The organism is Gallaecimonas xiamenensis 3-C-1 (assembly GCF_000299915.1).
Lineage (GTDB): Bacteria > Pseudomonadota > Gammaproteobacteria > Enterobacterales > Gallaecimonadaceae > Gallaecimonas > Gallaecimonas xiamenensis.
The window spans coordinates 1-54511 of the sequence record NZ_AMRI01000028.1 but is presented as its reverse complement, the minus strand read 5'-3'; the positions used below and the strand labels follow the sequence as shown (position 1 = coordinate 54511).

The 54511-nt window shown below is 58.2% G+C and carries 44 protein-coding genes, 3 tRNA genes and 1 other RNA gene; 17 read left to right on the top strand and 31 right to left on the bottom strand.

The window, feature by feature from the left end; genetic code table 11:
• Positions 1 to 204 precede the first annotated feature (204 nt).
• The 3 genes from B3C1_RS16480 to B3C1_RS16470 are packed head-to-tail and all read left to right on the top strand — an operon-like array spanning position 205 to position 3122.
• The gene (locus B3C1_RS16480) at positions 205 to 882 is read left to right on the top strand and encodes a response regulator (RefSeq protein ID WP_008486213.1); all 678 of its coding nucleotides are present in this window, start codon (positions 205 to 207) and stop codon (positions 880 to 882) included.
• 31 nt (positions 883 to 913) lie between these two features.
• Positions 914 to 2287 carry an ATP-binding protein gene (locus B3C1_RS16475; RefSeq protein ID WP_156804600.1) on the top strand — a complete coding sequence of 458 codons (1374 nt, stop codon included), beginning with the start codon at positions 914 to 916 and terminating at the stop codon, positions 2285 to 2287.
• Positions 2288 to 2303: 16 nt separating this feature from the next.
• Positions 2304 to 3122 carry a DUF817 domain-containing protein gene (locus B3C1_RS16470; protein WP_035482542.1) on the top strand — a complete coding sequence of 273 codons (819 nt, stop codon included), beginning with the start codon at positions 2304 to 2306 and terminating at the stop codon, positions 3120 to 3122.
• On the opposite strand, the gene B3C1_RS16465 is transcribed toward B3C1_RS16470, so the two are convergent.
• Entirely contained in the window at positions 3088 to 4200 is a 1113-nt protein-coding gene (locus B3C1_RS16465) for a 1-acyl-sn-glycerol-3-phosphate acyltransferase (RefSeq protein WP_008486209.1), read from the bottom strand. The genes B3C1_RS16470 and B3C1_RS16465 overlap by 35 nt on opposite strands.
• Before the next feature lie 167 nt (positions 4201 to 4367).
• On the opposite strand from B3C1_RS16465, the gene B3C1_RS16460 reads away from it, so the two are divergent.
• On the top strand, positions 4368 to 4976 hold the full coding sequence (locus tag B3C1_RS16460; protein ID WP_008486208.1) for a hypothetical protein: 609 nt from the start codon (positions 4368 to 4370) through the stop codon (positions 4974 to 4976).
• Positions 4977 to 5000: 24 nt separating this feature from the next.
• On the opposite strand, the gene B3C1_RS16455 is transcribed toward B3C1_RS16460, so the two are convergent.
• From B3C1_RS16455 to B3C1_RS16395, 13 genes are all read right to left on the bottom strand, one after another.
• Positions 5001 to 6305: an inosine/guanosine kinase gene (locus B3C1_RS16455; protein WP_008486207.1), complete on the bottom strand. Its 1305-nt coding sequence runs from the start codon at positions 6303 to 6305 to the stop codon at positions 5001 to 5003.
• A 169-nt stretch (positions 6306 to 6474) separates the two neighbouring features.
• Positions 6475 to 7989: an OmpP1/FadL family transporter gene (locus B3C1_RS16450; protein ID WP_008486206.1), complete on the bottom strand. Its 1515-nt coding sequence runs from the start codon at positions 7987 to 7989 to the stop codon at positions 6475 to 6477.
• Positions 7990 to 8184: 195 nt separating this feature from the next.
• On the bottom strand, positions 8185 to 9267 hold the full coding sequence (hemH, locus tag B3C1_RS16445) for a ferrochelatase (protein ID WP_008486205.1): 1083 nt from the start codon (positions 9265 to 9267) through the stop codon (positions 8185 to 8187).
• Between the two features lie 99 nt (positions 9268 to 9366).
• Positions 9367 to 10011 carry an adenylate kinase gene (gene adk, locus B3C1_RS16440; protein WP_008486203.1) on the bottom strand — a complete coding sequence of 215 codons (645 nt, stop codon included), beginning with the start codon at positions 10009 to 10011 and terminating at the stop codon, positions 9367 to 9369.
• Between the two features lie 115 nt (positions 10012 to 10126).
• Positions 10127 to 11977, bottom strand: a complete 1851-nt coding sequence (gene htpG / locus B3C1_RS16435) for a molecular chaperone HtpG (RefSeq protein ID WP_008486202.1) — start codon at positions 11975 to 11977, stop codon at positions 10127 to 10129.
• 110 nt (positions 11978 to 12087) lie between these two features.
• Complete coding sequence (recR, locus tag B3C1_RS16430) at positions 12088 to 12690, bottom strand: recombination mediator RecR (RefSeq protein ID WP_008486201.1); 603 nt, start codon at positions 12688 to 12690, stop codon at positions 12088 to 12090.
• 3 nt (positions 12691 to 12693) lie between these two features.
• The gene (locus B3C1_RS16425) at positions 12694 to 13023 is read right to left on the bottom strand and encodes a YbaB/EbfC family nucleoid-associated protein (RefSeq protein WP_008486200.1); all 330 of its coding nucleotides are present in this window, start codon (positions 13021 to 13023) and stop codon (positions 12694 to 12696) included.
• A gap of 9 nt (positions 13024 to 13032) precedes the next feature.
• Positions 13033 to 15150: a DNA polymerase III subunit gamma/tau gene (dnaX, locus tag B3C1_RS16420; protein WP_008486199.1), complete on the bottom strand. Its 2118-nt coding sequence runs from the start codon at positions 15148 to 15150 to the stop codon at positions 13033 to 13035.
• A 97-nt stretch (positions 15151 to 15247) separates the two neighbouring features.
• On the bottom strand, positions 15248 to 15799 hold the full coding sequence (apt, locus tag B3C1_RS16415; protein ID WP_008486198.1) for an adenine phosphoribosyltransferase: 552 nt from the start codon (positions 15797 to 15799) through the stop codon (positions 15248 to 15250).
• Between the two features lie 73 nt (positions 15800 to 15872).
• Positions 15873 to 16250, bottom strand: a complete 378-nt coding sequence (locus B3C1_RS16410) for a YbaN family protein (protein WP_008486197.1) — start codon at positions 16248 to 16250, stop codon at positions 15873 to 15875.
• A 203-nt stretch (positions 16251 to 16453) separates the two neighbouring features.
• A complete protein-coding gene (locus B3C1_RS16405) occupies positions 16454 to 17197 on the bottom strand; it encodes an HvfC family RiPP maturation protein (protein ID WP_008486196.1) in 744 nt (247 codons plus the stop codon).
• Positions 17197 to 18027 carry an HvfB family MNIO-type RiPP peptide maturase gene (locus B3C1_RS16400; RefSeq protein WP_008486195.1) on the bottom strand — a complete coding sequence of 277 codons (831 nt, stop codon included), beginning with the start codon at positions 18025 to 18027 and terminating at the stop codon, positions 17197 to 17199. Before B3C1_RS16400 ends, B3C1_RS16405 begins: the two co-directional genes overlap by 1 nt.
• Before the next feature lie 49 nt (positions 18028 to 18076).
• Positions 18077 to 18487: a hypothetical protein gene (locus B3C1_RS16395; protein WP_008486194.1), complete on the bottom strand. Its 411-nt coding sequence runs from the start codon at positions 18485 to 18487 to the stop codon at positions 18077 to 18079.
• Between the two features lie 158 nt (positions 18488 to 18645).
• Here B3C1_RS16395 and B3C1_RS16390 point away from each other — a divergent pair, with 158 nt between their 5' ends.
• From B3C1_RS16390 to B3C1_RS16380, 3 genes are all read left to right on the top strand, one after another.
• Positions 18646 to 19566, top strand: a complete 921-nt coding sequence (locus B3C1_RS16390; RefSeq protein ID WP_008486193.1) for a tRNA-dihydrouridine synthase — start codon at positions 18646 to 18648, stop codon at positions 19564 to 19566.
• A 71-nt stretch (positions 19567 to 19637) separates the two neighbouring features.
• Positions 19638 to 19970, top strand: coding sequence for a TraR/DksA family transcriptional regulator (locus tag B3C1_RS20480; protein WP_008486191.1), 333 nt, complete (start codon positions 19638 to 19640; stop codon positions 19968 to 19970).
• A 200-nt stretch (positions 19971 to 20170) separates the two neighbouring features.
• On the top strand, positions 20171 to 21313 hold the full coding sequence (locus B3C1_RS16380) for a prephenate dehydratase domain-containing protein (protein ID WP_008486190.1): 1143 nt from the start codon (positions 20171 to 20173) through the stop codon (positions 21311 to 21313).
• A 75-nt stretch (positions 21314 to 21388) separates the two neighbouring features.
• On the opposite strand, the gene B3C1_RS16375 is transcribed toward B3C1_RS16380, so the two are convergent.
• From B3C1_RS16375 to B3C1_RS16325, 11 genes are all read right to left on the bottom strand, one after another.
• The gene (locus B3C1_RS16375) at positions 21389 to 23974 is read right to left on the bottom strand and encodes a TonB-dependent receptor (RefSeq protein WP_008486188.1); all 2586 of its coding nucleotides are present in this window, start codon (positions 23972 to 23974) and stop codon (positions 21389 to 21391) included.
• Between the two features lie 358 nt (positions 23975 to 24332).
• A complete protein-coding gene (locus B3C1_RS16370) occupies positions 24333 to 26984 on the bottom strand; it encodes a TonB-dependent receptor plug domain-containing protein (RefSeq protein ID WP_008486187.1) in 2652 nt (883 codons plus the stop codon).
• Between the two features lie 480 nt (positions 26985 to 27464).
• Positions 27465 to 30146 carry a TonB-dependent receptor plug domain-containing protein gene (locus B3C1_RS16365; protein WP_035482536.1) on the bottom strand — a complete coding sequence of 894 codons (2682 nt, stop codon included), beginning with the start codon at positions 30144 to 30146 and terminating at the stop codon, positions 27465 to 27467.
• A 417-nt stretch (positions 30147 to 30563) separates the two neighbouring features.
• Positions 30564 to 31823, bottom strand: a complete 1260-nt coding sequence (locus B3C1_RS16360; protein ID WP_192813397.1) for a tetratricopeptide repeat protein — start codon at positions 31821 to 31823, stop codon at positions 30564 to 30566.
• A 5-nt stretch (positions 31824 to 31828) separates the two neighbouring features.
• Complete coding sequence (locus B3C1_RS16355; protein WP_035482534.1) at positions 31829 to 32464, bottom strand: energy transducer TonB; 636 nt, start codon at positions 32462 to 32464, stop codon at positions 31829 to 31831.
• Position 32465: 1 nt separating this feature from the next.
• Complete coding sequence (locus B3C1_RS16350) at positions 32466 to 32870, bottom strand: ExbD/TolR family protein (protein ID WP_008486182.1); 405 nt, start codon at positions 32868 to 32870, stop codon at positions 32466 to 32468.
• Positions 32871 to 32882: 12 nt separating this feature from the next.
• Complete coding sequence (locus B3C1_RS16345) at positions 32883 to 33410, bottom strand: MotA/TolQ/ExbB proton channel family protein (RefSeq protein WP_008486181.1); 528 nt, start codon at positions 33408 to 33410, stop codon at positions 32883 to 32885.
• Positions 33410 to 34768, bottom strand: a complete 1359-nt coding sequence (locus tag B3C1_RS16340) for a MotA/TolQ/ExbB proton channel family protein (RefSeq protein ID WP_008486180.1) — start codon at positions 34766 to 34768, stop codon at positions 33410 to 33412. The genes B3C1_RS16345 and B3C1_RS16340 overlap by 1 nt, the downstream gene beginning before the upstream one ends.
• Positions 34765 to 35547 (bottom strand): DUF3450 domain-containing protein, encoded by a 783-nt coding sequence (locus B3C1_RS16335; RefSeq protein ID WP_035482531.1) that lies wholly within the window; start codon positions 35545 to 35547, stop codon positions 34765 to 34767. The genes B3C1_RS16340 and B3C1_RS16335 overlap by 4 nt, the downstream gene beginning before the upstream one ends.
• A 473-nt stretch (positions 35548 to 36020) precedes the next feature.
• Positions 36021 to 38891, bottom strand: coding sequence for a TonB-dependent receptor plug domain-containing protein (locus B3C1_RS16330; RefSeq protein WP_237751010.1), 2871 nt, complete (start codon positions 38889 to 38891; stop codon positions 36021 to 36023).
• 173 nt (positions 38892 to 39064) lie between these two features.
• Positions 39065 to 41893, bottom strand: a complete 2829-nt coding sequence (locus tag B3C1_RS16325; protein ID WP_008486177.1) for a TonB-dependent receptor domain-containing protein — start codon at positions 41891 to 41893, stop codon at positions 39065 to 39067.
• Positions 41894 to 42180: 287 nt separating this feature from the next.
• Between B3C1_RS16325 and dinG the strand changes: the two genes are divergently transcribed.
• From dinG to B3C1_RS16300, 5 genes are read left to right on the top strand one after another with little or no spacing between them, the layout of a single operon-like run.
• Complete coding sequence (dinG, locus tag B3C1_RS16320) at positions 42181 to 44181, top strand: ATP-dependent DNA helicase DinG (protein ID WP_051012943.1); 2001 nt, start codon at positions 42181 to 42183, stop codon at positions 44179 to 44181.
• Positions 44182 to 44207: 26 nt separating this feature from the next.
• On the top strand, positions 44208 to 44978 hold the full coding sequence (locus B3C1_RS16315) for a TSUP family transporter (RefSeq protein WP_008486175.1): 771 nt from the start codon (positions 44208 to 44210) through the stop codon (positions 44976 to 44978).
• Positions 44975 to 45550 (top strand): primosomal replication protein PriC, encoded by a 576-nt coding sequence (priC, locus tag B3C1_RS16310; RefSeq protein ID WP_156804598.1) that lies wholly within the window; start codon positions 44975 to 44977, stop codon positions 45548 to 45550. Before B3C1_RS16315 ends, priC begins: the two co-directional genes overlap by 4 nt.
• Complete coding sequence (locus B3C1_RS16305; protein WP_008486172.1) at positions 45550 to 46077, top strand: DUF2057 family protein; 528 nt, start codon at positions 45550 to 45552, stop codon at positions 46075 to 46077. The genes priC and B3C1_RS16305 overlap by 1 nt, the downstream gene beginning before the upstream one ends.
• Complete coding sequence (locus B3C1_RS16300; protein WP_008486170.1) at positions 46077 to 46976, top strand: histone deacetylase family protein; 900 nt, start codon at positions 46077 to 46079, stop codon at positions 46974 to 46976. The genes B3C1_RS16305 and B3C1_RS16300 overlap by 1 nt, the downstream gene beginning before the upstream one ends.
• Before the next feature lie 28 nt (positions 46977 to 47004).
• Here the strand turns inward: B3C1_RS16300 and B3C1_RS16295 are convergent, their stop codons facing one another.
• Both B3C1_RS16295 and ffs read right to left on the bottom strand, forming a co-directional pair.
• Positions 47005 to 48093, bottom strand: coding sequence for a tryptophan 2,3-dioxygenase family protein (locus B3C1_RS16295; protein WP_008486169.1), 1089 nt, complete (start codon positions 48091 to 48093; stop codon positions 47005 to 47007).
• 74 nt (positions 48094 to 48167) lie between these two features.
• Positions 48168 to 48264, bottom strand: an RNA gene (gene ffs, locus B3C1_RS19930) — signal recognition particle sRNA small type.
• A 136-nt stretch (positions 48265 to 48400) separates the two neighbouring features.
• On the opposite strand from ffs, the gene B3C1_RS16290 reads away from it, so the two are divergent.
• The 5 genes from B3C1_RS16290 (at position 48401) to B3C1_RS16270 (ending at position 52696) form a co-directional block, all read left to right on the top strand.
• Positions 48401 to 48826, top strand: a complete 426-nt coding sequence (locus B3C1_RS16290; RefSeq protein WP_083858377.1) for a lytic transglycosylase domain-containing protein — start codon at positions 48401 to 48403, stop codon at positions 48824 to 48826.
• 36 nt (positions 48827 to 48862) lie between these two features.
• Positions 48863 to 49516, top strand: a complete 654-nt coding sequence (locus B3C1_RS16285) for an RluA family pseudouridine synthase (protein ID WP_008486167.1) — start codon at positions 48863 to 48865, stop codon at positions 49514 to 49516.
• 56 nt (positions 49517 to 49572) lie between these two features.
• Positions 49573 to 50694, top strand: coding sequence for a pyridoxal-phosphate-dependent aminotransferase family protein (locus B3C1_RS16280; protein WP_008486166.1), 1122 nt, complete (start codon positions 49573 to 49575; stop codon positions 50692 to 50694).
• Between the two features lie 125 nt (positions 50695 to 50819).
• The gene (locus B3C1_RS16275; protein WP_008486165.1) at positions 50820 to 52223 is read left to right on the top strand and encodes an Ada metal-binding domain-containing protein; all 1404 of its coding nucleotides are present in this window, start codon (positions 50820 to 50822) and stop codon (positions 52221 to 52223) included.
• Positions 52220 to 52696, top strand: a complete 477-nt coding sequence (locus B3C1_RS16270; protein WP_008486164.1) for a methylated-DNA--[protein]-cysteine S-methyltransferase — start codon at positions 52220 to 52222, stop codon at positions 52694 to 52696. The genes B3C1_RS16275 and B3C1_RS16270 overlap by 4 nt, the downstream gene beginning before the upstream one ends.
• 160 nt (positions 52697 to 52856) lie before the next feature.
• Here the strand turns inward: B3C1_RS16270 and B3C1_RS16265 are convergent.
• The 4 genes from B3C1_RS16265 to B3C1_RS16250 form a co-directional block, all read right to left on the bottom strand.
• Positions 52857 to 52944: transfer RNA gene (locus B3C1_RS16265), tRNA-Ser, on the bottom strand.
• Positions 52945 to 53103: 159 nt separating this feature from the next.
• On the bottom strand, positions 53104 to 54165 hold the full coding sequence (nadA, locus tag B3C1_RS16260; protein WP_008486162.1) for a quinolinate synthase NadA: 1062 nt from the start codon (positions 54163 to 54165) through the stop codon (positions 53104 to 53106).
• 90 nt (positions 54166 to 54255) lie between these two features.
• Positions 54256 to 54331, bottom strand: a tRNA-Lys gene (locus B3C1_RS16255).
• Between the two features lie 76 nt (positions 54332 to 54407).
• A tRNA-Lys gene (locus tag B3C1_RS16250) sits at positions 54408 to 54483 on the bottom strand.
• Positions 54484 to 54511: the final 28 nt, after the last annotated feature.

Here is a 54511-nt window from a genome sequence, read left to right as displayed (position 1 = left end):
GGGCAAAAGCCCGCCACTGGCGGCTGTCGCTCATAGAGCTGTGAAGGTAAATCAGGCCCATCTTGGACTCCTTAATGGCCATTTTTTGTGGTTGTCTGCGACTGCCAATGCTGAATGACGGCTGTCGCCGTTCAGGTTTGCAGATTGTCTTCGTTCAGCTTGGCGCCTAACCTGTGCTCAACATGACATGAGGGAGACACACCCATGAAAGTTTTGGTTGTTGAGGATGATAACCTGCTGCGCCACCACCTGAAGGTGCAACTGTCCGAGCGCGGTTTTGGCGTCCACGCTGCCCCCAACGCCGAGGAAGCCCGCTTCTTCGCCGAAGAATACGAACTGGATGTGGCCATTATTGACCTGGGCCTGCCCGGCATGGACGGCATCACCCTTATCCGTACTTTCCGTGAGGAAGGCAAAACCTTCCCCATCATCATCCTGACTGCCCGTGGCAACTGGCAGGACAAAGTGGAAGGCCTGGACGCCGGTGCCGACGACTACCTGGTCAAACCCTTCCAGATGGAAGAGCTGATCGCCCGTCTCCAAGCCCTGTCCCGGCGCGCCGCCGGTTTTGCCAGCCCCACCATAGAGGCCGAGCCCTTCAAGCTGGACTTGGCCAAGAAGCAGGCATTTAGGGAAGAAGATCCTTTGACCCTCACCGCCTACGAGTACAAACTGCTGGAATTCCTGATGCGCCATCACCAGGAAGTGGTCAGCAAGCAACGCCTGGTCGAGCAGCTGTACGACGACCATATCGAGCGCGACTCCAACGTAGTGGAAGTGCTGATTGGCCGGCTGCGCAAGAAGCTGGATCCGGACAATGCCCTGTCCCCCATCGAGACCATCCGTGGTCAAGGTTACATGTTCCGCCTGCCCTGCCAGTAAGGCAGCCAGGTCATAAGGGGTTAAGCCTCACGTGCGTCCGCTGTCCCTCAAAGGCCGGGTCATGCTGGCCACCACTGTCTCTGTGGTGGCCTTCCTGGCCTTCGTCAGCTTTGCCATCATCAAGTCCTACCAGAGCGCCACCGAAGGCACCATAGAGCGCAATCTGGCCCAGGACGTGAATGAGCTGATCAACCTCCTGGAAGACACCCAGGGCACCGGCTGGTTGCCCAACGAGTTGGTCAATCCCAACTACAACCAGGCCCTGTCCAACAACATTGGCCTGATCTTCGACCAGGAAGGCAAGCTGATCTGGCGCTCCCTGTCCAGCTACCGCTACGAGTTCGACTTCCACCCCATCTTTTACAACCTCAACCGCAAGTTCTATCACCAGCAGATAGAAGGGGACGGTTTCTTCATCTACGAGTTCTCGGTACAGCTGGCCCTGGGCGACACCATCAAGGACTACACCCTGATGACCATGTACCAGGACAAGGACTACCAGCGGGACGCCTCCCAGTTCACCACCATAGTGTTGCTGTGGATGACCGGCGGCCTGTTCCTGATGCTGCTGGTGATCACCTGGACCTTGCGCTGGGGTTTTAAGCCGCTGCGCTTTTTGGCCGGCGAGCTTTCCGAAATGAAAAGCGGTGACCGGGGTCAGCTGTCTCACCACTATCCTACGGAAATTGCGCGCATCACCCGGCCCTTGAACGCACTGTTGCACCGGGAGCGCGAATCCCGCGAGCGCCTCAAGAACACCATGGGCGATCTGGCCCACAGCCTTAAGACTCCTCTGGCCGCCATCCAGGCCTCGGCCCAGAGCCTGGAGAGCCTGCCGGACGTACCCAAAGATCCCCTGGCCGACATCATCGAACAGGCCCAGCGCATGAACACCACCATCACCTACCAGCTCAAAAGAGCGGTAGTGGGTCGCCAGGGCCTGGCCCAGAGCCGGATCGATCCCAAACCCCTGGCCGACAAGCTGTGCCGGGCCCTATCCAAGGTTTACGCCAGCAAGGACGTGGACTGCGAGATGGAGGTGGAGGAAGACTGCTACTTCGACGGGGACGAAGGGGACTTGTTGGAAGTGCTGGGCAACCTCTTGGAAAACGCCTTTCGCCTCTGCGTTTGCCAGGTCAAGCTCAAGGTCGCCCTGCTGGGAGACAAGCAGCGCCCGCACCTGCTATTGCAAGTGGACGACGACGGCCCAGGGGTACCAGAGGACAAGCGCGAGAGCATATTGCAGCGGGGGGTTCGGGCCGATTCCCGTAACCCAGGCCAAGGCATAGGCCTTGCGGTAGTGGCCGATATTGTCGCCTCTTATCATGGACACCTGACAGTAAGCCAGGCCGAGGAACTGGGCGGTGCCCGCTTCCTTATCAGCCTGCCGCTGGGCAACTACTGAGTATTCTGGGCGGACAATGAAACAAGGATTGTTGGAATTTTGGGCCTTTGGCATCAAGCAGGCCCGGGCCTGCCTGTTCGGCGGCTTCCTGCTGGGCATCATGGTGCTGACCCAGTACTGGTACCCCTTCAGTGCCCTGCACCGCTACGACTTCCTACTGCTGGCCGCCCTGGCCTTCCAGGCGGTGCTGCTGCTGTTCAAGCTGGAAAGCCCAAGGGAGGCCATGGTGATACTGGTCTTTCACCTGGTGGCGACCCTGATGGAGCTGTTCAAGACCATGGACGGCATCAACGCCTGGGCCTATCCGGGGGAAGCGGTATTCAAGCTCGGCAATGTGCCGCTTTTTGCCGGCTTTATGTATTCGGCGGTGGGCAGCTATATCGCCAGGGTCTGGCGGCTCTTTGACTTTCGCTTCAGCCACTACCCCAGGCGGCGCTGGACAGTGCTGCTGGCCCTGCTTGCCTACCTCAACTTTTTCGCCCATCACTACCTGGTGGACCTGCGCTGGGGGATATTGGCGGCAGTAGGGGTGCTGTTCTGGCGGGTGGACGTCTACTTCAAGGTGCAAGACAAACACCGGCGCATGCCGCTGCTGGTGGGATGGCTGCTGGTGGCGCTCTTTATCTGGTTTGCCGAGAACATCGCCACCTTCACCAAGGTCTGGCTCTACCCCAACCAGCTCGGCGGCTGGCAAATGGTGTCCCTTGGCAAGTTGGGGGCCTGGTACCTGCTGATGATGCTCAGCTTCGTGCTGGTGTCCCTCATCCACAGGCCCCAGGGCCCCGACTTGCTGCGCCGCCCTATGCTGAGCTGGCTGGTACCGAGCGGGCGTTGAGCACAGGCCGGGCATAAGCGGCCTTAAGCAGCGCCGCCTCGTCGGGGGCCAGCCCCGCCGTCCGCTCTGCCAGCCAGCCGCAATCTCCTTCCCCGGCCGCCGCCAGGTGGGTGGGGAAGAGTTTGAAGTTCTGATGAATTTGCCGGTCTATCTCGCCGGCCAGGGCATCGGGGTCATCCATGCCGGCGCCGCTGATGGGTGTGCCAAAGGCCACGTGAACCCGGCCCTTATGGCCGGTAAAGCCAAGGGCCATGGCGTTGAGATCTTCCATGGGACCTTTTTCATACTGGCCGGTGCTGGCCAGGGTGGCCAGCTCCCGGGCTTTGAGCCGGTCACAGGGGTCTAGCTCGTAGCTGATGGCCACCGGCACTATGTTGAACCTGTCCACCATCTGGGCAAAGCTGCGCTCTTTGCGGTGAGCCAGGTAAAACATCTTAAGCAAGGCCGGTTCGGTCTCATCGTTACCGTCTTTGGCCCGGCCTTCCCGTTGGGCTATCCAAACACTGTGGCCCCCGGCCAGGCTGTGGTCGATGTAGGCCGACAGCTCCCCCATGGCCGCTGCCAGCTCCCTTATCCCCTTGGCGGAACGCTTGACGATAAAGCTCTTGTTGAGCCGCATCAGATCGGTGACGTAGGGCTTTTTCAGCAAGTTGTCGCCGATACCGATGCGGGCTGTGGGCATGGCCGCCTGATGGCAGGCCCAGTTGACCAGGGCCGGGTCCAGGGCGATATCCCTGTGGTTGGAGACAAAAAGATAGGGCTTGGCCGGGTCAAGGGCGTCGAGGCCAGACCAACTGACCCCATCGGTGGTGCGGGACAGAACCTCGGTGAGGATGGCGCCGATTTGCAGCTGAAAGCCAGCCACGTCCTTGACGTTGCCGAGGCGCCGGCGGATCTGTTGGCGCACTAGGGCCCGAGTTACAGGCCCCAGGTAGCGACTTAAGCGGGGAAATTCATGGCGACTGACCAGTTGGATAAAGTCGTCACAGTGGCAAAGCCTAGATAAAACAGCGGGGACTTCCTGGTCCTCGTAAGGGCGGATCCCGGCAAAGGGATCGGCGCTGGTGGGCTGGTCCATGGGGCCAAGCTCTCTCTTTTTTGATAGATGGCCCTATAGTAACGCGACCAGCCCGGCATGCCAGCGCAGACCAGCCAAACTCTGTGCCGGTGATGCCGTCATGGACATCGCGCCACGAATTGATAACCTACTAAAATATCTCGGCATTTACACAAGAAGAGAAAACCATGGAAAGGCAGAGCATAAGAAACCGGTTATGGGGCGCCGCCACAGTGCTGGCCCTGTCCCTATTCGCCTACTGGCAGGAGCCGGGCATGCTGGCCTACAAGGACAATGCCATCGTCAATATACCGGCCCTGTTCGGCTACCTGGTGCTGGTGTCCATGGTGGTGGAAAGGGCTACCGAGATCTTCCTGTCAGCCTGGCGCAGCCAGGAGGCCGACCAACTGGACCGGCAAATCAACGCCCAAAAGCGCCGCCTGGACACCCTAAAGGAAGACGCAGCGGCCCAGCAGCAGGCACTGGCGGAGCTGGACCAAGTGGAGCGGGCCCGCACCCTCTATCGCGCCGGCTCCCGGCAGATCGCCCAGTGGATAGGGCTGGTGATAGGCACCCTGGTGTCTTTGGTGGGGGTAAGGATACTGGCCAACCTGGTGGACGCGGCTCCCCTGCCCTACTGGCAACACCAGCTGTTTGTGGCGGTGGACGTGCTGCTGACCGGCGCCGTGCTGGCCGGCGGTTCTGACGCCGTCAACAAGATCATGAAGGTCTACACCAGCGCCATGGACAACACCGCCGAGAAGATGCGCAGCAGGGACACCGCTCCCAAGCCATAAAAAAAGCGCCCAAGGGCGCTTTTTTTATTGGTCCCAGTAGACCTCTTCCAGGCTGTCTTCCCGCTCCGGCAGGCCCCGGGACAGGCGCGGAGAATGCTGCACCAACACCTCGTAGCTGACCCGGTTGGCATACTTGCTGACCTGGGACAAAGAGGAGTAGGCCAGGAAACGGGCGGCATGTTTGGAGCTGCCGGGCACGTTGAGGCGGTGATAGTCGTTGGCCGCCATGTCGTGCAGCAGCGCCGCCAGGGCACCGTCACCGGCACCGTTGGTGTTCTTGATACGGTCCGGGCCGCCCATATAAGGGGAAATATGGGTATAGACCTTGATGGGCTCGGCGCAGTCATTGCGGCGCATGGGCCTGGAAAACTCAAAGCGGTTGAATTCGGGCAAGGCGCCGGGCAGCAATTGGCGGCTGGTTTCACGCTTTTGCTCTTCGTCGGCAAAGCTGGCCAGGTAGAGGCCAACCGGGCCGGCGGTGCACAGCACCATGTCGGTCCATTCCAGTACCTGCTCACAGGCCAACAAAGGGTCGCCATGGCCGGTCAGGGCCAGGGCTTCATCTTCGTTCATGGCCACCACGGTGACATAGTCGCGGATAAACTGCTGCCACCATTCCTTACGGTCTTCGACGATGAACTTGGTGCCCATGGTCAATACCACCGGCACCCCGGCTTCCTTGGCCCAGGCCACCGCCTGCATGGTGGTGTCTTTCATGGGCTCGTGCTCTTCGCAGCGCACCAGGTAAGCGGAGATCACCAGGGCCGAGCCGGTCTGAATGAGGGTCTTGTCCAGGTGGCTGACATCCAGCAGATCCATCACCCCTTTGTTGATGGCGAAGCTGCGCTCACCGTCCGGGGCAATAAGGGTGATGCACTGGCCGATGGAACCCGGCGCCGGCTGCAGGTAGTTAAGGTCGACCTTAGACGAGGTGTTGCACAGGTAACGGTAGGAGGAGCTGCCGACCCTGATGGTCTCGTTCATCACCCCAAACAGCACGGAGCGGTCGTCGGACAGCACTGAATAGTTGTGCAGGGTGTTGCCTATGGTGCCGCCGGCGAACTCCGAGACGATCAGGTTGTGGGCTGTCAGCTCGGCGTAGATGGCCGCCGCTTTCTCCGGCTCTATCAGCATGGAGTGGCCCTTGGACAGGGCATATTTTTCCAGGAAGCTCTCGGGCACATGGGCTTCGATATCCACCAGCACCTGGTCAATACCGCAGATATGGCTGGCAATGGGCTTGTTGAGAGGAGAGATCTCGCTGAGCAGGGGATCGCGGGATTCAACCGGGAAAAAGTGCTTACTCTTACGCTGGCCGGGGAATTTCATGTGCTTCACTCAAGGACCCATTTGAGGGCGGCGATAGTAGCAGAAGCCGACGACCAACTCACGGCTTACATTTTCAGGAAAACGTTTTACATCAAAAAGAAACCGCCATGCTAGGCACCTACAACAAGGGGCCCCTAAGGGCCCCTTACACAACGGCAGGCAAAGCGCCTTAGAAGCGGTGCACCAGTTGGGCCGACAGCACATGGGCGTCCAACTCGTAATCGGCCTGGTAGCCAGAGCTGTACAGGGCTTGGTCCTGGGCGTTGAACTCGCGCTCATCGACTTTTACGTCATCCATCTTCATGTAGCCGTAGGCCAGATCCAGATGCCAGGCCGGGCTCAATTCCCAACCCAGGCCCAGGGTGAACCACTGGCGGTCTGAGGTGGGGATACGGGCGGTGCGGAACTCGTCGCGAACCGGTGACTGGTCCAGGGCGTAGCCGGCGCGCAGCACCAGATCCGGGTTCAGCTGGTAATTGACCCCAAGGGCGAAGGCCCAGGCGTTCTGCCACTTCTCCGGGATATAGCCGATAAGGCCGGTTTCATTGAGGTTGTTCGGCAGGCTGGTGGATGCCGAGATGCTGGGGGTACTGGCAGTGCTTTCGATACGGATGGACTGGAACTTGCTCCACTCGGTCCAGTTGGCACTGGCCAGGTAGGTCCACTTACCCAACTGATAGGCGCCGCTGAAGGCCACCGACTGAGGGGTTGTCAGGCTCAGGCGGCTGCTTTCGGTCATCTGGCTGTTGACCGCCAGCTGGCCGGTCTGAGTGTTGACCGTAGGCAGCTTGCTGCCGTCAACCACACCGGGGATGGTAGGGGCAACCCAGAGGATGCCGGCATCCACCAGGGCCTGGGGTGCCAGCTCGCCGGTCACCGGGGTGTTGGTGATGGTGGAGTCCCCTTCCAGGCTGTAATGGACCTGGCTGTGCCAGTTCATACCCAATTGCAGGGCGTCACTAGGACGATAGTGCAGGCCAAGGGACAGGCCCAGGCCCCAGTCGTCCCCTTTAACCCGGTAACGGGACTCGCAGAAGGCGTCCTGGTAGACACTGTCGTAAGCGCCGCCGGACAGCTGGGCGTATTGACCGTTCAGGGCGGCGGCCGGCATTTCACAGAGACCGGAGTGGTCCTTGAACTTGGACAACTCCCCTTGGGCAAAATTGACACTCAGTCCCAGTCCCAGAGACCAGGCGTCGTTCACCTTATAGGCCAGGGCCGGTTGCAGGCTGACCACCTGGAAGGAGGTCTTGTCGGCAAAGTAACGGCCGACAAAATCGTCATCGTAGTCGGAGGTGACGCCATAAGGCACCACCAGGGCCAGGCCGGCGTGCCATTGCTCGTTGATGGGCTGGTAATAGTAGAGGTGCGGCACCACAGACAGGGAAGAAAAGTCGTCACTGGCAGGGCCAGCCACAGCCTGGCCATTGGCGTTTTGGCCCCGAGCGTTGGACCAGTCGGCCTGAGCGAAAATGGCGTTGGCGCCGACAATCCATTGGGCCTGGTCCAGCTCGGTCATGGCGGCGGGGTTGGAATAGACCACGGTGGCGTCTTCGGCCAGGGCGGTGCGGCCGGCATAGGCATTGCCCATGGAAGAAGTGGATTGTTCGAAGATCTTGAAACCAGCGGCCTGGCTGCTGGCACTCAACACCGCCAGGGCCAACAAGGAATAACGCAGTGACATGGGGCTATCCGTCTAGAAAAAGTGCATGAATTCTACAAGTTGTTGTTTTGATTGTAAAAAACAGCAATTTTCAGCGTACAGCCGTCCAGCGGACCCTGGTAGCCCTGCACGGTTTTTAGAGTAAAAGCTCTTTAAATCGCCCCTTTATGACAAAAGCCCGGCAACAAGCCGGGCTTACAAGGCGTCGCTCAAGGTTCAGCTTTGGGCCCCAAGGGCCTGGGCAAGCTGTGCAGTTTCTGCGCGATCGGTGTCTTTTTCCAGCCAGCCTTGCAGCTCCCGGCGCAGCAACTGGTAGAGGGCGTCGATATGACCGGGGCTGGCATTGAGGGCGGCGATGTACTCATAGCGCTCGCCGCCAGCCTCCAGGAAGTATCCCCGGTTCTCCACCCCTATCTCTTCGATGGTCTCCAGGCAGTCGGCGGAAAAACCCGGGCAAGCCAGCTGCACCGATTTAACCCCGTCCCTGGCCAGCTGCTTGAGGGTGGCGTCGGTGTAGGGTTTGAGCCACTCGGCCTTGCCGAAACGGGACTGGAAGGTGGTGAGTACCTCATCTTCCCCCAGGCCCAAACGCTCGCGCAGCAGCCTGGAGGTCTTGTGGCACTCGCAAAAGTAGGGGTCCCCCAGCAGCAGGTTGCGCTTGGGAATGCCGTGATAGGACAGCACCAGCTTGTCGGCCCGGCCGTGGGCCTGCCAATGCTGCTCGATGCTCTGGGCCAGGGCCTCGATGTAGGGGCCAAAGTCATGGTAGTGGCTGACAAAACGCAGGTCCGGCAGCCAGCGGCGCCGGCGCAAATCGTCACTGACCTTGTCCAGGGTCGAGGCGCTGGTGCTGGCGCAGTACTGGGGGTAAAGGGGCAGCACCAGCAGCCGGTCCACCCCCTTATCCATCAGCCCCTGTATACCCTCGCTGATGCCGGGGTTGCCGTAACGCATGGCAAAGGCCACTTCCACCTGGTCGCCATGCTCTGCTGCAAAGCGCGCCGCCAGAGCCTTGGCCTGGTCCTGGGTGTGAAACAGCAGCGGCGAGCCCCGTTCGGTCCAGACGCTTTGGTAGGCATGGGCCGATTTTTTGGGGCGGGTGTTAAGAATGATGCCGTTGAGGATAAGCCACCAGATGGGCTTGGGGATCTCCACCACCCTGGGGTCTGACAGGAACTCTTTTAAGTAACGGCGCAGGGCTTTGGGCGTGGGGGCGTCGGGGGTGCCCAGGTTGGTTACCAATACCCCGACTTTGGGGCTTTGACCGTGCTTGAAATGGGGGCTGCCTTTAAAGGCCATGTCGTATCCTCTGCATCGTCTTGGCCGTCGTTATACGGCCATAAGTCGAAGAATGTCATCAGGATACGAAAAAAAGGCCCCTTACCGGGGCCTTTTTTATCAATTGAGCTGTTCGGAAAGCAGCTGGCTGACTTCTTCGACCGGCTTGGTGCCGTCGATTTTCAGGTAACGCACAGCACCCTGTTTGGCTTCGGCCTGGTAGTAACCGATCAGCGGCTCGGTCTGCTCGTGGTAAACGCCCAGGCGCTTGCGCACGGTTTCTTCCTTGTCGTCATCACGGATACTCAAGGCTTCACCGGTCTCGTCGTCCTGGCCTTCCACCTTGGGCGGGTTGTACACCACGTGGTAGACGCGGCCGGAGGCGGCATGAACACGGCGGCCGGACATGCGCTCGACGATCACTTCATCGGCCACGTCAAACTCGATCACTACGTCGATGGCCACACCGGCATCCTTCATGGCGTCAGCCTGAGGAATGGTACGGGGGAAGCCGTCCAGCAGGAAGCCGTTCTTGCAGTCAGCTTGAGCGATACGCTCCTTGACCAGACCGATGATGATCTCATCGGATACCAGCTGGCCAGCGTCCATGACTTTCTTGGCTTCCAGACCCAGGGGGGTACCGGCCGCGATGGCGCCACGGAGCATGTCACCGGTGGAGATCTGCGGGATACCGAACTTTTTCATCAGGAACTGGGCCTGAGTGCCCTTCCCTGCGCCCGGGGCGCCTAGCAGGATAATGCGCATGTATCGCTCTCTTTTTTAATTGATAAAGCTGACGCAGCAAGTTGCGTAAAGGCCATAGGGTACACAGCCGGCGCCATTAAGAAAAGGTTAAGGGCAGCCGAGGCTGCCCTTGATCTCAAAGTCCTTGCAGCATCAACTTGTTAAGGCGTTTTACAAAACCGGACGGATCCTCAAGGCTGCCGCGCTCGGCCAGCAGGGCCTGTTCAAACAGCAGCGCCACCGCGTCTTCGAAGTTCTCGCCCTCGCGGCCGTCCAGGGATTTGACCACAGGATGCTCGGGGTTGAGCTCGAAGATGTATTTCACTTCAGGCGCCGCCTGGCCGACGGAGGCCAGCAGTTTGGCCATCTGGCTGGACATGCCGTGCTCGTCGGTCACCACACAGGCCGGAGAGTCGGTGAGGCGATGGGTAAAGCGCACTTCGCTGACCTTGTCACCGAGGCTGTCTTTGACCTTGGCCAAGACCCCTTCGATAGCCTTCTCGGCTTCCTTTTCCTCGTCGGTGGCTTCGATGTCCAGCTCGCCACGAGTGGCAGAGGCAAAGGGCTTGCCCTTGTACTCGGTAAGGTGGCTCATCATCCAATCGTCGATACGCTCGGACAGCAACAACACCTCGAAGCCTTTCTTGCGCAGCACTTCCAGGTGCGGGCTGAAACGGGCGGCGTTGAAGCTGTCGGCCACCACATAGTAAATCTTGTCCTGGCCTTCGGGCATGCGCTCGAGGTACTCATCCAGGCTCACCAAGTGCTCGGTGTCGTCATGGTGGGTGGAGTTGAAGCGCAGCAGGCCGGCAATGGCTTCGCGGTTGGCAAAGTCTTCGGCCGGGCCTTCTTTGAGCACGGCGCCAAAGTTTTTCCAGAATCCGGCGTAGTCTTCGGGCTTGTCCTTGGCCAGCTTTTCCAGCATCGACAGGATGCGCTTGGAAATGGCGCCTTTCATGGACTGGGTCAGCTTGGAGTCTTGCAAGATCTCCCGGCTGACGTTGAGCGGCAGGTCGGCCGAGTCCACCAAGCCCTTAACAAAGCGCAGGTACTGGGGCAGGAACACCTCGGCGTCGTCCATGATAAACACACGTTTGACGTAGAGCTTGAGGCCGTGCTGGCGCTCGCGCTGGTACAGATCCCAGGGCGCGTTTTTGGGGATGTACAGCAAGGAGGTGTACTCGTGCTTGCCTTCCACCTTGTTGTGGCTCCAGGTCAGCGGCTCGCCAAAATCATGGGAGAGGTGCTGATAGAAGCTGACGTACTCTTCGTCGCTCACCTCACTCTTAGACTTGGTCCACAGGGCCGTGCCCTGGTTGACCGGGGCAAAGCCGCCGTCTTCACCCTCTTCCTTGCCCTCTTTATAGAGCTCCACCGGCACGCCGATGTGGTCAGAATAGGTGTGAATAACCTGCTCGAGCTTGTAGCTTTCCAAGAAGTCCTTGTCGTCGTCTTTGAGGAACAGCACGATGTCGGTGCCACGGCTGGTCTTGTCGCTGGGGCCGGTCTCGAAGGTGCCCTCGCCTTTGGAGCGCCACATCACCCCTTCTTTGGCACCGGCGGCACGGCTGTGCACCTCGACGGTGTCGGCGACGATAAAGGCCGAGTAGAAACCCACGCCGAACTGGCCGATAAGCTGGCTGTCTTTGGCGGCGTCGCCGGACAGGCTCTGGAAGAAGGCCTTGGTGCCGGACTTGGCGATGGTGCCCAGGTGCTCAACGATCTCGCTTTCGGTCATGCCGATGCCGTTGTCGCTGATGGTCAGGGTGCCTTTGTCTTTGTCGGCTTTGATGCGCACCTTGAGATCGCCGTCGCCCTCATAGAGGTCGGCGTTTTCCAGCGCCTTGAAACGCAGCTTGTCGGCGGCGTCGGCGGCGTTGGAAATGAGTTCGCGCAGGAAGATGTCCCTGTTGGAATACAGAGAGTGGATCATCAGTTGCAGCAGTTGCTGGACTTCGGTTTGAAAACCATGGGTTTGGGTGGTCATGGTTCCACATTCCTCTTGTGTGACTCGCTGGGAAGGTAGATGGGGGCAGGGGCAATATTTTCAAGACGCCGAGAATAAAAAACCCCACTGTCGTGGGGTTTTTTCAGCAATCAAACCAGGGGTTGGCGGCCGCTGAAGGAATGGGACAGGGTAGTGCCGTCCACAAATTCCAGCTCGCCCCCCACAGGCACGCCGTGGGCGATACGGCTGACCTTGATATGGTGGCGGCGGGCCATCTGCGCCACGTAATGGGCGGTGGCGTCCCCTTCCACTGTGGGGTTGGTGGCCAGGATCAGCTCGCCCCAGGGCTCGCGCCCCAGCAGCACATCGAGCTTGTCCAGATCCAGCTCCGCCGGGCCTATACCGTCCAGGGGCGACAGGTGCCCCATCAGCACAAAGTAGCGGCCGGCAAAAAGGCCGGTCTGCTCTATGGCCATCACATCCCCTGGGGTTTCCACCACGCACAGCTGGCCGGCTTCCAGGCGCCTGGGGTTGGCGCAGATGCCGCACTTTTCCTCTTCGGTAAAGGTGCGGCAATCTTGGCAATGCTGAATGCCTTCCATGGCGGCCTTGAGCTGGCCGGCCAGTTTCAGGCCCCCTTCCCGGTCACGCTCCAGGAGGTGGAAGGCCATGCGGGTGGCGGATTTCCCCCCCACCCCGGGCAGGCAGCGCAGGGCCTGGATCAGCTCGCGCAGCAGCGGGCTAAATTCCATGGCTTAGAAGGGGAACTGTAGGCCGCCAGGCAGCTTCATGCCGCCGGTCACGGAGCCCATCTTGGCCTTGGATTCCTCTTCGACACGGCGTACGGCGTCGTTGATGGCCGCAGCGATGAGATCTTCGAGCATGTCCTTGTCGTCTTCCATCAGGCTGTCGTCGATTTCAACGCGGCGCACATTGTGGTTACCGAGCATGGTGACCTTGACCAGGCCGGCACCGGCTTCGCCGGTGACTTCCATGTTGGCGATTTCTTCCTGGGCCTTTTGCATCCGCTCCTGCATCTGCTGGGCCTGCTTCATGATGTTGCCCATTCCGCCTTTACCAAACATCGTCTTTCCTCACATGATCGGGCGGACGCTGTCCGCCACCAGTTCTGCATCAAACAGGGTCAGGAAGGCCTTCACCCTGGGATCGTCGGTCAGCGCCTGCTCGGCATAGGCCAGGCAGCGCTGGTGAATTCGGTTGGCGATGGCCAGGGGGTTTTCCCGCCCGGCCGGCGCCTGTTGTATCTGCACCTTTAGTGTCCCTGAGAAGATACCACTGTGGCCAAGGGCCTGCTGCAATTCCCCAAGGTTACGTTCCAAATGGCGCTGGGCCGGGTCCAGCAGCAGTACCCAACCGTCCCCTTGCTGTTCCAGCACCGAGTTCAGGGCCAATTGCCGCACAAAGCCGCCAATATCCAGCGCCTCGCAGCATTCGAACCAGCGGCGATCGTCGGTGCGGGCATCATCCAGGGCCAGCAGCACCCCGGGATAGGGGTCGCTGCGGGGAGCCGGTGCCGGGGCTGGCACTTCCGGCTCTGCCGTTACCGGCGCCGGCTCGGCGGCCTGCTGCTCGGCCCAGGCCTGTTCCATACCCAGGTCGGCAGGCGGCAGGTCATCGTCCAGCCAAGGGGGCTCGTCGTCCCAGCCGGGAGCGGCGGGAGCCTTGACAGGGTTGGGGTCGGCAACCGCGACCTGGGCTTGGGCTTGGGCTTGGGGGGCAGGCTGAAGGGGGGCCCGCCGCTGGGCCTCAGGCTTTTTTGGCGCCTTGTCCTCCTGGTCCTGCTGCTTGGCCTTAAGGGCCTGGCGCGCAGCCAGCAAGGTACTGGTGGGGCTGGCCTGGGGCTTAGGCGCTGCGGGCTGGGCCGCCTCTAGCGTTAAAGGCTCGGGCGCCGCTGGCGGCGCCTCGGTCTGGGGGTTAAAGCCCTGGGCTTCGGCCATGGCCATCAAGTGGGCCTGCTGGGCGTCAAGGTCGGCTTGGCTGGCCACCGGCGGCACCATGGCTGCTGGGGGCGCCTTGGGGGGTGTTGCCACCGGGGCCGGTGCCACGGCGTCCTGGCTTTTGACCTGCGCAGGCCTGACCGGCACGGCGCGGCTTGGGGGCGCCTGGGTGGCCAGGGCCGGAGCCTTGTCGATATCGAAGGCCAGCATCCGCAGCAGGGTCATCTCCAGGGCCATGCGCGGGTCCGGACAGAACGGCAAGTCGCGGCGGCCATGCAGCACCATCTGGTAGAAAAGCTGTAACTGCTGGGGGCTAAGCTGGGTGGCCAGGTGCTCGGCGGCCAGATCCTGGCTGCCCGGCAACTGCTGGGCTATGGCCCCCTGATGCAGCAGCGCCAGCAAGTCGCCCAGCAGCCCCAGATAATCGGGGGACATCATGGCAACCTGCTCGATAGCCGCCAGCAGGGCGGCGCCGTCTCCGGCTACCACGGCTGCCAGCAGGTGCTGGGCATGCTGGGTGTCGAGGGTGCCGAGCATGGATTGGACATTGTCCAACAGCACCTGGCCGTCACCGTGGGCAATGGCCTGATCGCTAAGGCTCAGGGCGTCGCGCATGGAGCCGTTGGCGGCCTTGGCCAATAGCCGCAGGGCCGGTTCTTCAAAACCCAGCTGTTCCTGGCCCAGCACATAGGCCAGGTGATTGCTGATCAGCTCCGGGCTCAGGCTTTTGAGGTTGAACTGCAGGCAGCGGGACAAGATGGTCACCGGCAGCTTTTGCGGATCGGTGGTGGCCAGCAGGAATTTGACGTGCTCCGGCGGCTCTTCCAAGGTCTTTAGCAAGGCATTGAAGGAGTGGCGCGACAACATGTGCACTTCGTCGATGAGGTACACCTTGAAGCGGCCCCGGGTCGGCCGATACTGGACGTTGTCGAGGATCTCGCGGGTGTCTTCGACCTTGGTGCGGGACGCGGCGTCCACCTCAATCAGGTCGACAAAATTGCCCCTTTCGATTTCCAGGCAGGTGGAGCACTGGCCGCAGGGGGTGGGGGTAACCCCGGTCTCGCAGTTCAGGCTCTTGGCGAAGATCCGGGCCAGGGTGGTTTTCCCCACGCCACGGGTGCCGGTAAAGAGATAGGCGTGATGCAGGCGGTTCTGGGCCAGGGCGTTGTTGAGGGCCCGCACCACATGCTCTTGCCCTACCAGGGCCGAGAAATGCTGGGGTCGCCACTTACGGGCCAGTACCTGATATGCCATGAAGTCGTCGTCTTTAGCTGTAATGGCTCAATGCTACCACAGCAAAAGGCCCTGCTGGCAGCGCCCTTTACGGGGCAGCCAGCAGGGCCTTGGTAGCTCAGTGACCGTCGAACTGAACCAGGTCGAAGATCTCCAGGTCCTGCTTCTCCAGGCGCTCGATACCGCCCAGCTCCGGCAGGGACACGATAAAGGCCGCATGCTTGGCTTCACCACCCAGTTCACGCACCAGCTTGGCGGTGGCTTCGATGGTGCCGCCGGTGGCCAGCAGGTCGTCCACCAGCAGTACCTTGTCACCGGGCACTATGGCGTCGGTGTGGATCTCCAGGGTGTCCTGGCCGTATTCCAGCTCATAGGTCTGGGATAGGGTCTGGCGCGGCAGTTTGCCGGGTTTACGCACCGGCACAAAACCGATACCCAGGGCCAAGGCCAGGGGCGCGCCGAAGATAAAGCCACGGGCTTCCGCCCCTACCACCTTGGTGAACCCCTGGCTTTCGAAATGCTCGGCCAGCAGGGTGATGCTTTCCGCAAAGGCCCGAGGGTCCTGCATCAGGCTGGTCACGTCGCGGAACAGGATCCCCGGCTTGGGGTAATCAGGAATGGTTTTGATGGCGGCTTTAATCAGCGCCAGGCTCTCTTGTTTCATGGTCATTTTTCACACAGGTGCCTAAGCCAAAGCGCCAAAGGGTAAGGTCTTTTGGGGCCGCTGGCAATCGGCAGGTTGGTTAAAGCTCGGACGCGTCCTCGATCACCGGCAGGCGATAGAGGTAGATCAACACCGATACCAGTATGGTCACCAGCATGATCTTCAACCAGATCTTGGGTACCAGCAGCAGGGAAATGCTGAAGGTCACCAACATCATGGCCACGGCACGGCGGCGGTAACGGCGGCGCAAGCCCCGCTGGGCTTCCCAGTCACGGACCATCTGCCCAAAATAACGGTTGGAACGTAGCCATTGGTGGCAGCGGGGCGAGCCTTTGGCAAAGCACCAGGCCGCCAGCAGGATAAAGGGGGTGGTGGGCAATACCGGCAGGGCAATGCCAAGGATACCCAAGGCAATAGCCAGCCAGCCGACCAGCAGGAACAGATATCGAAGAGCCATCAGACTACCTTGGGGCCTGGGCCCCACAGCTCACTTAGCCGAAATGCTTGATGAGGGTGAGGATGGCCGGCAGCAACGGCAGGCACAGCACCAACAATATGCCAAGCAGGTGCTTGACGTTGAACGCTTCTTGAAAATGCTGTTCAGCCATGACGTCTCTCCCGGTGTGAGGGAGCAAATTGTACCCAATGGCTTGATGTGGATCAATTTTCGGCCAGCCGCAGCACGCCCCGCTGGGCCAGGGGAGTTAGGCCTGCCAGCAGTCCGGCCAGCAGCTGCTCCTGGGTCATGGCGGGAAATTGCGCCGCCATGGCCTGGGCCAAGGCTGATGGAGTCAGCCCCGGCTGCTGTCCTATCCACTCCAGGGCCTGGGCCAGGGCAGGGTTTAGGGCACTAAAGCCCATGGTGTCGTCCAAGTCCCTGTAGACCAGCAGGAAAACCAGGGCTTGCCCTGGGCTTTGGGGCACAAAGTCGGGGCCAATTTGATGCACGGGCCAATGGTAGGCCGCCAACTGCGAAGCCGCCGAGCGGCGCAGGGGGCTGGCGCCGGTAAGGGCATCAAGCAAGGCCCCCTCCTCTTCCGCCCTGCCCGCTGCCAGCTCCAGCCACTCGTAATGGGCCAGTTCTTTGATAAAGAGCGGGTCACAAGGGCGCGCCCTGAAGGCGGGGCTGTCCAGGTAGTCCAAGAACTCCTGGCTTATCTCCAAAAACAGCGGGCTCTTGCAGTCATGGTCGGCGTAAAAGCGCCGCACCAGGGCCTGCCACTGGGGCTGATCGTAGAGGCTTTTGAGTACCGGAAAGGCCGAGGCCAAAAAGCCCTCGACGTTGTTGAAAAATAACCGGCGGTAGATGGCCAGGCGGCGGCTTTCCATACCGGGGGGCTCAGGGTGGCGCTCCGGGTCACGGATATGGTCCATGAAGGCTTGCTGCTGGGCGATAAAGTCCATCAGGCCACCGCCCTGGCCGCTTGGCGCTGATACTTGTCGATGATGGCCACCTCGCCCACAAGCTCGGCCAGGGGCGGCAAGTTGAAGTCCCTTTCCAACAGGGTCGGGAACACCCCATGGTAGCCATAGGCCTTTTGCAGCAGCGCCCAGACCGGGTCTATGACGTCGGCCCCGTGGGTATCGACAATCAAGTCCGGCGCTTCCTGGTCGTGGCCGGCGATATGGCCATAGGCAATGCGCTGGCTGGGCAGCGCCTGTAAAAAGGCCTCGGCGTCGTAGCCGTGGTTGGTGGCGTTGACGTAGATGTTGTTGACGTCCAGCAGCAGTTGGCAGTCCGCCTCTTCCAGCACCGCCGTTAAAAAGTCGATTTCCGACAACTGCTGGCCTGGGGCGGCGTAGTAGGAGACATTTTCAAGGGCCAGAGGCCGCTCCAAAAAATCCTGAACCTGGCGAACCCGCTGTGCCACGTGCTTGACGGCATCGTCGGTAAAGGGGATGGGCATCAAATCATAGAGGTGGGCATTGCCGCTGCAATAGGACAGGTGCTCGGAATAGACCCGGATCTGGTGCTGGTCCAAGAAGCCTTTGACGGCCGCGATAAAGTCCCAGTCCAAGGGGGCCGGGCCGCCGATGGACAACGACAGGCCATGGCAGACGAAGGGGTGGCGCTCGGTCAGGGCACGCAAGGCCTTACCCAGGTGCCCACCCAATTTCAGCCAGTTCTCCGGGGCCACTTCCATAAAGGCCACCGGGGCCGGCAACAGGGGCCCCAGCTCGCTGAGAAAGTCGCGCCTTAGCCCAAGGCCGGCGCCGCTAACGGCAAAAGTCATCTTGGCTCCAAATAAAAAAGCGGGCACTAGGCCCGCTCAGGCTTGAGGGTTAGTGGGCGCCGCACTTGCCTTCTTCGTGGGCCTTGGTTTTTTCACCACACTTGCCTTCTTTCATCTTGGCTTTTTCTTCGCCGCACTTGCCTTCTTTCATCTTGCCTTCTTCACCACACTTGCCTTCCTTCATCTTGGCTTTTTCTTCGCCGCATTTGCCTTCCTTCATCTTGCCCTTTTCTTCACCGCACTTGCCTTCCTTCATCTTGGCTTCTTCGTGCTTGCCCTCTTTGGCGGCAGCGCCGCCGCATTTGGCTTCACCGCATTTGCCTTCGAAGGTGGACAGTTGATAGCCCTGAGCCAGGTCTTGCATGGCAAAGGGGGAGGCCTGGGCATCGGTAGGCAGACTGGCCATGGACCCTACAACCAGGGCACCCAGGGCGGCGGCGACAGTGTTACGTGCTTTCATGATGATGTTCCTTTTTCAATGAATGGTGGTGACGTGGCCGGCGCTACCGCTGCCGTTCAGGTCTGGTCAAAGCTAAAGACCCGGGTACAGCAATATCCCTTTCAATAAACTGTAGATCCCGTAAACTTGCCAACCGTTTTTTACGCCGAGGCTGGATAATGCGTTTGTTGCTGGCCCCCATGGAAGGGGTTGTCGACCACCTGATGCGCGATCTTTTGACCGCCGAGGGCGGCTTTGATCTGTGCGTTACCGAGTTTTTGCGGGTGGTAGAGCAACTGCATCCGGTGCGCAGCTTCTTCAAGATCTGCCCGGAACTGGCCCATGGCGCCAAAACCCCCAGCGGCGTGCCGGTGCGGATCCAGCTGCTGGGCCAATCCCCCCATTGGCTGGCCGAAAATGCAGTACGTGCAGTGGAGCTGGGCTCCCCCGGGGTCGACCTGAATTTCGGTTGCCCGGCCAAGACGGTGAACCGCAACCGGGGTGGCTCGGTACTGCTAAAAGAACCTGAGGCCCTTTATGCCATCATCAGCGAAGTACGCAAAGCGGTGCCAGCCCACCAGCCGGTGACCGCCAAAATTCGCCTCGGCTACGACGACGCCAGCTTGATGCTGGATAACGCCAGGGCCGTGGCAGCGGCCGGGGCCAACGAGCTGGTCATCCATGCCCGCACCAAGCGCGACGGCTACCGCCCACCGGCCTACTGGGACCAGATAGCCAGGATCAAGGAAGAAGTACAGCTGCCCATCGTCGCCAACGGCGAGATCTGGACCCCGGAGGACGCCCGCCGCTGCCAGCAGCAATCCCACTGCGTAGACCTGATGCTGGGCCGGGGCGCCCTGGCCTGCCCAAGCCTTGCCCACAGCATCAAGACCGGCGCCAAGCGCCGCCCCTGGCAACAGGTCTTGGCCCTGCTCAAGCGCTACTCGCTGTTTGAGATCCAAGGGGATAAAGGCTGCTACTACCCCAACCGTCTCAAGCAATGGCTGCAGTTTTTGCGCCTGCAATACCCCGAAGCCCAAGCCTTGTTCGACCAGGTCAAGACCCTCAAGCACAAGGAAGAGTTGCTCCAGTGCATCTGACCTTGATGCAGGTCAGCAAAGCCAGAGCCAAGGCCCCCTAGACTGAGGCTCTCACCAGTACGGAGACGCCCATGTCAGACTATCGCCGCCGGCTCAGCCAAGAGCAGCAGCAATTGCAGCAGAAAATCCAGGTGCGCCTCATCGAGATGGGGGCCCCTGGCCTGCTGCTCACCGCCCTGGCCGAGCAGGGCCTGGACGGTATCGCCGGCCAGTTAGACCAATTCCCCGACCGCCAGCTCTATGGCCTTTGCCAACGCCTGACCCAGGTGGAGGCAGCCCTGTGCCAGCTGGATTTGGGCCTTTATGGCATTTGTTGTGACTGTGAAGCGGAGATCGAGCTGGACCGCCTGGCCGCCGATCCGGCAGAACAGCGCTGCGCCCGCTGCACCGGCAGCCGCGTTTAAAAAACTTGCCATTTCCCCCAAGGCTGGGCATGCTCAGGTCACTTGACAATTTTCAATCAGCACTGATGACCAATACCGCAGCCCTTTTCTTTTTTTGCTTTTTCGCTTCCAGCAAGGGAGGCGATGGCGCTGCGTGACAGGTTGTCAGCAATGTCAGAAGGCCTCCCCCCAAGGGAGGCCTTTTTCGTTTTGGAGGAACTATGGATCTCAATAGCTTGCGCCAGCAAATCGAATCACTGGACAAGGACCTGCTGGGTTGCCTGGCCAAACGCCGGCAACTGGCCCTGGCCGTGGCTAAAGACAAGGCCCAGCGCCAAGGGGCGGTGCGTGACCAGGGCCGTGAAGCCAGCCTGCTGCTTAGCCTGATGGAAAAGGGCAAGGCCCTGGGCCTGGACCCGGCCTACCTGACCCGCCTTTACCACATCATCATCGAAGACTCGGTGCTGTTGCAGCAGGCCTGGATGCAACAAGGGGATAGTCAGGGGCTCTTGCATATCGCCCACCTGGGCCAGCCCGGTACCTACTCGCACCTTGCCGCCCAGGGCATAGCCAGCCGCCACCAGAGCGCCTTCCAGGGCCTGTCCTGTGAAAGCTTTGCCGACATCGTCAAGGCGGTGGAAGACGGCAAGGCGCCCCTGGGGCTGCTGCCCATAGAGAACACCTCTTCCGGATCCATCAACGACGTCTACGATCTGCTGCGCCACACCCACCTGCATATCGTCGGCGAAACCTACCTCAAGGTGGACCACCACCTGCTGGTCAAACCCGGGCTGGCCCTTGAGGACATTCAAAGCGTCTACGCCCACCCCCAGGCCCTGACCCAATGCTCTCAGTACCTGGCCAAGACCCCGTTCAAGCAGGAAGCCTGCGCCTCGTCGGCCCATGCCATGGCCAAGGTAGCCGACCTGGACGCACCGGTGGCCGCCATTGGTCCGGAAAGCGGCGGCGCCCTTTACGGCCTGGTGGCCATAGACCGCCACCTGGCCAACCAGGAAGAGAACCATACCCGTTTTATCCTGGTCAGCCGTGACGCCCAGACGGTACCGGCCCAGCTGCCGGCCAAGACCAGTCTGATCATGGCCACCCACAATACCCCTGGGGCCCTGGTAGACGCTTTGCTGGTCTTACGCCAGCAAGGCATCAACATGACCAAGCTCGAGTCCAGACCCATGCCCGGCAACCCCTGGGAAGAACTCTTCTATGTGGATCTGGCGGTTAACGACCAGAGCGAGGCCTGGCAAGGGGCCTACCAGGAACTGGCGGCCATCACCCGTTTTGTCAAAGTGCTGGGCTGCTACCCGGACCAAAGAGTTAAACCCACCACAGCTCCCCTGCCCCGCTGACCATAAAAAAGGGGCCGACAAAGTCGGCCCCAAAATGGCGGTCACACCGCCATGCTCTCTAGTCCAGGGAGGACATCAGAAAGACTGTTCGTAACGCAGCTGCAAGGTACGGCCTTGGACGTCGTAAAGGGCGTCGTTAACGTTACGGTAGGCCCCAGACACTTCCACTTCGGGGCTGACATCGAAGAGGTTGGCCACCCCCAGGGTCAGTTTGCCGTTCCAGGCGGTGCTGTATGCGAAGGTCAGGTTGGTGTTCACGTAGTGGTCCTGGGTCAGGTAGTAGCCACCATAGAGGGTGTCGGTCTGCTTGCCGATGTAGTTGAAGGTCAGGCCGGCAGCATAGTCGCCCTGGCTCCATTGCACCCCCAGATTGCCCCGCAGATCCGGATATTCGATTTCGCCGGCATAGTCGATGGCGTCCCCTTCGGCGTCGGCGGCTTTTTCGTATTTATGGATCCAACTGGCGTCCAGGTTGAACTTGAAGTCGCCAAGGCCGGTGGCCATAAGGTAGTTCAAGGACATGTCCAGACCGTCCAACTTGAACTGGGACAAGTTCACATAAGAGGTGGTGATGGAGGCTATCTTGCCGTCGGCACCACGTACCACCCGGCTAGAGCCGCCATTACTGGCTTCTTCACTGAGGATGGTTTCGATGTCCAGGGACTCAATCTTGTTCTTGTAGTCGATGTTCCAGTAGGTGGTTTCCCAAGCGAGATCCTGGGTGATGTTCCAGACGAACCCTGCGGTCACCTGCTCGGACTCCTCCGGCTGCAAGTCCTGGTTACTGGCGTAATAGGTCTTGTGCTGCTGGGAACTGGCGCAGTAGTCATCGCTAACCCCGCTGGTGCAGTAAACCGGATCCAGGGCCGAGTCGAAGCTGATGGAGCTGGAGGCATAGAGTTCGGTCATGGCCGGTGCCCTGAACGCCTTGCCCCAGTTGGCCCGCAGCAACAGGTCGTCAGTGGGGCGCCAGAGGATACCCAGTTTCGGGCTGGTCCCGGAGAAGCTAGACGAGGTGTTGGCACCATCGACGATACCGCTCAAGTCGTACTTGTCGTAGCGGATGGCTGCGTCAATCTCCACCCGGTAAGGCAGCGCCAGTACAAACTCACTGAAGTAGGAATTGCGGTCGCGGGAAGCGTCCACGTCGTCACCGCCGGAACCACCGGAAATAGCCACCAGGGCCGATTCCGGGTCGGACTTTTGCCAAAAATCTAGGGTCTCGAACTCAGTGCCCACCATGGCGTTCAGACTGACATCACCACTGCTGAACAGCTCCGAGCTCAGGGAGCCGTCGAAGATGTCCCTCTTCTGGTCCGCTTCCCAGATACCGGTGTGATTGGCTTCCTGGAAGATGCCGTTCACCCCAGCCAGCCAATCCTCATAGGACTGCTGCTGGACGTTGAACAGATCCAGGCGGCCGTCGTCTATGGCGTCCTGGATGACGCTGTCTTTGATGAGGTTATAGTTGTGGGTGGTTTCGGCCTGATCGTTATGCTGGTAGCCCAGGTTCCAGTCAATACCGTTACCCAGATCCAACGTCCCTTCCAGAGCCCCTACGTATTGAAAGTTGGTCGAGCTGTATTTGGTGTCCCTGTTACCCAGGGTACCGGTACGCAATGACACCAGGGCTTCTTCCCCGTAAAGGGGGTTAAGGGGGTTGTCGGCGGCCATGACGATGTCATTGGTGGACACCGGAGTGGGTGCATAACGGGTCCAAGTGGTGGTCTTGCCGGCGAACACCTGGCCTTTAAAGAGTACGTTGTCGCTAAGCTCGTAGCTGACGTTGGTCAGGGCACTATCCTTGGTCGAGCTGCCGTAGAGCCAGGTCACGTTGGAATAGGCATAGCCGCAGTAACCGCTGCGCTCCACGGTGTTAGGTACCTGAGTGCATAGCTCGCTGGCGTAGTAGCTTTGGCTGCCGTCACGGGACTCGGCCAGAGCCACTGGGCTGTAACTGGAGACGCCATTGTCATAGCCGCTGACGTCGGCATCGGTGACTTCGTTCTGGTCGCTGTGCTGAGCCACAAACACCACTGAGCCTTTGTCCCCCGTTGCACCGGCGGAAAACTCGTACTTCTTCTCAAGGCCCCCTTTGATCTTGGGTGAGGAGACCTGGTAGGCCAGGTTGACACCGTCCACCTGCTTTTTGGTGATGATGTTGACCACACCGGCCACGGCGTCCGAGCCGTAGATAGCCGAGGCGCCGTCCCGGAGGATCTCGATGCGATCGACGATAGCCAGGGGGATGGCGGAAACGTCCTGCTCGGTACCGCCGCTGCCACCCGTGCTTGGCAGGCGCCGGCCGTCCAGCAGCACCAGGGTGGCTCCCAGGCCACGCAGGTCGACGTTGTTGGTGGCCGAGTACCCTGCCCCGTAACCGGACTTGGCCTTCCAGCTACCGAAGCTGTTGGCGGAGACGGTATTGAGCACATCCTCCACCGAGGTTTGGCCGGACATTTGGATATCGGCACTGGTGATGACGGTGACCGGTGAGGTGGTTTCCATATCCACCCGCTTGATGCGAGACCCGGTTACTTCGATACGCTCCAGTTGGTCAGCGCCGGTATCGGCAGCCCAAGCCGGGCTGATAAGATTCAAACCTGAGGTGGCAAAGAGGGCCCATTTAACAGCCTGGGCAGTAGCGGTTTTGGACGTCATGACATTCTCCCTTTTTTGCAATACAGCCGCCGAAAAACGGCGATGTTGCTTTTTGGTTATGAAAAAGCAACCCGATAGTCATTTAAGGGGAATGGCTGGTCAACGGACCCAATCAGGTAAGAAATAAGGGAATGTGAAATTTAAATAGCGGAGCAAATCACCGACAGAAACACCAAAAGTAACGTTTTAGAAGCTTAATAAAACTAAGGCTCAGTGGCGGGGCGATTAGAATTAAGCCAATCTCCATGATTTCTGCATCTTTCCTGACCAATGGAATAAATCGGAAAGCTGCACTACGGCGCGAAAGATTGACACAAAAAAAGGCGGCCAAAGGCCGCCTTTTTAAAAGTCCGGGGACTTAGATACGCCAGCTCAGCTTGGCATATACGTAACGGCCCAGCACATCGTACGCTTCAGGTACGGTGTTGGCGTTGGAGTAGTGAGGCAGGAACTCAGGATCCTGATCGAACAGGTTATCAATACCCAAGGTCACAGTAGCATTGTCACCAAAGTGGTAGCTGCCAGACACGTCGTTGTAGATCACAGCGTCGGTCTCAAAGCTCTGTTGCTCCAAGTCCTTCATGCCGTCGATGTAACGGACGCGCCAGGAAGCATCCCAGCTCTCGCCGCTCAGGGACAGATTGGCGTTGTGCTTCCACTCAGCATAGGCGCCGTTCTCACCACTGATGGTGCCAGCATACTCACGACCGTCTTGCTTGAAGGAGTCGAGGTAGCTGGTATCCCAAGTGATGGCCCAGCCCAGACCCAGCGCGTCAAAGGCATAACGCACGTTCAGGTCAACACCAGTGCTCTTCTGCTCACCAACGTTGGTCAGCGGACGCGTCATGTAATCGATGTCACCGGTCAGCGGGTTACGCTCGATGTTCAAGGCGTCACAAGCAGACTGAACACCGTCATAGCAGTTGCTCAGGTAAAGGTTACCGTCGATACGGGTAATGGCATCGGTCACCTTGATTTCATAGTAATCAACGGTGGCAGAAAGACCATTGACGAAGCTCGGGCTCCACACCGCACCCAGAGTCAGGGTCTCGGCCTGCTCAGGCTTCAGGTCAGTATCGGCAGTCCAGACGTTCTCGATTTGATCGTCAGGCTGAACATAGTTGGGTGCACCACCCAGCTCGCTCTGACAGGTCTGATAGCGAGTGCTGGAGGGGTCGGCTTGGTTGAAATTGGTACAAGGATCGGTCAAGTAGTCAAAGCTACCTACAGCGCCGCCGTACAGTTCAGACACTGTCGGGGCACGGAAAGCAGTAGACTTCACACCGCGCAGCATGATGTCGTCGTTCAGACGCCAGGTCAGGCCCAGCTTCCAGGTAGTGTCGTCACCAAAGGTGGAATAGTCGAAGTAGCGGATGGCCGCTTCCATGGACAGGTCTTTGACCAGGAAGATATCGGACAGCAGCGGGATCGCGAACTCAGTGTACACCTGGGTGGTGTCGTAGCTACCAGAAGTCGGATCTTGCTGGGATTGGGCGCTGTCGCCAGCCACGGTTACAGAGTCGGGCTGGAAGAAGCCTGACTCGCGACGGTACTCAGCACCACCGGCAAAACCTACAAAACCAGCAGGCAGTTCGAACAGGTCACCGGAAATGTTACCGGCAATGACGTTCATTTCGTTACCGCCGGTGGATTGGTCGGTGTAGTTAACGTAGTCCAGTACGTCCTGGCTCAGCTGGCCCTCAGGCACAAACCAGTCACCACAGGGCACACCGTCACCACACAGAGCCGGATCGGTGGTTTCGATCAGCTTGGCGGTGTTTTGCAGGTTGTGAACCTTGCTGACGGCGTCGTTACGGCCCCAGGTGTAGGATACGTCCCAATCCAGGCCGTTATGGATATCCAGGTAGCCCTGAGCACCCAGTACGAAACGAGTGGTGTCAACTGTCTGCTCGTAATCACGGGTACCGGCATCGCTCATACGACGCTTGTAAACCACATCTCGGCCCCAGATGTTGCCCGTGGCGCCGGCCTTGATTGTCAAGCCAGAGACAGGAGAGGGTGCAAGCATCTGCTCAGAAGTACGCTTGGTATGGAAAAACTCGGTAAAAATTTGAGTTTCATCCGTTACTTCGTAGTGGCCACTACCAAAAATTGACATCCGCTCTTGGGGAGTAGAGAGATATTGGTAGGGAACATAGTCATAGTCACTGGTTTGCTTAACCCATTGGCCAGTAGCAGGGTCCAGTTCCATATAATCGTTGTTACCGTCGCCATCCAAATCGATACCGGCATTCACAGCACCGCTGGGGATAATACTGCTGCCGTCACCACAGGCACCAACAGCGTCTTTATCACGGACACATTTCGACCAATCACGATTGCTCTGTTTGGCACGGCCACGATCAACATAGCTTGCGCCAATGACAACGTTACCACGGTCAAAGCTGCCGCCCAGCAGCATGCTGATTTCACCAGTATTGGCGTCGCCTTCGGTGGTGCCGCCGTAGCTCGCATCAAACTGCAAGCCTTCGAAATCTTTCTTGGTGATGATGTTGACCACACCGGCAACGGCGTCAGAACCGTAAACAGCGGAAGCGCCATCTTTCAGCACTTCGATACGCTCGATCATGGCAACAGGGATGGACCCCAGGTCAACGGCAGCATCAGCGCCGGAGCCGGAGTTGACCATACGACGGCCGTTTACCAGCACCAGGGTACGGGCCTCACCCATACCACGCAGGTCAACACGGGATACACCTTCACCACCGTTGTTGGTGGAAGAACCGGTAGGCGCACCGGCGCTGAAGGTGCTCTGTGCAAGTACATCAGCTACAGAGGTGTAGCTGCCACGAGACAGGTCTTTGGCAGAGATGATGGAAACAGGGCTAGCAGTTTCCATATCAGTGCGTTTGATACGCGAGCCTGTTACTTCGATACGCTCCAGATCGCTGCCGTCATCGGCGGCCAGTACAGGAGCAGCTACAGTTACGGAAGCACCAGCAAACAGCGCCCAGCGCACAGCTTTGGAAGTGATTGTTTTTGACATCATGACATCGTTTCCTTTGGCGATATTTTGTTCGCATTAGGATTTGTGGTTTTATTTTTTGGCTTTGCAGCCGCATTGATACTCAAACAGTGCAACTTTAATGTCAATGCAACCTGATGATGCAAAAAGATGTCAAATGATATAAAAATGAAAACAAAAAATTAAGCAATGGATGCCCAACTGACAAACAATATGAAAACCTCGCATTACGCGCCGTTTTTATTGGCTTTTATGAGGCATTAGCAGCGCTCAACACTGCTAGATAGTTCCCAAGGAGCGGCAGTGCCAAGTCAATAAATGTGATCTGCATCACCAAGTAAATTTCAAGGAACAACGTAAAAAACAAATAAAAAACAAAAAGAACACAAAAAGAACAAAGCAATCAAAACTTATATCATTGTCTGCAAATTGGACGCTCAATAAGCCCTCCCTTTACTCAGCAAAAAAAAGCCCGCCAAAGGCGGGCTTTTATAGGGTTGGCTATCAGAAGCGCAGTTCAGCAGAGGCGTAGAACTCGCGGCCAACAGGGTTGTAGTAGCTGCTGTCGAAGAAAGGCCAGCTGTACAAGGTATTGTCCACTTCCGGTTTGGCGTCGAAGAGGTTATTCACGCCTGCCGCAACAGTGACGTTATCGGTCAGATTGTAGGACAGGTTGGTATTCACTTCGGTATGGGCATCAACACGCACGTCGAAAGGAGCGACTTCACCGAAGTAGTCAGAAGCATAGACACCTTTGTGATCAGCTATGTACTTCACCATGGCAGTGATAGCCAGATCATCGGTCGGCATCCACTTGGTGGTGAAGTTGGCACGCCAGCGAGGAATACCGCCTTCATAGAAAGAGCTTTCCACCGGAGAGCTGGCATCCAACTGCTCTTCCCACTTGTCTTGGTAGCTGCCTTCCAGACGGAACTTGAAGGTACCGGCGGCGGCAGTGTCCAGGGTATAACCGATGGCAAGGTCAACACCTTCCAGAGTACGGTTAGACAGGTTGATGGCTTGGGTGTTGATGGTGACCTCGCCGGTAACGGCATCACGGTCAATCATATTGGCGTACTTGTCGTACTTGCTCATCACATAGGAAGCGCTCAAAGCAGTTACGATATTGTCTATCTCGACATGCCACCAGTCGACTGAGATATCGAAGTTGCCGGGGTTGTATACCAGACCCAGGTTCCAGTTTTCACCTTTCTCTTCTTCCAGGTCGGGGTTAGCACCAGCAACCACATTAGCGCTGATTTCGTAGTTGCTATTTTGTGCACAAGCGCTGGGAGTTAGACCATCAGCAGCGCACTGCTGGAAGTCAGTAATGGTGGAATAGGCACGGGTAGGCTCACCGAACAAGCGCTGCATATCAGGAGCCCTGAAGGTCTTGGCCCACAGAGCACGCAGCAGCAGTTCATTGACGGGGCGATATTCCAACGCGACTTGGGGAGAGAAAGCCCCACCAACGTCGGAGGCATCATCATAGTAATCGTAGCGGCCGGCCAGAGTTGCGGTCAGCTTGTCGACCACAGGGATGGACAGCTCTGCATAACCGGCATATTGCTTACGAGAACCTTGGCCAGCAGAACCGCCAGTGGTGAGGATCTCGCCGCGCTGGGAGAACACGTCGGAACGGTCATAGAACCACTCACGGTTCATCTCGACACCGGCTGCGTACTGGACTGTGCCCGCATCCAGTTCAAACAGGTCACCGTTGATACCGAAGGCCCAGCTTACCAGGGTGGACTGGCCTTTCTGAGACGGCTGATAGGACGCCATATCAAGCTGGTCCTGGCTAATCGCGTCAAGCTGCGAGCAGCCGTTGACGCAGGAGTTCAGGTAATCGAAGTAGCCGTTGATGGTGGCGTAACCGCTCTCTTCTTTGTCGATACGTTGGCGCGACAAGCTCCAAGAGGTCTCATAGCCAATATCGTCGGTCAGGTAACCTTGCAGACCAAACACTGCGGAGAAGTTGTCAGTGGTGAAGTCTCCGGCGCGGGGACCAAACTCTGCAGCACGGCGACGATAGTAATAGGTTCCATCGTCCTGACCGGCGAAATCGCCGCCAAAAGCAGTCGCCTTATCATAGGTCTTGGACAGTTCAGGACGCGCCTTGGAAGACAAGGTAACGTCGTTACCGCTGACATTAAAGAGGAAATCATCGCCTACAGCCATGGCTTCGATGCGCTGCTCAACGGTGGCATGGGTGAAGTCCACCCGGCCAAACAGCTGATGATTGTCACTCAGCTCATTGGTGAATTTCACCATCAGAGAAGTGCGCTCTTGGTCGGGCAACAATTGGCGGTCGCCGGCGCGGTTGTATTTACAGACGCCGTTGCTCTCAATAAAGCCCAGCTCGGTACAGCTATCGGAGTTGCTCACCAGGCGATCGTTACCGGTTGCGCTGGTCGCCTTTGTTTCCCAAAGGGATGCACCATATCCGGAGTAACCGCCAGAGGGATGATCCCAAGCCAGGTCGCTACCCAGACTCCAGCGGTCGGACGCCTTCAGGCGGTCACGTTTCTCATGCTCAACAAAAAGCAGCATGCTGGAATTGTCGTCGGAGCTACCGGTTACCAAGCTGATCTTATTGGTGGCACGGCCGCCATGGTCGGTGTCAGAAACATAGGCATTAATAATGGTGTCTTCAACATTCTTCTTCAGGATGATGTTGATGACGCCACCCATGGCATCTGAACCGTAAATGGCAGAAGCACCGGTAGTGAGGATCTCGATACGCTCAATGGCGCCAACAGGGATGTTGGAGGTATCGGTGAAGTTCTGGGTACCGCCGGCAGCAAAGGGGTACTTGGCCACACGCTTACCGTCGATCAGGGTCAGGGTCCGGCCCAAGCCCGCACCACGCAGGTTCACACCTGAAGCTGCTGGGGTAAAACCGAAAGACTCCTGCTGGGTCAGGGAGCCGCCAGAGTTCTGGGTCAAAGAGTCCAGTACATCCTGGGTACTGTTAAAGCCCTGGCTGGCGATATCTTCAGAGGAAATAACCACCAAGGGGGAGGCACTTTCCATATCGGTACGCTTGATACGAGAGCCGGTAACTTCGATGCGTTCCAGGTCGGCGCCATCATCGGCCGCCATTACGGGGGAGGCAACAGCAAAAGACGCTCCAGCAAACAGCGTCCAGCGCACAGCATTAGCAATTCTTGTTTTTGACATCATGACATCGTTTCCTTTGGGGAATGTTCCTTCGTAAAGAGGAATCTTGATTTCAGTCCCTGGCACAGGGGCCACCCGGATGGTTATTCAACAACTGTTTAATGTCAAAGCAACAGGAGACGAGAGGAGCGCCGGAAAGGAAAATCAAATGAAAACAAAGAAAACAGCCTGATAATCAAAAGAAAGGCAACAGTTAACAACAGGAAGAAAGTCGATTAAAAACAATAAGTTAGAGAAGCTATCAAAAGTTCGGGTTATTTGCACAATTAATGCGTCATTGAAAAAAACCCTTATAAATTAAAGAGGTAGATTCGACGCGCTGGTCAAAAATGAGCCTAAAATGTCATTTCTGAATGCATTGGATATTAGGAAGGATAGATAAAGTAGATAGGTACAAAAAAGGCCCCGAAGGGCCTTTTTTTAGAGATTCACGCCCTTACGGGTCGCTTCTTCTCTTACGTAGCCTTCCCAACTGGTGGCCGTCTTCTTGGTGTCATCGTATTTCTTCGCCAGACGGATCTGCTTGATCGCATCCAGATAACTCTTCTTGAAGAAATAAGCTTGCGCTAACGCCAAGTGAGCACGCCCAGGCTGAGACAGGTTACCGGCATTGATGGCCTTGGTCAGCGCTGTGATGGCACTGTCATACTTTTCCTGTTCCAGCAGCAGGTTGCCCTGTTTCAGGAAATGCTTGCCTTCTTTGCCCGCTTCACCTGCACGACCGTAGTAAGCAATAGCCTTGTCCAGCTCCTTGGCGTTGTGCCAGGTGTTGGCCAAAGTTGACAGAGATTGTTCAGTTTCCGGAATAATACCGGCCTTCATGAACTTCTCTTGGATCAATGCAGACTTGTAAGGAACATCCTGGCTGGCGAACAACTGGGCAAGAACCTTGCCTTCGTTTTCTTTGTCCAGGAAGCCCTGCTTGTAGGCCAGATCATAGGTCGCCAACGCCTTGTCGGTGTTATTGACCAGCATGTAGGTCTGGCCCAGCTGCATCCACCACTGCTTATCTTTGGGCTCCAGCTTAACCAGCTCTTCAAGAACCGGCACCATGGGCTTATACATCTTGCGATCAAAATACGCAGCCAGTTTCAGCACATAGGGGTTCTTGTTGGGCTTTTTATAGAGACCAATTGCCTTGTCAGCCAGGGGCACCACTTTGTCCAGCTGTTTCAGCTGATAGTGGGCCTGGGCCATCATGGTGAACACATCGGCACTTTCCTTACCGGAGTAGTCCATCCACTTTTGCAGATAAGTGAGTGACTCACGCCACTTCTCACGCTGCTGCAGCATCTGGCCGACCTGGCGCAGGGCGCTCTCCTGCTCTGATTGGTTCAGCTGCTCGGAATCAGCAGAACGTTTCAGGTATTGCAGGGATTGGTCGTACTTCTCCTGGTAGTAGTAAATAGTGCCGATAAAGCGGTCTACATAAGCCTTGTCATAACCATCACGTGGCGACATGTCCAGCAGGATCTCAAGGGCACCCTTGTAGTCCTCTTTACCAAACAAATCATAGGCTTTGGTGATGGCACGCCCTGCAGACTCAGACAGCGCCTGGGTCTTACGCTTAGGCAGTTGCTTTACCTGAACTGTGTTGTCTTCAGCATGAACAACAGCGGAAGGCAGGGCAGTGCCGGCAAGCGCCAGCACTGCCAGTAAGGAAGAAGCGATCTTTTTCATCTTCATTACTTTTTACCCTCCAGTTTGAAGTCCAGCTGGACTGTCAGACCAGGTTGCTTGATGGGCTTACCATCAATGATCTTCGGCTTGTACTTCCACTTAGCCAGGGCGCGCTTGGCTTCGCGGTCGAATAGACGCTTGGGCTCAGCATCGATTACTTCGATGTCTTCAACACCGCCAACTTCGTTGATGGTGAAGCTCAGTTTTACCCAACCTTCACGGCCATCACGAGCAGCTTCCACAGGATACTTGGGATCCATACGGAAGATAGGTGTTGCTTCGCCATCACCACCCATGCCGGCACCTATGGTCGGCGCACCGATCCCGGGGCCTGAACCTCGGGCTGAGAAATCAAGCTTGGGCAGATTCAGGTTTTGCATCTGCTGAGTCGGCTTGTTCGGCTCGTCGGGCACAGCTTTCAGCGGCTTAGGTGGCTGCTTCGGCGGCGGCGGTTTCTTGGGCAGCTCCCGCGTCTTGTTCTGGGGAGGCGTTTCCTGCTTGTCCATGGCAATGTCGATGACCGGTGTTTCGGCGCCAGCGTCAAAACGCTTGGCGCCACCGGAAATCAGGTAAGCCATGAAGTAGAACAGGGCAAACGTGACAACAATCCCCAGCAATATACTTGCTATGGATCTAGCCATATTAACTCCCAGGATCAGCTGCAACGGAGATCTTATCGATGCCCGCAGCTTTGACTTGGTCCATTACATCAACAACAACGCCGTGTTTGGCGTTCTTATCTGCTTGTATGACCACAGACGCTTCCGGTTGTTCAGCCAGCATACGCTCTACGTTGGCGCGAACCCGTTCTACGTCAACGGCGCGTTTTTCCATGTAAACTTCGCCGTTCTCTTTTACTGCGATAAAGATGTTCGCAGCTTTTTTCTTGGTCGCTGTGGCCGCCGTCGGGCGGTTTACATCAATACCGGACTCTTTGACAAAAGAGGTGGTCACGATGAAGAAGATCAGCATGATGAACACGATGTCGAGCATCGGGGTCATGTCGATACTGGCTTCTTCCTCTTGCCGTACACGTTTACGTGCCATAGCTACTCTCTCTTAGTGATGCGGCATGCTATCGACAAGGCGATGGCTTGCAACTTTAACCTTGGCTTCCAGGCGTGAACTAAAGAACACGCCGGACAGGGCCGCAACCATCCCCGCCATAGTGGGGATAGTGGCCATGGAGATACCAGACGCCATCAGACGAGGGTTACCGGTACCGGTGTTAGCCATGATCTCAAACACATGCACCATACCGGTGACCGTGCCCAAGAGCCCCATTAGCGGACACACCGCCACCAGGGTCTTGATGAGTTGCATGCGCGCGTTCAACTTTTCATTGGCTTGGGAGATCCATGCCTCACGGATTCTATGCGCGTACCAGGATGTGGTGTCTTCACGGGCGTCCCAGTTTGCCACTATGTCCTTCACCAGTTTGGGGAAGGCGGAAGTGACATACATGTAGCGCTCGATCATCAGAACCCACATGATGAACAGCACGAGGGCAAGCCAGTTGAGGACCACACCCCCGGTATTCATAAAATCCCTGACAGATTCCCAGAGCTCTATCAGGAAGAGCATCATTACTTGGACTCCTTCTCCGCGTGCTCAGCGATGATGCCGGTGGCCTGTTCCTCGATGAGGTGGACCAGGGACTGGCTACGTGAGTACACGATGGAGTGCAGGAAGATCAGCGGCAGAGCAGCAACCAGACCCAGTACGGTGGTTACCAGTGCAGTAGAGATACCGCCGGCCATGATTTTCGGGTCACCAGTACCAAACAGGGTGATGGACTGGAAGGTGTCGATCATACCGGTAACGGTACCCAGCAGACCCAGCAGAGGAGCTACGGCAGCCAGAACCTTGATGACGGATACGCCGCGCTCGATGCGGGGAGTTTCCTTCAGGATGGCTTCGTCCAGTTTCAGCTCCAGGGTTTCAACGTCAACGTTACGGTTGTTTTCGTAAACCTTGAGGATGCGGCCCAGGGGGTTCTTATCGCTGGGGGTGTCGGACTTGAGCTGCTTACGGATAGCAGCGCTCATGCCGCCCAGAACGATCAGACGCTCAACAACGATCAGCAGACCCAGACCCAGAACGGCGGTAATAACATAACCAACAGTACCGCCCTGCTTGTAACGCTCATCCAGGGTGACCTTTTGGGTCATCAGGGTCAGGATGGTGCCACGAGAGGGGTCAACGTACAGGGCAGAGTAACCGGAAGCATTGTCAGCATAGCTGTCAACGGTAGCGGTCATGTAGGACTCTGGCTGACGGGACAGCTCGCCTACGGTCTCAGTCTCGCCGTTGAATACCAGGTACTGGTCGGCATCCATCAGGTTGAAGGTACCCACGCGGGTCACTTCACGCTGCTCACGGTCACCGGTACCGGTGATGACGTTGGCAGGGAACTTGACGATCTCACCAGAAGCGGTCATCTCTTTTTGCAGAGCAAACCACAGGTCTTCCAACTGGGGCAGTTCAGGCAGCTCTTTAGACTGAGCCAACTCACCCATCAGCTTGTCACGGCCAGGGAACTGAGCGGAGATGATGGAGGTTTGGAAGCGAGATTGAGCATCACCTGCAACCTGACGAACCACACCGAACATCTCACCCATGTTACCAACGGCCAGGGTCAGCTTTTCTTCCAGTTCAGCCAGTTGCTTTTCGTTCTCACCGAACTGAGCTTCCAGCTTCTTGCCACGGGCTTGCTCAGCAACCAGCTCACGCTTGGCCTGGCTCAGCAGGGCTTGCTTGTCGGCACGCTCAGACAGGAATTCCTGCTCACGCTGCTTGTTGATCTTACCTTCGGAGAGGCGATCTTTTTGTACCTGCTGCAGCAGTTGCTCCAGGGTCTTAGCCTGAGGAGCGGCAGCCATAACCGGCTGGGCGGCCACAAAGAGACCGGCAGCCAGAACAACGCTCTTCAATACGGTTTTCATTCTGCGGACTCCGGTGCTTCGATAGGCAGTTTCAGGAGATTCGGGGCAGCCTGGCCACGAGCCAGTTTCACCGCTTCACGCACGGAAGTGATGTACTCGTCACCCAGTTTTTCCCAGCCCTTGGCTTCACGGTTCCAGAACCAGGCATTCTTCTGGTCCAGAGACATGGCCAAAAACGCCACACGACCGATGTGTACGAAGTCTACAGAGAGCTCTTTACCGTCGATGGGCAGCAGGCCCTGGTAAGCAAAGCTCTTGGAGCCGTACTCAACTTCGATTTGGTAGGCTTCCAGTACACGGCGGTACTTCTCGGAAGTGGAGACCGCAGAGTCTTCCATCATGTCCTTGAGCTTCTGAACGCGCTCAACGCGCTCTTCTTTCTCGAAGGGGATGTCCAGAGCAACAAACTGCTCCAGAGTGTCGATCATCCGGTACATCAAAGGCACAACGCCCTGTTGCGTCTTGGTGATGTTGTTGATCTGTTTGTTGAAACGGGCCACTTCAACCTGTTGGCTCTCAATAAGCTTGGCGATGTGGTCGTTATAGATTTTCAGGTTATCGGTCTCGGCCACGGTAGTGCGGTAATCGGCTACCAGGTCACGAGTCTGATCTGAAATCTTGTCAATCTTGGCCTGTGAGGCCGCGGCGGCGTCATTGATAGTTTTCTCAACGTCTTGAGAAGAGACAAGAGGATCGGCCGCAAAAGCGGCGCTACCGGCAAACATAAAGGCACCGGCAAGGGCCGCAGCGAGTGTGCTTCTCTTGCTTAGTCTGGACATAGTTCCCAACCAACGTCTTATCGTTATAGAACCCTACTCACACAGTGGTGGCAGGAGTTTGAAGGACTGCACGCTCTGCGCAACACGCGCGAGGTACACCAGCACTGGATGATTCCAGATTCAATAAGGGGTGTCAACCGAGTGTTAGACAACCTTTAAGCAGCTTTTGACCCTTGTCTCAGCTTGGTCTAATCGGGGGAATAACTTGTTGAATTTCATTGGGTCGCATTGCCCTGTCATAGTTTGCCCCAGCACCAGGAAGGCAGCCTTAACAAGTCAGCTTCGGCCTATTTTTCATGTCGACCACGAAAACATCACGCTAGCAAGCTGCCAATGATCTTCTTCAAACCTATCGAGTCTCTGGGCTTCGAATCGCCTCTTAATCTACCTAATGCAGATAGAGGCACCAAAGAGCGACCATAAAAGAAGAAGCCGGCAAAAAGCCGGCTTCTTTATTTGGAGTCTAGAACAACTTAGAAGCGCGCAGTGAAGCGAGCGTACATGTAACGACCAGCAGTGTCGTAAGACGTGTTGATGGTGTTCATGTCTTCGTAGTCGGAGACATAAGGCGGTTCTTCATCAAACAGGTTACGCACACCCAGAGTGACGGAGTAGTTCTCGCCCAGGTAATAAGTCCCTTGAACATCGTGATACCAGATAGCATCAGCAGTGTTGTCCAGAGCGTCTGCATCATAAACATAGGAGTCGGTCGCAGACATGTAACGGCTTGTCCAGAACACTGAGAAGTTGTCAGTGGAGTAGCCGATGTTCACGTTAGCGCGCCATTTGGCGAAGGCACCTTTACGACCAGAAGCGTTTTGGTCTTCAGCTACTTTACCGGCAGCCTTGATCATCTCCTCACCTTCAAATGCCAGGTAGTTGTACTCTTTGAGGTAAGTACCTTCCAGAGACAAATTCAGGTCACCACCAATAACAGGAGTGGTGTAGGAGAAGTCAAAGTCGTAGCCTTTGGTGGTAAAGGTAGAGAGGTTAGCACTCTTATCCAAGATACCTGCAACAGGACCCAGAACAGAGCGATACTTGCTGCCTGGCAGCGGGGCTTGACCGAAGTAGCTGGGGCCTTGAATCAGATCACACAGCGGGCTGGAGAAGTCCTGGCTGTTGTAGCAAGCGTTGATGATGTTGCCTGGACCAGGCGAACCAATGGCATCGTCGATTTCGATGTCGAAATAGTCGATAGCCATGTTGAAACCTTCGAAGAAGGTCGGGGTATAGACGATACCCGCAGTAAAGCTATCTGATTCCTCCGGCTTCAGGTCAGCGTTACCGCCGCTGACAGAAGTGGCTTGGTTCGAAGTCGCTACGTAGTCAGGGTCAACACCGTCAGCAGCACAGTTAGCACGGATAATGGCGTTGGTAGAACTTCCCCAATTAGTACAAGGATCGTTGTAGCTGGGGTTGTTCTGGATTTCAGCGGAGAACAGTTCTGTGATGCTGGGTGCGCGGAAGCCCTCGGCTTTAGTTGCACGCAACAGCAGGCCGTCGATAGGCGCGTATTCGATACCGAACTTGGTGGTGGTATCGGAGCTGTCCAAATAGTTGTAGTCGGTCCAGCGGATAGCAGCACTGAAGGTCAACTTCTCAGCAAAAGGCATACCAGACAGGATCGGCAGCTCAAATTCAGCAAAGGCTTCATCTACGCGGAAGTCACCGTAGGTAGAGTCCGAAGGCTGGTTGTAGATCTGGCCGATAACAGCGGCGCCGTCCAGTTGCTCCTCGTAGGACTCGTAACGATTTTCATAACCGACAGCCCAACCAATTGCGCCACCAGGCAGTTCGAAATCGCCAAAGTCACCTGACAGGTTAGCTTGGAAAGTGCGCATTTCCTGGCGAGTAACCGGGGAGTTGGGAATGGTCGCGTAAGCGATCATTTCCGGGGTCAGAGTGTCTTTGGCAAAGGGGTTCCACAGACCGGGGCAGGCGTCGTCCGCGTCACAAAGGTCTTTGTTGACCAGAGTATTGAAGCGCTCAGGGTTACCCAGACCATACTCTACAGAAGCGTCAACAAAACGCTGGTAGTTGTAGGACACATCCCAGGACCAACCGTTCTGGAAGTAACCTTCAAAACCCATCAGCATCTTATAAGCATCGGCATCCTGGGTATAACGGCGGCCACCGGTCTCAGCCAGACGGCGAGAGATAACGACGTCCTGGCCAAAAGGGTTGTCTGGATGGTCTTCAGGTACTACCTGACCCCAGAAGGTACCCTCAGCGGCCAGCAGCTGTTCAGACTGACGGTTGCTGTAGGCTACTTCGGTAAAGGCATTAACACTGCTGAAGCCGCCATCACTGATTTCATAGTTGCCGGTAGCGTTAAAGCTGAAGACTTCCTGGGGAGTGACCAAGTAGCTAACAGCGGCGTAGTTATAAGCGTCAGTTGCACCATCGAAAGGACGAGGTACACCGTCAATAACTACATAAGCACCTTTGGGGAAGGTACCAGTACCATCGAGGTTTACGTTAGCAGGGGTAGTTGTACCAGAACCAGTACAATACTTAACACCATCATCTTCAGCCAACGGGCAGTCTGCAAAGCCACGGTCACGCTGCCAAATGGTGTCACGCTTGGTGTACTCCATGTTGATAACAGCATTGCCCTTTTCAGAGTTGGCGCCCATGGTCAGAGCGTAACGCTGAATCTCACCGTCACCCTTGCTGGTGCGGTCAGTCTGAGCGGTGAACTCTACGCCATCAAAGTCTTTCTTGGTGATGAAGTTGATAACACCAGCGATAGCATCAGAACCGTAGATGGTAGAGGCGCCGTCACGCAGTACTTCAACCCTTTCAAGAAAAGATACAGGGATCAAGTTCAAGTCGTTGTTAACAACTCGGCGACCATTCACCAGGATCAGGGTACGGGAGTCACCCAGACCACGCAAAGAAGCAGTTGCGTAACCAGAGCTGCCGTTGTTGATGGACGCGCCAAATTGAACACCACTGATAGCAGGGATGTTTTGAACAAAGTCTTCAATGGTGGAGTAACCGGAGTTGGAGATGTCTTCGGCGGTGAATACTGAAACAGGGCTGGCGCTTTCAATGTCGGTACGCTTAATACGAGAACCAGTGACCTCGATACGCTCAACAGCCTCCTCGCCATCGGCAGCATACGAAGGTACAGCTGTTACGGCAGCAGCAGCCGCACCAGCGAACATCGCCCAACGGACGGAATTCGCCAATTTGGTATTGCGATACATAAGTTTTTCTCCCTGGACCATTTGCATGGCTTCTTGTGTAGGGTTCGTATCATTCGACGAACCCTTGTTACTGGGTTGTAACCCAACCGTCGCGAAACTATAAACACACGAAACAATGACAGTCAACATTGGTTCACAATGTTTCAACCAGTGGAAACACTGAGGATACAGGGTGCCTGGGAGGACATCTTTCATGCAACATTTGACGTTAAAGTCAATTTTGTGAGTGGGATCCCATATAAAGAAGAAGGCTGCTCTCGCAGCCTTCTCACTCATACTGAACGTTGGACCAAGTTCAATCGCTAGAACTTCACGTTGACGCCGGCAAAGAAGTAGCGGCCGGTGACATCGTAAGCCTCTGAAGCGGTATTGATGCCGGTAGCACCGTTGAGAGTGCCTTGGGGCAGCAACGGTGGCTTCTTGTCGAAGACGTTGCGAATGCCGACGTTGAAGATAGTCCTGTCGGTCATGGCGTAGCTGCCGTTAAGGTCGTGGTAGAGGAAGGAATCGATGCTGTTGTAGTCGGTCAGGGGTTCGCCATCGCTAAAGTTGAAGTTCTCACCTTCTACGACAGAGTCCACCACGCTATCCCAGTACCTCATGCGCCAGGCGACGGTGAAGGCATCGTAGCTATAGGCCAGATTCAGGTTAGCCCTGTTCTCAGGGTAAAGCACTTCCCCGGCGTAATCGACGGAACTCCCGTCAGCAATGCTGCTGAGGGTCCACTCGAACATATGGTTCCAGATAAGGTCAGCCCGGAAGGAGCCCCCCCACAGGTCCATCACGTAAGACACCTCGGTATCGATACCGCGGGTATCTATCTTGTTCTCGTTGGAAGTACCGGTGTTGACCTCGATAAGGGCGCCGTTGGCGTCACGGATGGCGTTGCCGTTACAATCGGTCGAGAAAGCGCTGGACCCGAAGCAACGTTGCAGCACTGTTCCCCTTGGGGTAACAAAAATGGCATCGTCGATGGCAATGTCATAGTAGTCGACAGTCAGAGAGAGCCCTTCTGCCGCTTGCCAGATAAAGCCAGCACTCCAGGTATCGGCCGTTTCTTCCTTAACCTCGGGATTTCCCCCTACGAAGCCCCCAGTACCTTGTAACTCAGCCTGGGTCAGGGTAAAGGCCCCATCTCGAGCGATACGCGCTGCAATTTCCGGAATGGACCGGCAGTTCTCCGCCACGATGCCGGTTGTAGTGGCGGTCACATCGGCACAGGGGTCAGCGACGGTGGAAAAATCCTCACCCCGGCCAGCGTATAGCTCGGCAATATTGGGAGTACGAACTGCACGCGCGGCGGAGGCGCGCAGTTTCAGGTCATCAATCGGCGAGTATTGGACACCCAGGTTCCAGGTGGTTTGTCCCCCTACCACGCTATGGTCGGAGTAACGGGCTGCCAAGTCGACTTCCAAGCTATCTAGTACCGGCAGCACCAATTCCATGTAGTAGTCTGTGGTGCGGATGGTGCCATCAGTGGGATCCGACTTGTTGGTGGAAGAAGCCCCGGTCTGGGCCAAATCCCCAGGGCTAAAGCTGCCCCGCTCTTCCCGGTATTCGATACCGCCAGCCAAGGACACCAAGCCGCCAGGCAGCTCCAACGGCAACTCCCCGGTGGCTCCAGTGGCCAGCATGAACTGTTCGGCCTTACCACCAGCCTTGGAAGGCACTTTGATGTAGTCAACTGCGGCATCGGTGACGGTTCCGGCACCGAAGAAGTTCAAGGGAACACAGCCTTGCAGACGCGCCAGTTCATTGCGGCACACCAGATTGCCGTTGCCGTCATCGATAACATCCAGCGCCAAGGCGGCTCTTTCGATATTGACCTGGCCACCGTCCTCCTGGTCCTGCTTGGTGCGGCCCCAGGTCATGTAACTGGACCACAGCCAGTTGTCGTCGATGTTGTAGTCAAGGCCTGTTGCTACCCTGATGGTGTCACGCTGCACATCGGTGGACCGCGGCCCAAATTCCACCATACGGCGTACGAAGGCGCCGGCCTGGTTGAGGTTGGTGATCCCTTCAGCCTGCAGCTGCTGGCGCAGCAAGTCGGGGATCAACGGCGAGCTGATGTCCATGCCCCCTGTACCGTTGCGGTCCTTCAACCAAACGTCGTTGATGATGTCCAGGGGCGTGGGTTCAATGGTGGAGTCTTTGGTCTCAGTGGAGTTCCAGTTGAGCTCGGTCCAGGTGGTAACGTCTTCGTTGATGTTCAGATTGATGCCAGCGGCCGCATACTTACGCTCGATGGGCGTTACCAGCTGACGGTAGGCTGCACGGTCAAAGCCGCCGGAGTAAGGAGTCCCGTCCGCATTCAAGGTAATGTTGCCGGTATCAGCGGCATTTCGGAAGGTGACTCGCCCTTGAGGCGGGAAAGACGAGAATAAATCGCCAGGCACTTCCTTGCCGTTGTCATCCAGCAAGATAGCTGTATCATGTCTTGAAAATTTACGATCTGTTGATTTAAGACCGTTGTCCTTGTCATAACCAATTGAAACCCATGCATTACCCCCATTCCAGCTACCACCGGTGGTAATGTTTATCGTGTTTTGCTCCCGATCATTTTCATCGGAAACGCCGGTTTGCAAATCCACTTCCACGCCTTCGAAGTCTTTTCGCGTGATGATATTCACCACCCCCGCTATGGCATCGGAACCATAAATAGCAGAAGAAGCACTTTTTAAAATTTCGATACGTTCAATCAGGGCTGCAGGAATAGCGTTGAGGTCGACGGCGTAGCCGGTGGACGGGTCGACACCCGACACGAAACGACGTCCGTTAACCAATACCAGGGTGCGCTCTTCCCCCAGGTTTCTGAGTTCTGTGGTATTGAGGCCCACTGTAGTAGTGGAAAAGGCGCTGTTGGATTGGTCCGAGCCGGCAATGGCTACTGGTGAGTTATTCAGAATATCTGCAACGTTAATCGCGCCTATTTGTTTGATATCCTGGCGGGAGATCACTGTCACCGGCACGGGCGTTTCAAGATCGGTACGTTTAATACGCGATCCCGTTACCTCGATACGCTCCACCGTATCTTCGTCAGCCGCTTGTGCTTGGGAAATCAAAAGTCCGGAAGAAAGGGCCACCATCAAGGTACTGCTGATGGCCTTATGAAGATTACTTTTGCGATACATGATGTGTTCTCCCTGAAACGGTTTTTTATTAAGTCATTGGCAATAACGCCATGCCTCAATGCAAAATAACCGTAGTTCAGTTCCACAAAATTTCCTCATTTCAAACCATTGGATTAAACATTTTATTGACAAAAATGCGTCAACAATCGAAACAATGAATTTAACAATGCCAGTGCAATCAAATTTCCAGAATGCACGTTAATTAACCATTCATTTTTGTGTCCAAATTAAGTCCCTCTACTTGCACTTGCCTTTGAGGCCATTAGACTGGCTGCACCCTGAGCTGAGTGGCCGTTACCGTGCTGTCCGACAAGACCAAATCCGAGATCCAAGCTCTTTACCGCCGCCTGGGTGAGCAGGACCCCCACTTTCGCCCTCGCAAGGGTCAGCAGCTACTGATAGCGGAAGTGGCCAAGACCCTGGGCGGGGACTATCACCGCCAACAACGGCTGTTGATGGCCGAAGCCGGCACCGGGGTCGGCAAGTCCTTGGGGTATCTCATCGGCGCACTGCCGGTGGCCAGGCACCATAAACGCAAGGTGGTGGTGGCAACGGCAACGGTGGCCCTGCAAGAACAACTCATCAAAAAAGACATCCATCAACTGGTGAAGGCCGGCCTCCAGGTAGAAGCCAGGCTGCTAAAGGGCCGGCAACGCTATTGCTGCCTGCACAAGCTGCGCAGTACCGCTGCTGCTGCCGACCTCTTTGCGGATGTCAGCCTTTACCAAAAGCTGCTGGACAGCTACGCCAGGGGCAAATGGGACGGGGACAGGGACAGCTGGCCCAAGCCCATTGCCAACGAGCAGTGGCGCCATTTGGAAAGCGATCGCCTCAGCTGCAGCGGCCCGGGCCACAAGGATTGCCCCTATGGCAAGGTGCGCACCAACCCCGAGCAGGTGGACCTGTGGGTGGTCAACCACCATGTGCTGCTCACCGACATGGTCCAGGGCGGCGGTACCCTATTGCCCGACCCGGACGATTGTTTCTATATCATCGATGAAGCCCACCACCTGGCAGAAAGTGCCCGCTCCTTTTTGCAAGAGCACAGCCGCTTGTTGGCAGACAAGGACTGGCTGACCAAGCTCCCCGGTTGGCTGGATGAACTCCAGGGCTTGGTGCGAAAAGACAGCCTGGTAGGCCCGGCCATGGTGGTGCAGGACACGGCCCAGGAACTGGCCGGCGGCCAGCAAAGCGTTTACCAGTGGCTTAACCGTCAGCCTTTTGCCCAAGAAGCCCAATACCGTTTTGCCGAAGGCAAACTGCCCGGTTGGCTCAAGGACGTGGCCGAGGACCAAAATGCGGCCGCCCAGAAGCTCAACGGCAAGTTGCAGCAGGTGATCAGCCTTATCGACAGCGACAGTGCCCCCAAACTGCTGGCCTTGCAGGAACAGTTGCTGACCGCCATGGAGGGTGCCGAACGCCTGCAGAAGCTGTGGGGTGCCCTGGCCACCGAGCAGAAGATCCCCTGGGCCAAGTGGCTGGAGCGCACCGACAAGGACCTGGTGCTGTCGGCGGCCCCCATCGAAGTGGCCAGTCAGCTCAAACACAAGCTCTGGGAAAAGTGCGCCGGCGCCGTGTTGGTGTCCGCCACTTTGCAAAGCCACCAGGGTTTTAGCCACGCCGCCCGGGAGCTAGGCCTGGGCTCCCTGGAAGGTTGCCAATATAAGGTACTGCCCTCCCCCTTCGACTACCCGCGCCAAGGCACCCTTATCCTGCCCAAGATGAAAACCGATCCGGGCGACAGTGCCTTTACCGACGAGCTGGCCGAGGTATTGCCACAATGGCTGCCGGGCAACGAGGCCTCTCTGGTGCTCTTTGCCAGCTATTGGCAGATGGAAGCTGTGGTCAAGAAGCTGGAAGGCAAGCTGCCCATGGCGCCTTTGGTGCAGGGCCGTGAAAATCGCCAGGCCATGCTGGAGGCCCACGCCCTTCGCGTTAAAAATGGCCAGGGCTCCATCCTGTTTGGCACCGGCGCCCTGGCCGAAGGGCTGGATCTTAAAGGGGAGCTGCTGACCAACCTCATTATCACCAAGCTGCCCTTTGCGGTGCCGGACGACCCGGTCAGCCAGGCCCAGGCCGAATACGTTGAAGCCAAGGGCGGCAACGCCTTTACCACCCTGGCCCTGCCGCACGTCGCCCGGCGCTTGGTGCAGGCCGCCGGGCGGCTGCTGCGCTCGGAGAGCGACTATGGCAGGATAGTTCTCCTCGACAGGCGTTTGGTCAGCCGACGCTACGGCCGCCAACTGCTGGACGCCCTGCCTCCCTTTACCCGAGAGATCCACCCCTAGCCAGCCCGGCCCCAAGGAGTATCTACGTGACCGACCTGTTGTTGCAGCCCGATGTCTGGCTGTGGTTGCCCCTGGTGGCCTTCGCCGCCGGCTTTATCGACGCCATCGCCGGGGGCGGCGGCCTGCTGACGGTGCCGGCGCTGCTGACAGCAGGGCTGCCGCCCCACCTGGCCCTGGGTACCAATAAGCTGTCCTCTACCTTTGGGTCTTCCGCCGCATCCTGGACCTTTTTCAAAAAGCGCCTGTTCGATCCCCTTCTTTGGAAGACGGCAGCCCTTGGCACCCTCTTTGGCGCCCTGTTCGGCGCCTTGGCTGTGGATCTCCTCAAGGCCGAGTGGCTGGAAAAGGCCCTGCCCCTGGCCATCTTCGGCGCCGCCCTCTACACCCTCTTTATGCCCAAGGTCCAGGAAGGGCGCCGCCACCAGCCCCAGGGGGAGCACCTGCCCTTAAAACAAGGGGTGCAGGGCTTTACCCTGGGCACCTATGACGGCGTCTTTGGCCCCGGCACCGGCGCTTTTTGGACCGTCTCCACCCTGGCGCTCTACAAGCTCGACATACTGCACGCCAGCGGTGTGGCCAGGACCATGAACTTCATCTCCAATGCCACCTCCCTGGTTACCTTCGCCATACTGGGACATATTCATTGGGGCCTGGGGCTGGCCATGGGCGCCGCCTTGATGGTCGGGGCCTTCCTGGGTGCCCACTCCGCCATCCGTTTTGGCGGCAAATTCATCCGTCCCGTGTTCATCACGGTAGTGCTGATCATGGCGGCCAAACTGGCTTGGGAGGCCTGGTGACCCCAGTTGATGCCATCACCCGCCTGCAAGAGGCGGCAGGCCTGTTGCTGGACAGGGCCCGCCAGGTCGATGGCATGCGGGCCAAAGAAGGCCGCCTGGCCCGCCAACCCAACAAGGCGGTGTTCCCACCGGGACTTTTTCGCCAAACCGGCCGCGCCTTTGTGCCTTATGTGCTGGAAATGCAGCAAGGCCTGCAAAGCCTGGCCGAGCAGGCCCAGCAGCTGTCCATTCGCGCTGTCGGCGCCCGCCTCGACGCCTTCGAAAACCAGTTCACCGCCCTTAACAGGGCCATACGCCAGCATGAACTGACCGACGCCACCGGCCCCGCCATAGCCCCGCAGCTCAGGGCGGTGGTGGGCCGCTACCGGCCCTTGTACGACAAGCTCAAGGAATACAAGGAATACGAGCGGCGTCTTGACCAGAAGATCCGTCAGCTAAAAAATGACAGATTCATGACTATGCAACATCAGGCTGAAATACTACGCCAGTACCAACGTCTGGGGCGCTGCCGCCAGGCGATCACCGAACTGGAAGAACGACTGGAAGCCCTGGAGGCTGCCTGGAGGCAATAATGCGTTTGATGTCTTTTGTAGCCCTGTGCACCCTTGGCCTGTCCGCCCAGGCCGCCGAACTGACCCTGGCCGATGCGGTCTATGTCCATCAGCTGGACAACCAGGAAGTGAAAAACTACCTCTGGAACAAGACCGACAAGCTGACCCTGAGCCCCGGCAAACACCAGCTGAAAGTCAGCTATTCGAAGATTTTTGATGACGGCTTCGACTCCCACACCAAGGTCACCGTCGACGAGCACTGGATAACGATTCAGATCCCTGCCGAAGGCCAGTACCAGCTCACCACCCCCGAGCTTATCGATATCGATGCGGCCAAGGCCTGGCAAGAAGCCCCCTCCTTCGTGCTGGAAGGCAGTAAAGGCAAGGCTCTTGCCACCCTGGCACCGCGCCCCGAAGCGCCCCCCAAGGCCCCGGCCGACCCTGCCGCCGCCCAAAGCATGGCCGAGCAGCAGCTCCAGTACTGGTGGAGCCAGGCCGACGACGCCACGCGCCAGCGCTTTAAAGACTGGCTTAACCAACAGCACTGATGCTGCCCCTGGTTTACCACCCCAGTTACAGCTTTCCGCTGCCGGCCAACCACCGTTTTCCGGTAGGTAAATACCTGCGGCTAAAAGAAGGGCTGGCAGAAGACTTGGCAGCCGTTGCCCACCGCTATTTCAGCGCCGAGCCCGATCCCCTCTACCCGGCCCACTGGCACTGCCCTGACTATGTGCAGGGCTTTCTCAGCCAGTCGCTACCGGCCACCATGGCCAGGCGCATCGGCTTTCCCATGAGCGACCAGCTGATTGAGCGCACCCTGGCTGCCAACAAGGGCACCTTGCTGTGCGCCGAACTGGCGCTGGACCATGGCCTGGCCCTGCATCTGTCCGGTGGCTACCATCACGCCCACTACGCCCAGGGCGGCGGCTTTTGCATCTTTAACGACCTGGCCATGGCCGCCCAAACCCTGGTGGACCAAGGCAAGGCGCGCCGGGTACTGGTATTTGACTGCGACGTGCATCAGGGCGACGGCACCGCCACCATGCTGGCCCAGCACCCCGACTGCATCAGTGTGTCTGTCCATGCCCAGCGCAACTACCCGGCCAGAAAGCCCGACTCGGATCTCGACGTGGCCCTGCCAGAGGGCCTGACCGACCAGCCCTATCTGGATGCCGTGACCGACGCCCTGGACTTGGCCCTGCGTTACTACCAGCCGGACCTGGTGCTCTACGATGCCGGCGTGGATATCCATGCCGACGACGAGCTGGGCCATTTCAAGGTCAGCAGCCAGGGGCTTTTGCACCGTGACCGCCTGGTGTTGTCCCGTTGCCTTGCCAAGGATATTCCGGTGGCCGCCGTTATCGGTGGCGGCTACCAGCGGGACCTGCAAGGGGTGGTGAACCTGCATCGGCTGCTGTTTAAAGCTGCCGCCGAACTGGCGCCATAAAAAAAGCGGGCCTTGGCCCGCTTTTTTATCAGTCGCCCCCCAGGCTAAAGCCCAGGCGTTTTTTCACCTTGTCCGGCAATACCGGCAGGGCGTGCTTGGGCAGCAGGTAGGTGGAAATGGCGTAGAGATCGCGAAACAGCCTGTTGGCCTCGGTATTGCGGCGCAGGTAGTCGCTGCCGCTGGACCCGCCGGTACCTATCTTGGATCCCAGCATCCGCTGCACCATCAGCACATGGCGATAGCGCCAGGCGGTAAACAGCTCGTCGATTTCCATCAGGCTGGTCAGCAGTTGGAACGGCAACTGGAACAAGGGCTCGTCCCGGTAGAGGTTGATAAAGAGCGCCGACATCATGGCGTCATGGCTCAGTGACAGCTGCCCCTCGGCCAGCAGCCGCTGGTAATGGCTGTCGTCGAACAGGGCCTGGAAACGGGCCCGGGTGCCGTCCAGCTCGTCCAGCTGGCTGGTCAGGCTGTCTCCTTCGAAGGTCTGGCGGATAATGGCCTCGTCGGAGTCCAGCATATCCTGGGCCCCCCGGCGGTAATGTTCCCAGAAGGCAAAACCCTCGAATTTCAGCAGCGGCAGCCGCGACAGCCAGCGGTCCAGTTGGCAGGTCAAGGTCTCCTGCTGTTCCAGGGCCAGCAGGTAGGTCCTGTCGGCCTCGTTAAGGCGGGAATAAAAGAACTGGCGGTCTGCCTCGGTGCGCTGGGAACGGCGCAGCCCCAGGCGGATCTCCAGCTCCTTGAACTGCACCGACTGAAAGCCCGACGCCGGCACCAGGTAGTCGCGAAATTCGAGAAAATCCTGGGGAGACATGGTTTCCAGCACGCTAATCTGCTCGTTGATGAGCTTTTGAATGACGGTAAAACGCTTGAGGCGGTGCACTATGGTGGCCAGGGCTCTGTCGTCCAGCACCGGGTCCCCCATCAGGGCCATCACCGAACGCAGTTCATGGAGCAGCTGCTTAAACCACAGCTCATAGGCCTGGTGGGTAACGATGAAAAGCATCTCGTCGTGGGCCGGGTGCCCGTGCTTTTCGCTTTCCATGGCTTGGGCGCCAAGGAGCTTGTCCAGTTGCAGGTAGTCGCTGTAGTAGCAGGCGTGAGTATTTTTGCGCATAACCTAAGTGGCCTGTTGTTGTTATCAGGCAGAAGGCTACGTCAGGGAGATCTATAGGGCAAGGAAGGTGGCTCCCTCTCCAGCCGCACCCCGGCACACGAGTCACCTGCTGTGGCTGCTTCCTTCCGGACCTGACCAGGTTCACAGGGTATCGTTGCGAGGGGACCGGAGAGGTCGCCGAGCGTCATTATCCATACCCCCCCCACCGACGGCAAGGCAACCGGGTCCGTTTGCACACAAAAACGGCACTTTCTTCCCTGCTCGGCAAAAGCTACACTTTTTAGCAACATAATTAAGACGCTTGCCCATGGATCTACCACCGCCGTCGCCAGTGCCAGTAGAGGAGCTCAAGCTCTGCGTATCCAAGGCCGCCCTGGATTTCAAGCTGGCCAGCTCCCTGCTCTATGCCATCATCAAGGCCGAAGGGGGCCAAAAGGGCAGTATGAACGCCAACAGCAACGGCACCCTGGACTTGGGGGTGGCCCAGATCAATTCCATCCACCTGCCCGAGATGCAGCGCTTTTACCCGAAGCTTACCCTCACCACCCTGGCCTACGACACCTGCACCAATGTCCATGTGGCGGCCCGGCTCTTTCGCGGCCACCTAGACCAAACCCAGGGGGATATCTGGGAGGCGGTGGGGCGCTATCATTCCAAGACCGAGCACTACAAGGAAAAGTACCAGCAGCGGGTAGCCAGCTACTGGTTGGAATTTTCCAAGGCTAAGCGCTGATGTGCTAAGGTGTCGCCGGTTTTTGTGGAGACCCCGATGCAACCCCTGGTCTATGCCCCCCCTACAGGCCCCCTGGCCATCCTCTATGAAGACGCCCAGCTGCTGGTCGTGGACAAACCCTCAGGCCTGTTGTCGGTGCCTGGGCGTGAAGAGGCCCATAAAGATTCGGTGGTCAGCCGGGTTCGCCAGCGCCACCCCAAGGCCGAAGCGGTGCATCGCCTGGACATGGACACCTCAGGGGTGCTGGTGCTGGCCTTGACCAAGGAAGCAGAGCGGGCCCTCAAAGGCCAGTTCCAGGACCGCCAAACCCACAAGGGTTACCAGGCCCTGATCTGGGGCTGCCCCGAGCCCCTGTCCGGCAAGGTGGAGCTGCCCCTGGTTTGCGACTGGCCCAACAGGCCAAAACAGATGGTGTCGCACGAAGAGGGTAAGCACGCGCTCACTCACTACAAAGTCAGCGAGCGCTTCGAAGATTACAGCCGGGTGGAGATGACTCCCGTCACCGGCCGCTCCCACCAGCTGAGGGTGCACATGCAGGCCCTGGGCTGCCCCATTCTGGGGGACCGCTTCTATGCCGACGGCCAGGCTCTGGCAGCGGCCGACCGGCTGATGCTGCACGCCCACTGGCTGCAATTGGCCCATCCGGTGACAGGCGAAAAACTGCGGTTGGTGGCGCCCCTGCCCTTCTAAGTTGCACTGGCGGGTTTTTCTTCGCACCATGGAGAAAAACCCAACAGAGAACTCTTATGCCCTACCAGTCCTTTATTCCCCCCAGGCGCACCCTGATGGGGCCAGGCCCCTCCGACGTCTACCCCAACGTGCTCTCGGCCCTGAGCCGCCCTACCCTTGGCCACCTGGACCCCTTGTTCATCCAGATGATGGACGAGCTCAAGGCACTGCTCCAATACGCCTTTCAAACCAGCAACCCCATGACCCTGGCCATCTCGGCCCCCGGCAGCGCCGGCATGGAAGCCTGTTTCGTCAACCTGGTGGAGCCGGGTGAGAAGGTGATCGTTTGCCGTAACGGCGTCTTCGGTGGCCGCATGCTGGAGAACGTCAAGCGCCTGGGCGCCGAAGCTGTGGTGGTGGACAGCCCCTGGGGCCGGGCCGTGGAAGTAGACAAGGTAGCTCAGGCTATCAAGGCCCACCCCGACGCCAAGTTCCTGGCCTTTGTCCATGCCGAAACCTCTACCGGCGCCCTGTCCGACGCCAAGGCCCTTTGCGCCCTGGCCCAGGCAGCGGGCATGCTGACCATAGTGGACGCCGTCACCAGCCTGGGCGGGGTGCCGGTCAAGGTGGACGAATGGGGCATCGATGCCATCTATTCGGGCAGCCAAAAGTGCCTGTCCTGCGTGCCGGGCCTGTCCCCGGTCAGTTTCAGCCAAAAGGCCGTCGACAAGATCAAAAGCCGCCAAACCCCGGTGCAAAGCTGGTTCCTGGACCAAAGCCTGGTGATGGGTTACTGGGAAGGCAGCGGTAAGCGCAGCTACCATCATACGGCCCCGGTCAATGCCCTCTACGCCCTGCACGAAGCCCTGGTCCAGCTCCACAACGAGGGGTTGGAGCAAAGCTGGCTGCGCCACAGCCAAATGCACGAGCTGCTGGCCGGCGGCCTGGCCAAGCTGGGCCTTGAGCTTATCGTGCCCGAAGGGGAGCGCCTGCCCCAGCTCAACACGGTGCGTATCCCAGACGGGGTGGACGACGGCGCCGTGCGCGCCCGCCTCCTTAACGACTACAACCTGGAAATAGGCGCCGGCCTTGGCGACCTGGCCGGCAAGGCCTGGCGCATCGGCCTGATGGGCTACGGGGCCCGCCGCGAAAACGTCACCCTTTGCCTGGCCGCCCTGGCCGAGGTGCTGGGTCACTGATCCCAAGGCGCCACCCGGCGCCTTTTTTCTTTCAGGCCCGCCAAGTTACAAGTCCATGTCCGAAAACGGCGAGCTAGCACCGGCTCTGCTGGTTATCATGGACAGCAATTCACAGGAGCCTGCCCATGAAACTGGACCCCAATGCCTGCTACCAGGCCCTAGTCAGCCGCGACAGCCGTTTTGACGGCCGCTTCTATGCGGGTGTCCTCAGTACCGGTATTTATTGCCGCCCGGTCTGCCCGGCTCGCAAGCCCCTGGCCGAAAACTGCCGCTACTTTGCCAATGCCGCCGCCGCCGAGGCCGCCGGTTTTCGCCCCTGCCTCAAATGCCGCCCCGAACTGGCACCGGGCTACGCTTGGAGCGACGCCAGCCAGCGCCTGGCCAAGCGGGCCGAGGAATGTATCCGCGCCGGCGACGAGGCCAACCTTGCAGAGCTGGCTCAGCGCCTAGGGGTAACCGACCGGCACCTGCGCCGGGTCTTTACCCAGCAGTTTGGGGTTTCTCCCGTTGCCTACGCCCAAACCCAGCGGCTGCTGCTGGCCAAAAAGCTGTTGGCCGATACCGCCATGGCCGTTACCGACGTGGCCATGGCCGCCGGTTTTGGCAGTGTGCGGCGCATGAACAGCCTCTTTGCCGAGCGCTATCAATTGTCCCCCAAGCAGCTAAGGGGCCAGCAGCAGCGCCGCCAGGACAGGGCCGAGTTTCGCCTGAGTTACCGCCCGCCCCTGGACTGGCAAGCCTTGCTGAACTTCCTGGCCGCCCGGGCCATTGCCGGGGTCGAGCACATCGCCGGCGGTCAATACTGGCGTACGGTGCGGATAGGCTACCAAGGCCAGGTCCACAAAGGCTGGCTCAGGGCCTGGTTAGGAGATGGGGAAGTGCGGGTCGAGCTGAGCGCTTCCTTGTTAAGGGCGGTGCCGCCCATCTTGGCGGCCCTTCGTCACCTCTTTGACCTGGACGCCGATCCCCAGGAGATAAGCCTGGGCCTGGGCACCTTGCCAGGGGAGGCGGGGCTGCGGGCACCCGGCGCCTTTGACGGCCTGGAAATGGCGGTGCGGGCCATCCTTGGCCAGCAGATCACCGTGACGGCCGCCCGCACCCTGGCCGGGCGCATCGCCGCCCTGGGCGAGTCCTGCCAGGACGCCCCACAGGGTCTTAGCCATTATTTCCCCGATGCCGCCACCCTGGCCGCTTTGGCCCAGTCGCAACTGGGCGAGCTGGGGGTGATACGCAGCCGTAGCGGCGCCATCCTGGCCCTGGCCGGCGCCGTCCAGCAAGGGCTGGACTTGAGCCCTGCCGCCGATATCGACCAGGTTAAGGAGGCCCTGATGGCACTTCCCGGCATAGGGCCCTGGACAGCCAGCTATATCGCCATGCGCGCCCTGCACTGGCCCGACGCCTGGCCGGAAAACGACCACGGCCTCAAGGTTGCCAGCGGCTGTAAAACCCCCAAAGCCCTGGCCGAGGCCATGGCCCCCTACAGCCCCTGGCGCGCCTACGCAACCCATCACCTGTGGAGCACCTTATGAAAAACGTCCTGCCCCTCGAGACGCCCCTGGGTGTCCTGTACCTGGTGGCCGAAGACCAGGCCCTGATCGGCGCCTGGTTTGCCGAGCAAAAGCACTTTCCCGACCAAGACGGCTGGCAGCAAGCCCCCCAAGATCCCCTGCTGCAAGAGGCGGCCCGCCAGGTAGCGGAGTTCTTTGCCGGCCAACGCCAGCAGTTTGCCCTGCCCCTGGCCCCCAAGGGCACATCTTTCCAGCAGCAGGTCTGGCGCCAGCTCCAGGCCATTCCCTTCGGCCAAACCCGCAGCTACGGCGAGCTTGCCGCCGCCATGGGCAGGCCCAGCGCAGTGCGGGCCCTGGCCGCCGCCAATGGCCGCAATCCGTTGTCCATCCTTATCCCCTGCCACAGGGTTATCGGCGCCAACGGCAGCCTCACCGGCTACGCCGGCGGCCTGGAGCGAAAGGCCTTCCTGCTGGACTTGGAACAGCAGCCATAAAAAAGCCCGTCATGGGACGGGCTTTGGCTTCTGATGTGACGTAGCGGGCGGCATTGATGCCACCCTGGCCGGAGTATTCGCATCTTGCCAAGCAAGATGATATCCCCGCCGAACCGCAGAGACGAAGAAGCCCGGTCATAGACCGGGCTTCTTCTTAATATGGCGGTGAGGGGGGGATTCGAACCCCCGATACGTTGCCGTATACACACTTTCCAGGCGTGCTCCTTCAGCCACTCGGACACCTCACCATATTGTTTGCTAAGGGGCTTCGCACTGCGTTTTGCCTCTCAACGGGGCGCTATATTAGGGGCAAGGTGCCAAGGGGTCAACCGCTTTTTCAAGCCTAAGCGTTTGTTCGGCGAGCTTTTGAGCAACACAGCAAAACGCCACCTTGCGGTGGCGTTTTTTCAGGCGTTTCCTTTGACCTTGAGCTTAAGATCTTCGGCAAAATCCAGCATTCGGTTCAAGGGCACCATGGCCTTTTCCGCCAAAGCCGGGTCCACATGAATTTCGTGGGGCTGCAGCTCATCGGCTGTCAGCGACTCATAAATGGCCTTGAGGCCGTTCATGGCCATCCAGGGGCAGTGGGCACAGGAACGGCAGGTGGCGCCCTCCCCTGCGGTGGGAGCCTCCACAAATTCCTTGTCAGGGCACAGCTGCTGCATCTTGTAGAAGATGCCCCGGTCGGTGGCCACAATCAGCCGCTTGTTGGGCAGGGTCTGGGCAGCCTTGATCAGCTGGCTAGTGGAGCCGACCGCGTCGGCCATCTCGACGATGCTGGCCGGTGATTCGGGGTGAACCAGCACGGCGGCGTCGGGATAAAGGGCCTTCATGTCCATCAGCGCCCGGGTCTTGAACTCATCATGGACGATACAGGCACTTTGCCACAGCAGCATGTCGGCGCCGGTTTGCTTGTTGATGTAGCCGCCCAGATGTTTGTCGGGGGCCCAGAGGATCTTTTTTCCCTGGCTGTCCAGGTGCTCGACTATCTCCAGGGCGATGGAAGAGGTCACCACCCAGTCGGCCCGGGCTTTGACGGCAGCCGAGGTGTTGGCATAGACCACCACGGTGTGGTCGGGGTGGGCGTCGCAAAAGGCGCTGAACTGGTCGGCCGGGCAACCCAGATCCAGCGAGCAGGTCGCCTCCAGGGTGGGCATCAGCACGGTTTTTTCCGGGCTGAGGATCTTGGCCGTTTCCCCCATGAACTTCACGCCGGCGACGATCAGGGTCTTGGCCGGGTGGGTCTTGCCGAACCGGGCCATCTCCAAGGAATCGGAGACACAGCCGCCGGTCTCTTCGGCCAGGGCCTGGATCTCGGGGTCGGTGTAGTAATGGGCCACCAGCACGGCGTCACGGGCCTTGAGCAGCGCCTTGATACGCGCCTTGTAATCGGCCTTTTGTTCGTCGCTCAGGGGTTTAGGCTTGGGCGGAAAAGGCAAATCCAGGTTTACCTGGGGGATCTGGGTCATAACCTCGAACCAACTGACTTCTGGGTACCGGGCCATTATACGCCCGGGGACAGATAACAAAAAACCCCGCAGCAGCGGGGTTTCGAATAATGGTGGGTCGTGCAGGATTCGAACCTGCGACCAATTGATTAAAAGTCAACTGCTCTACCAACTGAGCTAACGACCCGAATTATTGTTGTTCTTCGCAAACCAGTGGTTTGCCTTCGCCTGGCAGTGCCGAGCAGGACCTGAGCCCTTAAGGATGGTGGGTCGTGCAGGATTCGAACCTGCGACCAATTGATTAAAAGTCAACTGCTCTACCAACTGAGCTAACGACCCACATTGTTCTTTTTCTTCGCAAACCAGG

Bases quoted from the DNA above. Each gene is read 5' to 3' on its own strand.
- B3C1_RS16480 (WP_008486213.1), top strand. From the start codon at position 205: ATGAAAGTTTTGGTTGTTGAGGATGATAACCTGCTGCGCCACCACCTG.
- B3C1_RS16470 (WP_035482542.1), top strand. From the start codon at position 2,304: ATGAAACAAGGATTGTTGGAATTTTGGGCCTTTGGCATCAAGCAGGCC.
- B3C1_RS16465 (WP_008486209.1), bottom strand. From the start codon at position 4,200: ATGGACCAGCCCACCAGCGCCGATCCCTTTGCCGGGATCCGCCCTTAC.
- B3C1_RS16460 (WP_008486208.1), top strand. From the start codon at position 4,368: ATGGAAAGGCAGAGCATAAGAAACCGGTTATGGGGCGCCGCCACAGTG.
- B3C1_RS16455 (WP_008486207.1), bottom strand. From the start codon at position 6,305: ATGAAATTCCCCGGCCAGCGTAAGAGTAAGCACTTTTTCCCGGTTGAA.
- B3C1_RS16450 (WP_008486206.1), bottom strand. From the start codon at position 7,989: ATGTCACTGCGTTATTCCTTGTTGGCCCTGGCGGTGTTGAGTGCCAGC.
- hemH (WP_008486205.1), bottom strand. From the start codon at position 9,267: ATGGCCTTTAAAGGCAGCCCCCATTTCAAGCACGGTCAAAGCCCCAAA.
- adk (WP_008486203.1), bottom strand. From the start codon at position 10,011: ATGCGCATTATCCTGCTAGGCGCCCCGGGCGCAGGGAAGGGCACTCAG.
- htpG (WP_008486202.1), bottom strand. From the start codon at position 11,977: ATGACCACCCAAACCCATGGTTTTCAAACCGAAGTCCAGCAACTGCTG.
- recR (WP_008486201.1), bottom strand. From the start codon at position 12,690: ATGGAATTTAGCCCGCTGCTGCGCGAGCTGATCCAGGCCCTGCGCTGC.
- B3C1_RS16425 (WP_008486200.1), bottom strand. From the start codon at position 13,023: ATGTTTGGTAAAGGCGGAATGGGCAACATCATGAAGCAGGCCCAGCAG.
- dnaX (WP_008486199.1), bottom strand. From the start codon at position 15,150: ATGGCATATCAGGTACTGGCCCGTAAGTGGCGACCCCAGCATTTCTCG.
- apt (WP_008486198.1), bottom strand. From the start codon at position 15,799: ATGACCATGAAACAAGAGAGCCTGGCGCTGATTAAAGCCGCCATCAAA.
- B3C1_RS16410 (WP_008486197.1), bottom strand. From the start codon at position 16,250: ATGGCTCTTCGATATCTGTTCCTGCTGGTCGGCTGGCTGGCTATTGCC.
- B3C1_RS16405 (WP_008486196.1), bottom strand. From the start codon at position 17,197: ATGGACTTTATCGCCCAGCAGCAAGCCTTCATGGACCATATCCGTGAC.
- B3C1_RS16400 (WP_008486195.1), bottom strand. From the start codon at position 18,027: ATGACTTTTGCCGTTAGCGGCGCCGGCCTTGGGCTAAGGCGCGACTTT.
- B3C1_RS16395 (WP_008486194.1), bottom strand. From the start codon at position 18,487: ATGAAAGCACGTAACACTGTCGCCGCCGCCCTGGGTGCCCTGGTTGTA.
- B3C1_RS16390 (WP_008486193.1), top strand. From the start codon at position 18,646: ATGCGTTTGTTGCTGGCCCCCATGGAAGGGGTTGTCGACCACCTGATG.
- B3C1_RS20480 (WP_008486191.1), top strand. From the start codon at position 19,638: ATGTCAGACTATCGCCGCCGGCTCAGCCAAGAGCAGCAGCAATTGCAG.
- B3C1_RS16380 (WP_008486190.1), top strand. From the start codon at position 20,171: ATGGATCTCAATAGCTTGCGCCAGCAAATCGAATCACTGGACAAGGAC.
- B3C1_RS16375 (WP_008486188.1), bottom strand. From the start codon at position 23,974: ATGACGTCCAAAACCGCTACTGCCCAGGCTGTTAAATGGGCCCTCTTT.
- B3C1_RS16370 (WP_008486187.1), bottom strand. From the start codon at position 26,984: ATGATGTCAAAAACAATCACTTCCAAAGCTGTGCGCTGGGCGCTGTTT.
- B3C1_RS16365 (WP_035482536.1), bottom strand. From the start codon at position 30,146: ATGATGTCAAAAACAAGAATTGCTAATGCTGTGCGCTGGACGCTGTTT.
- B3C1_RS16360 (WP_192813397.1), bottom strand. From the start codon at position 31,823: ATGAAAAAGATCGCTTCTTCCTTACTGGCAGTGCTGGCGCTTGCCGGC.
- B3C1_RS16355 (WP_035482534.1), bottom strand. From the start codon at position 32,464: ATGGCTAGATCCATAGCAAGTATATTGCTGGGGATTGTTGTCACGTTT.
- B3C1_RS16350 (WP_008486182.1), bottom strand. From the start codon at position 32,870: ATGGCACGTAAACGTGTACGGCAAGAGGAAGAAGCCAGTATCGACATG.
- B3C1_RS16345 (WP_008486181.1), bottom strand. From the start codon at position 33,410: ATGATGCTCTTCCTGATAGAGCTCTGGGAATCTGTCAGGGATTTTATG.
- B3C1_RS16340 (WP_008486180.1), bottom strand. From the start codon at position 34,768: ATGAAAACCGTATTGAAGAGCGTTGTTCTGGCTGCCGGTCTCTTTGTG.
- B3C1_RS16335 (WP_035482531.1), bottom strand. From the start codon at position 35,547: ATGTCCAGACTAAGCAAGAGAAGCACACTCGCTGCGGCCCTTGCCGGT.
- B3C1_RS16330 (WP_237751010.1), bottom strand. From the start codon at position 38,891: ATGTTGACTGTCATTGTTTCGTGTGTTTATAGTTTCGCGACGGTTGGG.
- B3C1_RS16325 (WP_008486177.1), bottom strand. From the start codon at position 41,893: ATGTATCGCAAAAGTAATCTTCATAAGGCCATCAGCAGTACCTTGATG.
- B3C1_RS16305 (WP_008486172.1), top strand. From the start codon at position 45,550: ATGCGTTTGATGTCTTTTGTAGCCCTGTGCACCCTTGGCCTGTCCGCC.
- B3C1_RS16300 (WP_008486170.1), top strand. From the start codon at position 46,077: ATGCTGCCCCTGGTTTACCACCCCAGTTACAGCTTTCCGCTGCCGGCC.
- B3C1_RS16295 (WP_008486169.1), bottom strand. From the start codon at position 48,093: ATGCGCAAAAATACTCACGCCTGCTACTACAGCGACTACCTGCAACTG.
- B3C1_RS16290 (WP_083858377.1), top strand. From the start codon at position 48,401: ATGGATCTACCACCGCCGTCGCCAGTGCCAGTAGAGGAGCTCAAGCTC.
- B3C1_RS16285 (WP_008486167.1), top strand. From the start codon at position 48,863: ATGCAACCCCTGGTCTATGCCCCCCCTACAGGCCCCCTGGCCATCCTC.
- B3C1_RS16280 (WP_008486166.1), top strand. From the start codon at position 49,573: ATGCCCTACCAGTCCTTTATTCCCCCCAGGCGCACCCTGATGGGGCCA.
- B3C1_RS16275 (WP_008486165.1), top strand. From the start codon at position 50,820: ATGAAACTGGACCCCAATGCCTGCTACCAGGCCCTAGTCAGCCGCGAC.
- B3C1_RS16270 (WP_008486164.1), top strand. From the start codon at position 52,220: ATGAAAAACGTCCTGCCCCTCGAGACGCCCCTGGGTGTCCTGTACCTG.
- nadA (WP_008486162.1), bottom strand. From the start codon at position 54,165: ATGACCCAGATCCCCCAGGTAAACCTGGATTTGCCTTTTCCGCCCAAG.